At 71.8% G+C, this 57671-nt stretch carries 41 protein-coding genes and 3 tRNA genes (2 of these 44 running past the window's edge); 19 read left to right on the top strand and 25 right to left on the bottom strand.

Annotation, left to right across the window (positions count from 1 at the left end; translation table 11 throughout):
- Both ACFPQ9_RS23890 and ACFPQ9_RS23885 read left to right on the top strand, forming a co-directional pair.
- Positions 1–110: the 3' end of an RNA polymerase sigma factor gene (locus ACFPQ9_RS23890; RefSeq protein ID WP_380856719.1), read on the top strand. It extends 1198 nt beyond the left edge of the window; only the last 110 of its 1308 coding nucleotides appear in the window; its start codon lies off the left edge, out of view; it ends in the stop codon at positions 108–110.
- 182 nt (positions 111–292) lie between these two features.
- Positions 293–1042, top strand: coding sequence for a Crp/Fnr family transcriptional regulator (locus tag ACFPQ9_RS23885; RefSeq protein WP_380856717.1), 750 nt, complete (start codon positions 293–295; stop codon positions 1040–1042).
- Here ACFPQ9_RS23885 and ACFPQ9_RS23880 read toward each other — a convergent pair.
- The 8 genes from ACFPQ9_RS23880 to ACFPQ9_RS23845 form a co-directional block, all read right to left on the bottom strand.
- A complete protein-coding gene (locus ACFPQ9_RS23880; protein ID WP_380856715.1) occupies positions 1016–2083 on the bottom strand; it encodes a hypothetical protein in 1068 nt (355 codons plus the stop codon). The genes ACFPQ9_RS23885 and ACFPQ9_RS23880 overlap by 27 nt on opposite strands.
- The gene (locus tag ACFPQ9_RS23875; protein WP_380856712.1) at positions 2083–4035 is read right to left on the bottom strand and encodes a dynamin family protein; all 1953 of its coding nucleotides are present in this window, start codon (positions 4033–4035) and stop codon (positions 2083–2085) included. The genes ACFPQ9_RS23880 and ACFPQ9_RS23875 overlap by 1 nt, the downstream gene beginning before the upstream one ends.
- Before the next feature lie 53 nt (positions 4036–4088).
- Positions 4089–5996: a dynamin family protein gene (locus ACFPQ9_RS23870; RefSeq protein ID WP_380856709.1), complete on the bottom strand. Its 1908-nt coding sequence runs from the start codon at positions 5994–5996 to the stop codon at positions 4089–4091.
- A gap of 3 nt (positions 5997–5999) precedes the next feature.
- Positions 6000–7802, bottom strand: a complete 1803-nt coding sequence (locus ACFPQ9_RS23865) for a dynamin family protein (RefSeq protein ID WP_380856706.1) — start codon at positions 7800–7802, stop codon at positions 6000–6002.
- 285 nt (positions 7803–8087) lie between these two features.
- Positions 8088–10016, bottom strand: coding sequence for an ABC transporter ATP-binding protein (locus tag ACFPQ9_RS23860; RefSeq protein WP_380856703.1), 1929 nt, complete (start codon positions 10014–10016; stop codon positions 8088–8090).
- Complete coding sequence (locus tag ACFPQ9_RS23855) at positions 10016–11749, bottom strand: ABC transporter ATP-binding protein (protein ID WP_380856700.1); 1734 nt, start codon at positions 11747–11749, stop codon at positions 10016–10018. The genes ACFPQ9_RS23860 and ACFPQ9_RS23855 overlap by 1 nt, the downstream gene beginning before the upstream one ends.
- 198 nt (positions 11750–11947) lie before the next feature.
- The gene (locus ACFPQ9_RS23850; protein WP_380856697.1) at positions 11948–13402 is read right to left on the bottom strand and encodes a xylulokinase; all 1455 of its coding nucleotides are present in this window, start codon (positions 13400–13402) and stop codon (positions 11948–11950) included.
- A gap of 175 nt (positions 13403–13577) precedes the next feature.
- Positions 13578–13886: a YtxH domain-containing protein gene (locus ACFPQ9_RS23845; RefSeq protein WP_125525786.1), complete on the bottom strand. Its 309-nt coding sequence runs from the start codon at positions 13884–13886 to the stop codon at positions 13578–13580.
- 158 nt (positions 13887–14044) lie between these two features.
- Here ACFPQ9_RS23845 and ACFPQ9_RS23840 point away from each other — a divergent pair.
- The 3 genes from ACFPQ9_RS23840 (at position 14045) to ACFPQ9_RS23830 (ending at position 14449) form a co-directional block, all read left to right on the top strand.
- Positions 14045–14117, top strand: a tRNA-Asn gene (locus tag ACFPQ9_RS23840).
- 5 nt (positions 14118–14122) lie between these two features.
- Positions 14123–14195, top strand: a tRNA-Asn gene (locus tag ACFPQ9_RS23835).
- A 180-nt stretch (positions 14196–14375) separates the two neighbouring features.
- A tRNA-Ile gene (locus ACFPQ9_RS23830) sits at positions 14376–14449 on the top strand.
- Between the two features lie 33 nt (positions 14450–14482).
- Here ACFPQ9_RS23830 and ACFPQ9_RS23825 read toward each other — a convergent pair.
- Positions 14483–15292 (bottom strand): AfsR/SARP family transcriptional regulator, encoded by an 810-nt coding sequence (locus ACFPQ9_RS23825; RefSeq protein ID WP_380856694.1) that lies wholly within the window; start codon positions 15290–15292, stop codon positions 14483–14485.
- 172 nt (positions 15293–15464) lie between these two features.
- On the opposite strand from ACFPQ9_RS23825, the gene ACFPQ9_RS23820 reads away from it, so the two are divergent.
- Positions 15465–17744, top strand: a complete 2280-nt coding sequence (locus tag ACFPQ9_RS23820) for a glycosyl hydrolase family 18 protein (protein ID WP_380856691.1) — start codon at positions 15465–15467, stop codon at positions 17742–17744.
- A gap of 85 nt (positions 17745–17829) precedes the next feature.
- Here ACFPQ9_RS23820 and ACFPQ9_RS23815 read toward each other — a convergent pair whose 3' ends face one another.
- Positions 17830–21282: a S8 family serine peptidase gene (locus tag ACFPQ9_RS23815; protein ID WP_380856688.1), complete on the bottom strand. Its 3453-nt coding sequence runs from the start codon at positions 21280–21282 to the stop codon at positions 17830–17832.
- 577 nt (positions 21283–21859) lie between these two features.
- Here ACFPQ9_RS23815 and ACFPQ9_RS23810 point away from each other — a divergent pair.
- Both ACFPQ9_RS23810 and ACFPQ9_RS23805 read left to right on the top strand, forming a co-directional pair.
- A complete protein-coding gene (locus ACFPQ9_RS23810) occupies positions 21860–22546 on the top strand; it encodes a polysaccharide lyase family 7 protein (protein WP_380856685.1) in 687 nt (228 codons plus the stop codon).
- 78 nt (positions 22547–22624) lie between these two features.
- Positions 22625–25516, top strand: a complete 2892-nt coding sequence (locus ACFPQ9_RS23805) for an AfsR/SARP family transcriptional regulator (RefSeq protein ID WP_380856682.1) — start codon at positions 22625–22627, stop codon at positions 25514–25516.
- 28 nt (positions 25517–25544) lie between these two features.
- Here the strand turns inward: ACFPQ9_RS23805 and ACFPQ9_RS23800 are convergent, their stop codons facing one another.
- Positions 25545–27440 (bottom strand): ATP-binding cassette domain-containing protein, encoded by a 1896-nt coding sequence (locus ACFPQ9_RS23800; RefSeq protein WP_380856679.1) that lies wholly within the window; start codon positions 27438–27440, stop codon positions 25545–25547.
- A 262-nt stretch (positions 27441–27702) separates the two neighbouring features.
- On the opposite strand from ACFPQ9_RS23800, the gene ACFPQ9_RS23795 reads away from it, so the two are divergent.
- The 3 genes from ACFPQ9_RS23795 to ACFPQ9_RS23785 all read left to right on the top strand — a co-directional run bounded on the left by ACFPQ9_RS23795 (position 27703) and on the right by ACFPQ9_RS23785 (position 31180).
- Positions 27703–28731 carry an AraC family transcriptional regulator gene (locus tag ACFPQ9_RS23795; protein ID WP_380856676.1) on the top strand — a complete coding sequence of 343 codons (1029 nt, stop codon included), beginning with the start codon at positions 27703–27705 and terminating at the stop codon, positions 28729–28731.
- 102 nt (positions 28732–28833) lie between these two features.
- Positions 28834–29877, top strand: coding sequence for an aldo/keto reductase (locus ACFPQ9_RS23790; protein ID WP_380856673.1), 1044 nt, complete (start codon positions 28834–28836; stop codon positions 29875–29877).
- Positions 29878–29962: 85 nt separating this feature from the next.
- Positions 29963–31180: an FAD binding domain-containing protein gene (locus tag ACFPQ9_RS23785; protein ID WP_380858626.1), complete on the top strand. Its 1218-nt coding sequence runs from the start codon at positions 29963–29965 to the stop codon at positions 31178–31180.
- Positions 31181–31225: 45 nt separating this feature from the next.
- On the opposite strand, the gene ACFPQ9_RS23780 is transcribed toward ACFPQ9_RS23785, so the two are convergent.
- The 6 genes from ACFPQ9_RS23780 to ACFPQ9_RS23755 all read right to left on the bottom strand — a co-directional run bounded on the left by ACFPQ9_RS23780 (position 31226) and on the right by ACFPQ9_RS23755 (position 37729).
- Positions 31226–32965 carry a VanW family protein gene (locus tag ACFPQ9_RS23780; RefSeq protein ID WP_380856670.1) on the bottom strand — a complete coding sequence of 580 codons (1740 nt, stop codon included), beginning with the start codon at positions 32963–32965 and terminating at the stop codon, positions 31226–31228.
- A gap of 168 nt (positions 32966–33133) precedes the next feature.
- On the bottom strand, positions 33134–34300 hold the full coding sequence (locus ACFPQ9_RS23775; RefSeq protein ID WP_380856667.1) for a DUF475 domain-containing protein: 1167 nt from the start codon (positions 34298–34300) through the stop codon (positions 33134–33136).
- Positions 34301–34302: 2 nt separating this feature from the next.
- Entirely contained in the window at positions 34303–34698 is a 396-nt protein-coding gene (locus ACFPQ9_RS23770; protein ID WP_380856664.1) for a universal stress protein, read from the bottom strand.
- Positions 34699–34723: 25 nt separating this feature from the next.
- Entirely contained in the window at positions 34724–36226 is a 1503-nt protein-coding gene (locus ACFPQ9_RS23765; RefSeq protein ID WP_380856661.1) for a tripartite tricarboxylate transporter permease, read from the bottom strand.
- A 10-nt stretch (positions 36227–36236) separates the two neighbouring features.
- The gene (locus ACFPQ9_RS23760) at positions 36237–36746 is read right to left on the bottom strand and encodes a tripartite tricarboxylate transporter TctB family protein (protein WP_380856658.1); all 510 of its coding nucleotides are present in this window, start codon (positions 36744–36746) and stop codon (positions 36237–36239) included.
- Positions 36747–36769: 23 nt separating this feature from the next.
- On the bottom strand, positions 36770–37729 hold the full coding sequence (locus tag ACFPQ9_RS23755) for a Bug family tripartite tricarboxylate transporter substrate binding protein (RefSeq protein WP_380858623.1): 960 nt from the start codon (positions 37727–37729) through the stop codon (positions 36770–36772).
- Positions 37730–37874: 145 nt separating this feature from the next.
- Between ACFPQ9_RS23755 and ACFPQ9_RS23750 the strand changes: the two genes are divergently transcribed.
- Together ACFPQ9_RS23750 and ACFPQ9_RS23745 are read left to right on the top strand one after the other, a co-directional pair.
- Positions 37875–39554 (top strand): sensor histidine kinase, encoded by a 1680-nt coding sequence (locus tag ACFPQ9_RS23750; RefSeq protein WP_380856655.1) that lies wholly within the window; start codon positions 37875–37877, stop codon positions 39552–39554.
- Positions 39551–40231 (top strand): response regulator, encoded by a 681-nt coding sequence (locus ACFPQ9_RS23745; RefSeq protein ID WP_380856652.1) that lies wholly within the window; start codon positions 39551–39553, stop codon positions 40229–40231. The genes ACFPQ9_RS23750 and ACFPQ9_RS23745 overlap by 4 nt, the downstream gene beginning before the upstream one ends.
- On the opposite strand, the gene ACFPQ9_RS23740 is transcribed toward ACFPQ9_RS23745, so the two are convergent.
- Positions 40228–40524, bottom strand: a complete 297-nt coding sequence (locus ACFPQ9_RS23740; protein WP_380856649.1) for a DUF1876 domain-containing protein — start codon at positions 40522–40524, stop codon at positions 40228–40230. The genes ACFPQ9_RS23745 and ACFPQ9_RS23740 overlap by 4 nt on opposite strands.
- A 149-nt stretch (positions 40525–40673) precedes the next feature.
- Between ACFPQ9_RS23740 and ACFPQ9_RS23735 the strand changes: the two genes are divergently transcribed.
- From ACFPQ9_RS23735 to ACFPQ9_RS23720, 4 genes are all read left to right on the top strand, one after another.
- Entirely contained in the window at positions 40674–41561 is an 888-nt protein-coding gene (locus ACFPQ9_RS23735) for a DUF6424 family protein (RefSeq protein ID WP_380856646.1), read from the top strand.
- A 356-nt stretch (positions 41562–41917) separates the two neighbouring features.
- Positions 41918–43960 carry an ATP-binding protein gene (locus ACFPQ9_RS23730; RefSeq protein ID WP_380856643.1) on the top strand — a complete coding sequence of 681 codons (2043 nt, stop codon included), beginning with the start codon at positions 41918–41920 and terminating at the stop codon, positions 43958–43960.
- Positions 43957–44775, top strand: a complete 819-nt coding sequence (locus ACFPQ9_RS23725; protein ID WP_380856640.1) for a serine peptidase — start codon at positions 43957–43959, stop codon at positions 44773–44775. Before ACFPQ9_RS23730 ends, ACFPQ9_RS23725 begins: the two co-directional genes overlap by 4 nt.
- Entirely contained in the window at positions 44772–47729 is a 2958-nt protein-coding gene (locus ACFPQ9_RS23720; protein ID WP_380856637.1) for a WD40 repeat domain-containing protein, read from the top strand. The genes ACFPQ9_RS23725 and ACFPQ9_RS23720 overlap by 4 nt, the downstream gene beginning before the upstream one ends.
- 12 nt (positions 47730–47741) lie before the next feature.
- On the opposite strand, the gene mreB is transcribed toward ACFPQ9_RS23720, so the two are convergent.
- The 4 genes from mreB to ACFPQ9_RS23700 all read right to left on the bottom strand — a co-directional run bounded on the left by mreB (position 47742) and on the right by ACFPQ9_RS23700 (position 53292).
- Positions 47742–48776, bottom strand: a complete 1035-nt coding sequence (gene mreB / locus ACFPQ9_RS23715; protein WP_380856634.1) for a rod shape-determining protein — start codon at positions 48774–48776, stop codon at positions 47742–47744.
- A gap of 276 nt (positions 48777–49052) precedes the next feature.
- Complete coding sequence (locus ACFPQ9_RS23710) at positions 49053–50396, bottom strand: carboxyl transferase domain-containing protein (RefSeq protein ID WP_380856631.1); 1344 nt, start codon at positions 50394–50396, stop codon at positions 49053–49055.
- The gene (locus tag ACFPQ9_RS23705; RefSeq protein ID WP_380856628.1) at positions 50393–51835 is read right to left on the bottom strand and encodes an acyl-CoA synthetase; all 1443 of its coding nucleotides are present in this window, start codon (positions 51833–51835) and stop codon (positions 50393–50395) included. The genes ACFPQ9_RS23710 and ACFPQ9_RS23705 overlap by 4 nt, the downstream gene beginning before the upstream one ends.
- Positions 51836–51888: 53 nt before the next feature.
- Entirely contained in the window at positions 51889–53292 is a 1404-nt protein-coding gene (locus ACFPQ9_RS23700; protein WP_380856625.1) for an SLC13 family permease, read from the bottom strand.
- A gap of 216 nt (positions 53293–53508) precedes the next feature.
- On the opposite strand from ACFPQ9_RS23700, the gene ACFPQ9_RS23695 reads away from it, so the two are divergent.
- Positions 53509–54216: a FadR/GntR family transcriptional regulator gene (locus ACFPQ9_RS23695; RefSeq protein ID WP_380856622.1), complete on the top strand. Its 708-nt coding sequence runs from the start codon at positions 53509–53511 to the stop codon at positions 54214–54216.
- 22 nt (positions 54217–54238) lie between these two features.
- Here ACFPQ9_RS23695 and ACFPQ9_RS23690 read toward each other — a convergent pair whose 3' ends face one another.
- Positions 54239–55330, bottom strand: coding sequence for a MerR family transcriptional regulator (locus tag ACFPQ9_RS23690; protein ID WP_380856619.1), 1092 nt, complete (start codon positions 55328–55330; stop codon positions 54239–54241).
- A 131-nt stretch (positions 55331–55461) separates the two neighbouring features.
- Between ACFPQ9_RS23690 and ACFPQ9_RS23685 the strand changes: the two genes are divergently transcribed.
- Positions 55462–56331, top strand: coding sequence for an ATP-grasp domain-containing protein (locus tag ACFPQ9_RS23685; RefSeq protein WP_380856616.1), 870 nt, complete (start codon positions 55462–55464; stop codon positions 56329–56331).
- Here ACFPQ9_RS23685 and ACFPQ9_RS23680 read toward each other — a convergent pair.
- Together ACFPQ9_RS23680 and ACFPQ9_RS23675 are read right to left on the bottom strand one after the other, a co-directional pair.
- Positions 56328–56927: a hypothetical protein gene (locus tag ACFPQ9_RS23680; RefSeq protein WP_380856613.1), complete on the bottom strand. Its 600-nt coding sequence runs from the start codon at positions 56925–56927 to the stop codon at positions 56328–56330. The genes ACFPQ9_RS23685 and ACFPQ9_RS23680 overlap by 4 nt on opposite strands.
- Positions 56893–57671, bottom strand: the 3' portion of a protein-coding gene (locus ACFPQ9_RS23675) for an FkbM family methyltransferase (RefSeq protein ID WP_380856610.1). The gene runs 49 nt beyond the window's last position; 779 of the gene's 828 nt are visible here — the last part of the coding sequence; the start codon falls outside the window, past its right edge; its stop codon occupies positions 56893–56895. The genes ACFPQ9_RS23680 and ACFPQ9_RS23675 overlap by 35 nt, the downstream gene beginning before the upstream one ends.

Below are 57671 nucleotides of genomic sequence, written 5' to 3'. Positions count from 1 at the left end.
GTCGCATCTTCGGCGTGACACGGGAACGCATCCGACAGATCGAGTCGAAGACGCTCAACAAGCTCAGGGACCATGCATTCGCCGATCAATTGAGGGGCTATCTGGACTGACGTGATCCGGAGCCATGTATGAGCCATGCACTGACGACGACCCCGCCCTTCCTTCCGGGTGGGGTCGTCTGCATTGAAATGCGCAAATAAGCAAATATGCGGCTAGGGCGGCGGTGGGCATCGGAGAATAAGAATTCAGACGCTATGTCTGAAACGAACGGCAGTTCAAGGGGGGCTCGTTCATGGCGTCAAGCGCCACGCGCACTGCATCTGCCCAATCCGCCCTGAAACCGGAGAGCAATCCCTGGCCGACCACCAGCCTGCTGGGCGAGCTGTCGGCACCGACACGCGACCACCTGATCACTCTGGGGCGACGAACGCACTTCACCGGCGGCGAGCGGCTGCTGCGCGAGGGGGAGAGAGGCTCGCACGTATTCCTGCTGCTGAGCGGCTGGTTCAAGGTGCTGGCCATGACGGAGGACAACCGTGAGGCGCTGCTGGCGGTCCGGGCCGGCGGCGACATAGTCGGCGAACTCGCGTGCTTCGACGCCCAGCCCCGTGTCGCCACGGTCGTGGCGTCCGGCGCGGGCGTCGCCAAACGGATCAGCAGCCAGGAATTCCTCGCCTTTCTGGCGCTCTACGACGATGCCGCCCAGGCCGTGATGCGCGCCGTGGCCGGAAAGCTCCGCTGGGCGACCCGGCGACGGCAGGAATTCGGCAGCTGCGCGGTGGTGACGCGGGTGGCCCGCGTCCTCGGGGAACTCGCCCGGGTGTACGGCCGGGCGGGGGAGAACGGCATCGCGATAGGGGTGGCCCTCACACAACCCGAACTGGCCGAGCTGGTCGGGGCCTCCGAGCCGAGTGTGCACCGGGTGTTACGGTCCCTGCGCGAGCAGGCGGTCATCGAAACGGGGTACCGGCGGATTCTGGTACGGGACGTGTCCGAGCTCAGCAGGATCGCCGGATCAGTGCCCGCCGTCGTGGAAATCTGAGAAGTGATGATGGCCCACGTCATGTGAGTGGAACGGGTCGGCGTGCGGGTCACCGGCGGCCGGGTGGTAAGGGTCGGCGTGGTGCGGATCGGGGTGATAGGGATCCGGGTGGTACGGGTCCGGATGGTACGGGTCCGGGTGATGCCCGTCGTCCGGGCCGTACGCGTCGGAGTGGTGCGGGTCCGATGCGGGCGGGTCCGATGGGTGCGGGTCCGTGTGGTGCCCCCCGGACCCGTCGTCCGGGCCGTCGAATTCGTCGTCATCCGCCGCGGTCGCCGCTTGCGTCGCCGGTTCTCCGCTCCCGCCCCCAGCCAGTACCCATTCCCGCAGCGTCCCGCTGTTCCAGATCACGGTCGCCGCGAGATGCGCTGCCCCCAGCGCCGGGACCACGAAATCCCGCATGGCGGCACGGCCCGGCGAGTGGCCCCAGATCACCTGTTCCGGCCCCAGATCCCTGGCCGGGGCCGACCTGGGCACATGCAGCCAGGCCCTTGCGGCGAAGTCCTTCTCCTGGAGGACCACGTCGATACGGCGGAACTCGGCGGCGGACAGCCCGAGTGCCTGAGGGAGGATCACATCCCGGTAGATGCCGTCCGAGACGGCGAGCGCCAGGTCGCTCTCGGTGTCGGCCGCGAGCGCGTCCCGCACCGGCGCGGAGTCGATCAGCCGGTTCACCAGCACCACACAGTCACCCAGGTAACCCCGGTCGGCGCGCGAGATCGCTCCCTGGCCGAGGCCGGCCCGCATCCGGAGCCGGCCGAAGCGGCCGGGCGCCCGGTTGGCCTGGTAGAGGCCGTCGCGCAGCCCGAGAACCAGCGCCGGGACGGCCCGCACCACGTCGACGCCCGCCGGGAAGACGACCAGTTGGCCGTCTCCCTGGAGCTGCTGCTGCGCACGGACCCGCGGGACACGGGCCCGGCGCAGCGCATGCTCGACCACGAGCCTGAGCCGGTACTGGGCGTCCTGCTGCTCGGGGTAGGAGTGGCGGCTGTAGTGGCGGAGGTCCACGGCCAGGCACAGCCGCCTGCGGTACCGGGCCATCACAACCTCACCAGCTCGTCCACCAGATCGTCGAGGTCCTCGCCGGTGCGCCGCACCTGCTGATCCAGCTGCTCGAGTTCGCTGCGGCGCCGGCCGACGGCCTCGGCACCCTGTTCCCGTGTCTCCTGGGCCGTCGCCACACTGCGGGTCAGCTCCTCGATACGGGAGGACAGCCCGCTGTTGATGGACTCCGTGAGAGGCCGCATCGTCTCGTTGGTGAAGGACTTGGCGGCCGAGCGCGCCTGCTTGGGGGCCTCCAGCCTGATCTGGGTGGCCATCTCCCGGCCGACGGCCTCCCGCATCTTGGTCTCCAGCCGGCCACCCGCCATGTTGCTCTGCACGATGCCCTGGATGACCAGACCGGCGATCAGGGTGGGCAGTCCGAACGGGGTGAACAGCCACACCATGGCGATGGCCATGGTCGGCAACAGCGCGCGCAGTGCCTCCTTGACGCCGAACTGCGCCCCCACCATGCCGCCGGCCACCCCGCCGAGGACGAAGCCGCCGACCCCGGCCAGGAATCGTGCGAGCGGCGGCTCCTGCTGACGCTCACCGGCCGCGGCGGCGCCAGTCACTCCGGTGAGGTCGACCCGCAGCTGGTCGAGGCGGGCCTCGAAGGAGCCCAGCTCCGCGTTCAACCGCTCGGCGAGCTTCTCCAGATCCTGGACGATCACCGGTTCCAGTGACCCGGACACCCACTGGGCCACCTTCTCCTCGATCCTCTTCGCGGTGCCGGCGGCGATCTCCCCGGCGACCTGCTCCACGCGCTCCTTGAGCTTGAGGGGGTTCATACCGAGCTTGGTGGTGAGGGGGACGTCGCCGGCGACGACCGGGGCCTCGTCCGCGACGGCCGCCAGGAAGCCGCCGAGCAGGTTCTCCACCCGTTCCTGGAGCATCCGGGTCTGGTTGTCGACGTCCATGGTGATCTGCCGGGCCTGGGCCTGGAGTTCGCGCAGCGGCTGCTGGGCACTCTCCCAGCGGCGCTCCAGCTCTCCGGTCCGTGAGTCGAGCATCGCGAGCTCGTGCGGGATGTTGCGGTCCAGTTCACGGGCGAGACCACGCAGGGCACGGGCCGGGGCGAGAACCTTGACCTTGTGCCGCTCGGTGGCCAGATAGCGTTCGAGCGCGCTCTCCAGAGCGGCCACGCCCGAAGAGTCGTAGGCGGCGGTGTCCCCGGCGATCCTGGCGCGCAGCGCCGTCTTGCCGTCCACGAAGAAGAAGCGGCCCTCGTCGCGCTCCTCCCCGCGCAGAGCGGTGATGCGGTGGCGGGCGGCCGCCGTGACCTCGCCGCGCTCGTGGTCGTCGATGGCGTCGAAGTAGGTGAAGACGAAGAACGGGTCGTACGCCTCCAGATAGGAGCTCAGGAACTGTGTCTCGTCCATGCTCATGGGGGCGATGGCGTGCTGGAGGAAGATCACCGCGTCGGCCTTGCGGAGGTAGCCGAGGGTGATCTCGTCGCGGCTCTCGTGGTCGTTGAGGCCGGGCGAGTCGACCAGCACCACGTTGTTGCGGCACAGCTCCAGCGGCCAGATGACCTCGGCCTTGACATAGGGGTTGCGCTGGTCGTGCGCCTTGTTGTTGACGGTGATGAGCTCGACGAGCCGCTCGGGGGCGACGGACTCCGGGGAGACGGCGTCCTCCTTCCACAGCTGGGCCGCCGGGGCGTCACCGAACTTGACCTCGGTGATGACCGCGGTGGCCGGCACCGCCTTGACCGGCAGCACCTGGGCTCCCAGCAGGGCGTTGACGAACGTGGACTTGCCGCGTTTGAAGTCGCCGACCACCATCACGTAGAAGGCGTCGGTGTCCATTCGGTCCAGGATGTCGGACACCAGGCTCTCCGCTCCGGTGTCGCCGATCTGTTCGGCGATCTTGCCGAGTTGGCGGCAGATCCCGGTCAGCCGCAGGCGCTGTGCCGCCGCGGCGGCGTACCCGCCCTCTTCCGTGCTCATGGTCCGTACGTCCTCTCTGTTCGGAGCTGAAGCTGGTGAGTCCGGGGTACGGGTCAGGCCCGGAGCCCGGCCCGGATACGTGCGGCCAGGGCGGCAGCGGACCGGCCCAGGGACTCCCAGTCCTGGTCACCACCGGTCCCGGCGACGGCCACCGTCCGCCAGGCGTCGTGCCAGGCGAGATGTGATTGCCGGAGTTGTTCGAACACGTCCCCGTAGACCTCGGAGAGCATCTCGACCGCCTGCCGCTGAAAGGCCGTGGTCGTCTCGTCGACCACCCGGACCAGCAGCGCGTCCACCTCACTGCGCTGGGCCTCGGTGGCGGCCCTGATGGACGCCTCGGCGAGCAGCCCGCCGACCAGGCTGAAGCCGGCGCCGTAGATCATCGGCAGCGGCGCATGACGGGCGGCGGCGATCAGGTAGCCGACGATGGCCCCGCCCTGCGCGCCCAGCCTGGTGGCCAGCCGGACCCCGGCCAGGCTGGAGACCTCACCGGAGATCTCGGGTTCGACCGACAGCTTCAGCCCGCCCGAGGCGGGGATCCAGCTCGGTCCGGCCCCGGGCAGCCGGCCCGCGACCTCCGCGTCCAGCCAGCCGCTGTCGGCGGTGAGGGCCGGCAGCAGTACGGCACGCTCGGACTCCTTTGCCAGGACGGACAGTTCGTGCCGCAGCCGGAACGGGAGATCGCGCTCCCACCAGCCGCGTGGGTCGCCGGTCCGGTCCAGTTCCCAGCGCAGCCGTTCGATCAGCCCGTCACGTTTGCCTTGCACGTACTCCCGCAGCCGGGTGGTGAGGGCGAGCTGCCGCGCGGTCAGATCGATGTGCAGCTGATCCCACTGCCGTTTCTCGCCCTCCAGCGCCGCCTGCTCCTTCTTCGCGGCCTCCTGGGCTTCCTCCGCGGAGAGCCGGTCCATCGCCATCGTCCGGCTCGCGATCGCCGTCATCGCGTCACAGTGGTCCGCGACCTGGGCGGCGATCCTCCGGTCCCGCCATACGGCGCGCCCGTCCCGCCGGGCGAACCCCTCCGCCAGTGCGTGCAGCGCGGCCACCTCGGCCCGTCCCGCCCCGGGTTCCGGGGCGGGCAGCACGGTCAGATTCGGCAGGCCGGACAGCCGTCGCCCGAGATCCTCAAGCGCTTCGGCCCGGTCCTCGTCGTCGACCAGGTCCAGCATGGTGACGACCACGGTGACGAAGGGGATGTGCCGACGCAGCACTTCCTCCTCCAGCAGGCCGCGTTCGGTGATTCCCAGCGGGGACAGCGCGGAGACGACGAACAGGACGGCATCGCATCCGGCGGCGACCTCGCGTACCTGCTCCAGCTGGTCGTCGTTGCCGAAGTTGACGCCCGGGGTGTCCACCAGTTCGGCGTCCAGCCCGGCCAGCCAGTCGTCCGCGACGGTGAGGGTCACGGAGGGCTCCGGGGCTTCCCCGGTCGTCGTCCCGGAGCCCTCCTCCACTCCGGTACCGGTCAGGCCGCCCCATGCGCCGTCGGCATCGAGCCGGCGCAGTTCACGACGTCCGTCCGGCCACCGGATGGTCAGCGCCTCGTCCTCGGCCGCCCGGACCACCACCGGAACCCGGGTCATCGGCAACGAGCCGGTCGGCAGCAGATTCCGGCCGAGCAGTCGGTTGATGAGGGTGGACTTGCCGCGGTTGAACTCACCCACCACGGCGATCCGGAACAGCCGTCGGCCCCGCCCGTCGGCCAGCGCCTCCAGGTCCGCCCCGATGCGGTCCAGCCGGTGGTCCGCGGCCAGCGTCTGCGCCTCCCGCAGCCAGCCGGGCGTGTCGTTGCTGACGTCTGCGACGTGCGGCGCGTGGAAGGCTGCGGCGTCCCCGGGGTCCGGCCGGTCGGTGCTCTCGGTGGGCACAGCGCTCTCGGTGGGCACAGCGCTTTCGGTGGTCATGGTGCTGGTCGGCGGGTCTGAGGCGGGCGGGCGCTGGGGCTCGGGCTGTGTGTCCATCGGTCATGACTCCTTGGATGCGTGCGAGACGACTGATGTGCCGCCGCGCAGGACGGCGACCTGCTCACGTCGGTGCCGGGCGGCGGCCGCGGTCCGTTCGGCGGCGGCGATGCCTGCGGCCAGCTCGGCCCGCTGGCGTTCGTTGGCCAGGGTGAGCCTGGCGATCTCGTCGCTGAACTCGGCGTCGTACTTCTGCCGAAGGGCCGCGACACTGTCGCTCAGGCCCTGGCAGATGCGCTCCAGCGAGGCGGAGCGCAACGTGTCGAGTTCGCCGTGCGCGGCGGCGATGAGCGGGCGCGCCTTCTGCAGGAACTGCGTCCGTGCCGTGTCCCGGCCGCGCTTGCCCATGGCGGCCCCGAGCGCGCCCCCGATGACGGTGCCGATACCGGGGGCGATCATGCTGCCGATGACGGCTCCGGCCGCCGCACCGCCGCCGGTGCGCCAGTTGCCGACGGTGGTCAGTTCGGCGCCGACCGAGGTCAGTGCCCGGTCGATGCCGGACAGTTCGAGGTCGGGCAGCTCCAGGTCCGTCACGGGGATCACGGGCGGGGCAGGTGCCTCGCCGGCCAGCCCCGCAAGGGCGCCGTACTGTGCCGCGAAGTCCCGGGCGAGTTCGTCGGCTTCGGCGGCCAGCAGTTCACCGGCCCGCCGTGCAGCGGCCCGGGCCGTCCGCTCGGCCTCCTGCCTCAGATGGAGACGGACGATCCGGGAGACCTCCGAGGCGGCCTCGCGAAGATCGTCGATCTTGTCATCGGCCACCGCGGCGACCACTTTGTCGTCCAGCCGGGAGCGTTCCGATTCAGCCGCGGCGGTCATCGCGGTGTCCTCCGCCCCGGTCTTCACCTTGTCGAGGACCCGCCGGGTCCAGGTGTCCAGGAACCCCGGGAAGTCCGGCAGGGACAGGGCGGCCAGTCCGCGCTCCGCACGGCGGTACTCGGCGCGCTGGGCATCGGCGCTCTCCTCCACGGCCACCAGCAGCCGGGAGAGCAGGGTCAGCACGGTGGCGGCGATGGCGGACTCCCGCCGCTCCACGGCCAGCCGCAGGATCCGCTGCTCCACCGCACGGAAGCCGGACAGATGACTCCGCCGGTCCGGGGTCCGTGACCCGTCGCCGGGCCCGCAGATCTCCTCCAACGCCTTGCCGGGAGCGCAGGGCAGCAGCAGCGGATCGGCGATGCCCATCGCCCTGAGCCGGTCCCCGACGAACTCGACGATGCCGTCCCGTTCGTCCTCGTCGATGAGATCGATCTTGGTCAGCACGAAGACACACCGGTCGAGATGGTTCCGCAGCGGTCCGGTGAGAAAGTCCGTCAGGGTCATCGACATCGCCGCGACGGCGGGCACGACCACCACCGCCAGATCCGCCGAGCCCACCGCGGCCTCGGCGATTTCCCGGTGTCCCGGGTCGGTCACGCTGAAACCCGGGGTGTCCAGTACCGTCACACCCTCGCCGAGCGGCCGGACCGGCGGTCGTACCTCCAAGTCCCGTACCAGTAGCGCCAGTTCGGTGGTGAGGACCTGATCCAGGACGGCTTCCAGGGTGTCCGCCGACGGTGTGTGCGGGCCGCCTGCCCAGCCGTGGAAGGCTGCCGACGGCCAGCTGAGTTCGGTCTCGTCGGCCGTCCTCAGACGCAGGCCCTCGATACCGTCGTGATACCGCAGCGCCGTGGTGACGGTGGTGGTCACCCGGGCCGACGAAGGCAGCAGTCGGCGCCGCAGAAAGGCGTTGAGCAGGGTGCTCTTGCCGCTCGAGGCCTCTCCGAACACGGCGATGCGCAGTTCCGGATCGCCCGCGCGCCTCTGCACGGTCCGAAATCCGGCCCACAACTCGTCGCGGCTTCGGCTCGGGAGGGTCGTTCCCCTCAGGACGTCATGGATCCAGTTCAGATGTTCGCCGACGGCGGGTGCCCCCCATGTTCCAGCCACGCCGTCGATCACAGGTTTCCTCCCCACGCCGGGCAGCGTAGGGACGACGCGGGTGGCCGATTCCCGTCAGACGATGGGATCGCGGCAAGAACGTGCAAGAAGGTACAAGAAGGAGGCCCCGCCTCCCCGGGACGGGAAGGCGGGGCCTCTGTTCCGACCGGCCGGTCAGTCCACTTCGGCCACCGCTTCGGCGAACTGCGCCTTGTACAGCCGCGCATACGCCCCGTCGGCCGCCAACAGCTCGCTGTGCGCACCCTGTTCGACGATCGAACCGTTCTCCATGACGAGGATCGTGTCCGCGTCCCGGATGGTCGACAGCCGGTGCGCGATGACGAACGACGTACGCCCGTGCGCCAGCTTCGCCATCGCCTTCTGGATCAGCACCTCGGTACGGGTGTCGACCGAGGACGTCGCCTCGTCGAGGACCAGGATCACCGGGTCGGACAGGAACGCCCGCGCGATGGTGATCAGCTGCTTCTCGCCCGCGCTGACCCCCGACCCCTCGTCGTCGATCACCGTGTCGTACCCGTCGGGCAGCGTACGGATGAACCGGTCGGCGTGGGCGGCCCGCGCGGCCTCCTCGATCTCGCCGCGGGTGACGTCCCTGGACGACCCGTAGGCGATGTTCTCCGCGATCGTGCCGCCGAACAGCCAGGTGTCCTGGAGCACCATCCCGATCCCGGCACGCAGCTCGTCCCGGGACATCCCCGCGATGTCCACGCCGTCCAGGGTGATGCGCCCGGACGACACGTCGTAGAAGCGCATCAGCAGGTTGACCAGGGTTGTCTTGCCGGCACCCGTCGGCCCCACGATCGCGACCGTGTGACCGGGTTCCACCTTCAGCGACAGGTCCTCGATCAGCGGCTTCTCGGGGTCGTACCGGAAGGACACGCCCTCCAGCGCCACCCGGCCCCGCAGCTCCTCCGGCCGCACGCCCGGCACCGGATCCGCCTGCTGCTCCTCCGCGTCGAGGAGCTCGAAGACCCGCTCGGCCGAGGCGACACCCGACTGCACGAGGTTCGCCATCGACGCCACCTGCGTCAGCGGCATCGAGAACTGCCGTGAGTACTGGATGAACGCCTGCACATCACCGATCGACAGCGAACCCGAGGCGACCCGCAGACCGCCGACCACCGCGACCAGGACGTAGTTCAGGTTCGACACGAACAGCATCAGCGGCTGCATCACACCACTGTTGAACTGCGCCTTGAACCCGGCCTCGTACAGCGCCTCGTTCTGCTCGGCGAACTGCTTCGCCGACTCCTCCTGCCGCCCGAACACCTTCACCAGGGTGTGCCCGGTGTACATCTCCTCGACGTGCGCGTTGAGCTTGCCGGTCGAGCGCCACTGCTGCACGAAGTGCGGCTGCGACCGCTTGCCCACGCGCGTGGCCACGAAGAACGACAGCGGCACGGTCACCAGCGCGACCAGCGCAAGCAGCCACGACACCCAGAACATCATCGCCAGCACACCGATGATCGTCAGCACCGAGTTGATCAGCTGCCCCATCGACTGCTGGAGCGTCTGCCCGATGTTGTCGATGTCGTTGGTCGCCCGCGACAGCACCTCACCGCGCTGACGCTTGTCGAAGTACGACAGCGGCAGCCGCGACAGCTTCGTCTGGACGTCCTCGCGCATCCGGTACATCGTGCGGTTCACGGCCCGGTTCACCAGCCGCGTCGCCACCGCCATCAGCAGACCGGCGACGGTGAACACGGCCAGCGCGAACAGCAGGACGTTCCCCACGGCCCCGAAGTCGATGCCCTGGCCGGGCGTGAAGTCGGTGCTGCGCAGCATGTCGGCGATCTGGTCGTCACCGCGCTCCCGCATGGCGGCGAGGACCTGCTCCTTGGTCATCCCGGACTCGAACTGCCGCCCGACGATGCCCGCGAAGACCAGGTCGGTGGCCGCACCGAGGATCTTCGGCCCGGCGACCGACAGGCCCACGCTCACCACCACGCAGCACAGCAGCACATAGATGGTGATCCGCTCGGGCTTGAACTGCGCGACCAGCCGCCGGCCCGACACCTTGAAGTCCAGCGACCGCTGATCGGGACCGCCGCCGGCCATCATCCGTCCCATGGGCCCGGCCATCAGGCGGCCTCCGCTTCCGTCAGCTGGGAGAGCACGATCTCCCGGTACGTCTCGTTGTCCGCCATCAGCTCGTGGTGCCGGCCCGTGCCGACGACCCGGCCCTCGTCGAGCACCACGATCCGGTCCGCGTCCCGGATGGTCGCCACCCGCTGCGCGACGATCACGACGGTCGCCTCGGACGTCTCACGCCCCAGCGCGGCACGCAGGGCGGCATCGGTGGCGTAGTCGAGGGCGGAGAAGGAGTCGTCGAAGAGATAGATCTCCGGGCGCTGGACGAGGGTCCGCGCGATCGCCAGCCGCTGCCGCTGACCACCGGACACATTCGTCCCGCCCTGCGCGACGGGCGCGTTCAGCCCGCCCTCCAGGCGCTCCACGAACTCCTTGGCCTGCGCCACCTCCAGCGCGTGCCACAGCTCGTCGTCCGTCGCGTCCGGATTGCCGTAGCGCAGGTTGGTCGCCACCGTTCCGGCGAACAGATACGGCTTCTGCGGCACCAGGCCGACGGTCTTGGCGAGGACCTGCGGGTCGATCCTCGCCACGTCCTCCCCGTCCACCAGCACCCGGCCGTCGGTCGCGTCGAACAGCCGGGGGACCAGCCCCAGCAGGGTCGACTTGCCGCTGCCGGTCGAGCCGATCACGGCCGTCGTCTCACCGGGCCGCGCGACCAGGTCGACCGACCTCAGCACCGGCTCCTCGGCACCCGGGTAGCGGAACCCGCCGCCCCGGATCTCCAGATGACCGCGCCGACGCAGCTCGCGCACGGGCGCGGTCGGCGGCACCACGCTGGAGGAGGTGTCCAGGACCTCCTGGATGCGCTCGGCGCACACCTCCGCGCGCGGCACCATCATGAACATGAAGGTGGCCATCATCACGGACATCACGATCTGCATCAGATAGGCGAGGAACGCGGTCAGGTCACCGATCTGCATGCCGCCCGAGTCGATGCGGTGGGCGCCGAACCACACCACCGCGATGGACGACAGGTTCACCACCGTCATGACGATCGGGAACATCAGCGCGAGCAGATTGCCGGTGCCCAGCGCCATGTCGGTGAGCCCGGCGTTGGCCTTCTGGAACCGCTGCTGCTCGTACTCGTCGCGCACGAACGCGCGGATCACCCGGTTGCCGGTGATCTGCTCGCGCAGCACCCGGTTCACCGTGTCCAGACGCACCTGCATGGTCCGGAACAGCGGCCGCAGCCGCCGCACGATCAGGAGCACGCTGATGCCGAGGACGGGCACCACGGCCACCAGCACCCCGGACAGCGGCACGTCCAGGCCGAGCGCCAGCACGATCCCGCCGACGCACATGATGGGCGCCGACACCATCAGCGTGAACGTCATCAGCGCCAGCATCTGCACCTGCTGGACATCATTGGTCGTCCGGGTGATCAGCGACGGCGCGCCGAAGTGGCCGACCTCACGCGCGGAGAAGGACTGCACCCGGTCGAAGACGGCGGCGCGTACGTCCCGGCCGAGCGCGGAGGCGGTGCGGGCGCCGTAGTAGACGGCACCGATGTTGCACACGACCTGCGCCAGCGAGATGCCGATCATCAGGGCGCCGTAGCTCAGGATGTAGCCGGTGTCGCCGTTGACGACACCCTTGTCGATGATGTCCGCGTTCAGCGTGGGCAGGTAGAGAGTGGCGCAGGTCTGCAGAAACTGCAGCAGCACCAGCAAGGCGATGGGTTTTCGGTACGGACTGAGGTAGGTCCGCAGAAGTCGTATGAGCACGCTGCTTCTCTCGGAGTCGACGACGGGGCGGCCTTTGGTTGCCCCTGGCCCCTATCGTCGAACACTCCAGCGGTGTTACCTCAACCGATTAAGCCGTCAGCGGCGCCTCGTACGGCCTTCCGGGTCCGGTTCCTACCTCGCTCTTACCTTCCGAAGATCCACAGCGCCCGTGTCGCCACGACCGGAACGCCCCGGCCGCTACGACCGGAACGCCCCGGGGTGCGTCTGCTCGCGCACCGACACGAACTGCTGGCGCACCGCCTGGCCCACCGCCAGCTCCTCCCCGGGCTCCAGAACCTGCGCCGCCGCGCCCTGCCAGACCGGCGGGGTGCGCGGGTCGAGCGAGCCCTGCGACGCACCGAGTGCCCAAGCGGCCTGCCGGGCGGCCCCGATCGCCGCGTAGTCCGCGGGCTGCGGTACGACGACCTGCGTCCCGAACAGCGCGGGCGCCGCCGCCTGCACGGCCGGCAGCTCGGCCACCGCCCCGAGCAGGAAGACCCGCCGCACCTCGACACCCCGGCCGCGCAGCACGTCCAGCGCGTCCGCGAGCCCGCACAGCATGCCCTCGAACGCGGCCCGCGCCAGATGCTCCGGCTTCATCGACTCCCGCCGCAGCCCCGCGAGCGTGCCCGCGGTGTGCGGCAGGTTCGGTGTCCGCTCACCCTCCAGATAGGGCAGGAACACCAGGCCGTGCGAGCCCGGCGTCGACTTCATCGCCAGGTCCGACAGGCCCTCGAGGTCGGGCACGCCGAGGAGCTCGGCGGTGCCGCGCAGGGTGCGCACGGCGTTGAGGGTGGTGACGACCGGGAGATGCATGCCGGTCGCGTCGGCCAGGGAGGTGATCATCCCGGAGCTGTCGACGAGCGCCTCGGGGTGCACGGCCATCACGGAACCGGACGCGCCGAGCGACACGACGGCGTCGCCGAGCCCGATACCGAGCCCGAAGGCCGCGGCCATGGTCTCGCCGGTACCCGCGGAGATCAGCAGCCCCTCCGGCGTCGTACCCGCCGCGTCGGCCGGGCCGATCACCTCGGGCAGCATGGCCTGGTGGCCGAGGGCCAGCTCGACGAGATCCGTACGGTAGCCGCCGGTCGCCGCCGACCAGTAGCCGGTGCCGGAGGCGCCGCCCCGGTCTGTGGTCCTTCTCACGGGCCGGCCCAGGAGCTGCCACACCAGCCAGTCGTGCGCCTGCATGAGGACGGCGGTGCGCAGGGCGTTGTCCGGCTCGGTCTTGGCGAGCCAGCGCAGCTTGGTCACGGGCTGCGGGGCCTGCGGCACACAGCCCACCGCCTGCGCCCATGCCTCGCGCCCGCCCAGCGCGTCGATCAGATCCGCCGCCGCGACCTGGGCGCGCTTGTCGCCGCCGACCAGCGCGGGGCGCACGGTGTTGCCCTGCGCGTCGAGCGGGACCACCGCGTTCTGCTGCGCCGACACACCGATGGCCTGCACACCTTCGAGCAGTCCGCCGGTGGCCGCCTCACCGAGTGAGAGCAGCCAGGCCTGCGGGTCGACGTCGGAGGGACGCGCGCCGCCCTCCGGCGACTCCACCGGGTGCGGGGCGTACCCCTGCCTGAGCACGGCGCCTGTGTCCGCGTCGCAGACGACGATGCGAGTGAAATCGGGCGAACTGTCCAGCCCGGCGACTATCCCCATGGCCCAAATTGTGCCGTAGCGCTGCGCTTGCTCGGGCCGTGGGCGCCGTGGGGGTTCGGGGCGGCTTTCGGGTGCGGGTGCGTGGGGGCCGGTCGCGCCCACGCGGCGGAGCCGCATATCGATACAGCCCCGCGCCCCTGGGTCGGCTGCCCTGCTCGGCGCCCAAGAAGTGCTGTCACGTGTTGCTCGTGCCCCAGTCGTCCTCCGCGCCTCCGTTGTGGGCGCTGCGCTCTCGTAGGGAGCGGACCCGTTGGGCGACGGTCTCCGGGACCCGGTCGCCGACCTTCTCGCTGACCGTGTGGTACGCCTTGCCCGCGAACACGCGGCCCTGCTGTGCCGCCGACTCCGCGGTGTTGCGCACCGCGGGGTTCTGGGAGATGTCCCGGGCGGTCTTCTTCAGCTGCTCGTAGCGCTCCCGTCCGGCGCGTGTCCCGAGGACGTAACCGACGGCTACTCCGATGACGAACGTGAGCCGGTAGCGCATGGCTGCCACCCTTCCCTTGAGTAGGTCCCTGGTGCGGCGTCGGTGCCGGGGGGAACCGATTGGCGGAGCACCCCCCTGCTTGCGCTAATGTATGTGTCGCAGCGAGCGCACGCCCCCTGGCGATTACCCAGGTAGGTACGTTCGATGCAACGAGGCATTCCTCCGTAGCTCAATTGGCAGAGCAGCCGGCTGTTAACCGGCAGGTTACTGGTTCGAGTCCAGTCGGGGGAGCTCGGTCCTCCGTAGCTCAATTGGCAGAGCAGCCGGCTGTTAACCGGCAGGTTACTGGTTCGAGTCCAGTCGGGGGAGCACGCTGAACGAGGACCCCCTTGGGGGTCCTTTTTCGTGCCTGATCATCTGCGGCGGGAACCGTGCAGGTCGCGGCGGAGTCCTTCAGGGCAGGCGAAGTCGACCATGCGAAGCAGGAGATCGTATGAGCGGCTATGCTGCGGCAGACGGCGCGCACACATGTACGCGACACGCCGCTATGGGGCGGTAGCTCAGCCGGTTAGAGCAGCGGACTCATAATCCGTCGGCCGTGGGTTCGAGTCCCACCCGCCCCACTGTGCAGTTCTGTGACATGAGGAAACGTCCCGTCAGGGGCGACCCGGTGGTGTCGGTGAGTGGCCGAGCGTGGGGTCCGTGTGCAGTATGCGTGACTGGAGCGTGGTGAGGATCGGGCCCGGCTCCACCGCCAGATCGCGGACCAGGGAACGGCGTATCCGCTGGTAGACCGCGAGGGCCTCGGCCGTGCGGCCCTCGCGGTACAGCGCGAGCATCCACAGCCCGTGCAGTCGCTCGTGGTGCGGGTTCTCGGCGCCGAGTGCCTCCAGGACTTCCGCCGCCTCGCCCGATGCGCCCAACTGGACGTCGAGTTCGGCCAGTTCCAGCTGAGCCGACAGACGCATGCCGGTCAGGCGGCGGCGTTCGAGGAGAGCCATTGGTCCGGGTACCGCCGGCAGGGGGACGTGGCCGTGCCACTCGGCCAGGGCCCGTCGGTAGGCGGTGCGGGCGGAGGCCGGGTGTGTGTCGCGGGTGCGGCGGGCTTCGGCCAGCGTTCGGTGGAACCGCCACAGGTCGGCGTCGTCCGGTGCGGCCTGGAGGCCGTAGGCCGCACCTCGGGACAGGAGCAGCCGGGGTGCGGCACGGCGGGGGCGGTCCGGTTCGAGGATCTTCCGCAGGCGTGCGGCATACGTCGCCACGAGGCCGTGGGCCCCGGACGGCGGTGTGTCCCCCCACAGTGACCGGATGAGGTCGGCGCGTTCGACCCATGCGCCGGGGTGCAGCAGCAGTGCGGCGAGCAGTGCGGTCTGCATGGGCGGGCCCGGAACGAGCTGCTGTCCGGCGCGCGAGACGCGGGTCAGGCCGAGAAGTTCGTACTGGACCGGGCTGTCGGACCTGTGCATGGACGACTCCCCTCCAGGTATTGGTATGGACCAATACTGCCGCGCACGCGAACGGCACGGCCTTCGCCGGATGGAAGCCGAATGGATTCGCGCCGGGCGCCCCTGGCTCAGCCGCTCCGGATGTGGGACGTATTGGTCTAGGCCATTCCTCGGCTCGTAGAAGAGAGGCGTCATGAAACGTGCGAGACGAACACTCACCGCTTTACTGACCGCCCTGCTCCTCCCGCTGGGCGCCCTGGTCGCGCTCGCCGGCCCGGCCCACGCGGCCCCGTCGACGGCCACGTTCGCCAAGGTCTCCGCCTGGGACACCGGCTACACAGGCCAGTTCACGATCAAGAACAACGGCTCCACCACCCTGACCGCGTGGACGGTGGAATGGGACCTGCCCGCGGGCACCTCCGTCGGCGCCTACTGGGACGCGCTGATCTCAAGTTCGGGCAGCCACTACACCGCCAAGAACCGCGAGTACAACGGAACGCTCACCCCAGGCGCGTCCGCCACTTTCGGCTTCGTCGCCTCCGGCACCGGCGCCCCCACGAACTGCAAGCTCGACGGCGGCCCCTGCGACGGCTCCGCCGCCGACACCCCGCCCAGCGCCCCCGGGGCCCCGCAGTCGTCGGGCGTGACCACCACGTCCATCGCCCTGACCTGGGCCGCGGCCACCGACGACAAGGGCGTCCGGAACTACGACGTGCTGCGTGACGGTACGGTCGTCGCAACCGTGAGCGGCACCACGTACACCGACACCGGGCTCACCCCCGACACCGAGTACGGCTACACCGTCCGCGCCCGTGACACCGCCGGCCAGACCGGTCCGCCCAGCCCCGCCACCCGCATCCGCACCGCCGACGGCGGCGGGACCGACCGGCCTCCGTCCGCCCCCGGCACGCCCCGCGCGGACGACATCGGCGAGACCAGCATCAAGCTGAGCTGGCCGGCGGCGACGGACGACCGGGGCATCAAGAACTACGACGTCTTCCGCGGCTCCGTCCTCGCGACAACCGTCACCGGCACCACGGCCACCGTCACCGGCCTGACCCCGGACACCGACTACACCTTCACCGTGCGGGCACGCGACACCGCCGATCAGGTCGGACCGCCCAGCGGCGGGCTGACCGTGCGCACCGGCGGCGGCAGCACCCCCTCGACGTACGCCAGGGTCGGCTACTTCACCCAGTGGGGCATCTACGGTCGCCAGTTCCCGCTGAAGAAGCTGGACACTGTCGGGGCCGCGGCGAAGCTCACCCACCTCAACTACGCCTTCAGCAACATCCATCCGACCGATCTCACCTGCATGAACGGCGTCACCAAGGCCACCTCGCCGAACCCGCAGGACCCCAACCAGGGTGACGGGGCCGGTGACTCCTGGGCCGACTACGAGCGTTCCGTGGGCGCCGCCGAGTCCGTCGACGGAGTCGGCGACACCTGGGACCAGCCGCTGGCCGGCAATTTCAACCAGCTGAAGAAGCTCAAGGCCAAGCATCCGCACCTGAAGACGCTGATCTCCATCGGCGGCTGGACGTACTCCAAGTACTTCCACGACGTGGCCCTCACCGACGCCTCCCGCAAGAAGTTCGTGTCGTCCTGCATCGACATGTACATCAAGGGCAATCTGCCGCTCGTCAACGGCCGCGGCGGCGCGGGCGCGGCGGCGGGCGCCTTCGACGGCATCGACCTCGACTGGGAGTGGCCCGGGGCCGAGGGGCACGCGGGCAACCACTGGTCGGCGGCCGACAAGAACAACAACACCCTGCTGTTCGCGGAGTTCCGCCGTCAGCTCGACGCACTGGGCGCCGCCACCGGCAAGAAGTACCTGCTGACCTCCTTCACCCCCGCCGACCCGGCGAAGATCGAGGCGGGCTGGGACATCACCACCCGGGACGGCACGCCCAGCGTCTTCGACTACATGGACTTCGCCAACGTCCAGGGCTACGACTTCCACGGAGCGGGCAGCGACAACTCCTGGGAGCCGAACCGCACCGGCCACCACATCAACCTCTACCGCGACGACCAGGACCCGTACACCACGGAGTTCAGCGTGCAGCGCGCCATCCAGACCTATCTGGACGCAGGCGTCAACCCGCGCCGGCTGACGCTCGGGCTCGCCTTCTACGGCCGCGGCTGGCAGCAGGTCGAGGACGGAGGTGTGCACGGTGAGTGGCAGAAGGCGGGCGGCGCCGCGCCCGGGCAGTTCCCGGAGGAGGCGGGGACCCGGGGCTACGACAACCTCATGTCCTCGGTGCCGGGCCTGACCGTCCATCACGACGAACAGTCGGTCTCGGCCTACGGCTACACCGGCAACGGCGGCCAGTGGTGGAGCTTCGACGACGCCTGGACCATCGGTAAGAAGGCGACCTGGATCAAGAGCAAACGCCTGCTCGGCGGCATGATCTGGGAGATGTCCGGCGACAGCGGCACTTTGATGACCGCCCTGGACACCGGGCTGCGCTGACGGCCCACCGCCAAGACCCAAGCCCACACGAGAAGGCGGGGCCCGCGGACACGATCGTCCGTGGGCCCCGCCCCCGTGCGTACGGTCAGGCGAGCCCGTAGGCCCGGATCACCGTCTGGCGCAGCTTGTTGCCCCGTGTGTCGCTCGCCGAGACCCGCAGCGAGGCGAACGCGGAACGGTCGGAGGAGTTGAAGACGGCCACCTTGGCCGTGTTCCCCCTACGCTCCTGGATCCATGCCCGCGTCCAGGTGGCCCCGTCGTCGAAACTGACCTCCACGGACAGGTCCTTGAGGGTCACCTCGGGCGCCCCGGACTGCGCCGCGACCGCCACGTCGAGGGTCTGCCAGTCGAAGGACCGGCCCCGGCCCAGCTTGTCGAAGTCGGAGGTGACGTCGGCCTGCAGCAGCGGCACCCACTCCAGGCCCGGCGGCCGTTCGGAACGGAACGTCCACTCGCTGGTGAGCCGTGTGGCCGTGGTCGCCCAGGCCGGCGATCGCCGCGCGGCTAGGGTGAGTTCGTACGTGCCCGGGTCCTCCGGCATCGCGAACCACCCGATGCCCGGCAGCGGCGCCTCACCCAGGACCTTGCCGTCCCGCTTCAGTGTCATGTCCGCCTGCACGTACGGCAGTTGGAACACGGCTGCCGAGCCGTGCCCCTCCTCCGCCGGCGCGAACGCGCCCACAATGGCGGCCAGGGTGTCCCCGGTGCGGTAGACGCCGTTGGCGTAGCGGTGGGTGTCGAGGTCGGGGCGCAGCACGCCCTGGTTCCAGACGCGGGGCGTCGAGGTGCCCGCCGCGTAGTGTCCGGTGCCGGAGATGGCGCCGTCGCTGCCGCTGCCGGCGAGCGGGGTGCCCGCGGGACGCTGGAAGAGGTGTTCCGACCAGCGGGCCCCGGAGTCCGCCGTGCCGGGGGAGTAGAGCTCGGTGCGGGTGGCGGGCAGGGGGATGTCGTGCAGGATCCCGAAGATCAGCGCCTGGAGCGGCATGTACACCGGGCCGGCCGAGCGGGCGCCCGCGGCGGGCTTGCCCTGGGCCCGGTAGTCCGCGCGGACCGTGCCGAGTTCGGCGTCGCGGACCGGATAGTCGAGATTCTGCGGGATGCCGCCGCCGCGCGGTGCGTGCGCGAGGTAGTAGGTGTACGCCGCTCCCTTCGCCGGCAGCATCACGGCCGTGTGGCCCATGACCACCCGTGCGGGATCGGCCGCCCGCGGCACCGCGTACATCGGGGCGCGGGTGACGGCGCCGAGAACGAGGCCCCACTGGGACTTGTCGTCGTCGGACAGCATGCTGAGGTCCAGTTCGGTGTAGTGGCGGCGGGCGTCGGGCCGGTCCACCCGGTCGACGACCTCCTTGCCGCGGCGGGCGTCCAGGGTGACCGTCATCCCGTCGTGGTCGACGGCGAGGCGCGGCTGGGACTCCAGGGTCAGCGGCGCCTCCCGGGCGGGCAGTTCCGGGTCGGGGGTCGACAGGGCGCCGGTGAACGCGTAGTCGCCCTTGGGCAGCCGGACGGTGGCCTCGCCGTCGCGCAGCCTGATGTTCGGGTCCGCGTACGCGATGGCGTTGTGCTGGAAGGCGTACACGCCTTGCACAAGGTCGTCTCGCGTGGGGTTGCCGTCACGGTCGATCGCCTTGATCTTCACGTCGTACGACTCGGGCTCCACGACGACCCCCACGGCGGTGACCACGCGGACGCCTTCTCCCGTCGCGAGGACGCGGCCGCCGAACTGGCCCCATCCCCGCTGGTGGAACGCCGACGCCCGCAGCGTCGCCGTCACCTCCGCCGTGCCGTGCGCGGGCACGGTGATCCGGTCGGCGGACAGGGTGAGGCTGCCGTCCGGTGCGGGGCCCTTGTCGCCCTCCTCCTCGCTGAGGGAGGAGGCCAGGGCCAGGGTGACGTCCGTGTCGCCGGAGTTGCGGAAGCGCACGGTGCGGCGGACATCGGGGAGGTTCTGCTGCGGGTACGCGAGATGGCCGTAGGAGAGGGCACCCGTCTCCGCGAACACCTGTTGCCGCGTCGCGCGTGCCGCGTCCAGACGACCCGAGCCGGTGCCGAACACCGGCTGCGCGGCGCTCGGATCGGCGGAGGAGACCAGCGCCGCCTTCAGCTGCCGCCCGGTCCAGTCCGGGTGCCGCTGGGCGAGCAGCGCGGCGGCACCCGCGACATGCGGGGTGGCCATCGAGGTGCCGGTCAGGCGGGTGTAGAGCTCATCGACGGGCTCGCCGATGCTCGTGCCCGCCGCGCGGGCGGCGGCGATCCCGTCGCCGGGGGCCGCCAGGTCGGGCTTGACGGCATGGTCGCCGGGGCGCGGGCCGCAGCTCGTGTAGGGGGTCATCTCGTCGTCGGCGTTCACGGCGCCCACGGCCAGAGCCTCGTCCGCGGCGGCGGGTCCGCTGATCGTCGGCGCCCAGCAGTAGCCGTTGCCCGCGGCGGCCACGAACAGCGTGCCGTGACGGTCGCTGAGGTCGTTCACGGCGAGGGAGAGCGGGTCCCGGCCGTCGGAGGCGTCCTGGCTGCCGAGGCTCAGGTTGACGATGTCGGCGCCGCGCTCGGCAGCCCACTCCATCCCGGCGATGATCGCCGAGTCGTCGCAGTACTCGTCGGCGCAGACCTTGCCGACCAGCAGCGAGGCGTCGGGGGCGACACCCCGGTACGCCGTGCCGGGGCCGCCCGCGCCGCTGCCCAGGGCGATCGACGCCACATGGGTGCCGTGGCCGACCTTGTCCTCGGTGCCGCCGCTGTCGGAGAAGTCCCGGCTCTCCTTGATCCGTCCGGCGAAGTCGGGGTGCGTGGCGTCGAGGCCCGTGTCGAGGACCGCGATGTCCACGCCCTTGCCGGTGAATCCGGACTCCCAGGCGTCCGGGGCGCCGATCTGCTTGTTGCTGCGTTCGTCCATGACACGCACGCGCCCGTCCAGCCAGACGTGTTCCACGCCGGGCCGCAGCCGTTTGACCGCGCCTCCGGTGGTGAGCGCGGACCACAGGGCGCCGGGCTCGTCGGGCGCGGCCCGCAGTGCGGCGCCGTCCACGGCGGGGAGGCCGCGGACGGTGCGTACGCCGTCGGTGGTGCGTAACGACGCGGGAGGGGCGCCGCGGTAGGCGGCGATCACCCGGGCCGGACGGACGGCCCCGGAGGGGAGTGTCTCCGCTTGGCCGGTGACGTCGAACAGGCTCGGGTCGAGACGGCCGGAGGCCAGCAGGTCCGCGGCGTCCGCGGGGACGACATTCAGCCGGAGGCGGCCGCGGCGGTCCTTGGTGTACGACCGGAGGACGCCCACGCGCTCACGTCCCTCGGCGGCGCGGAACATGGCCTCCGGGCGTGACCCGGGCCGGGTGCTGACGACGACCTGGTCGCCGGTGATCAGGGTGACGGTGCGCAGGCTCGCCTTCGGCTGCTTGGCCGCAACGGCGTTCGAGGGGACGGCGGTTGGCGGGTCGTATGGCGTCTGCGCCCCGGCGGGGACGGTCAGCCCGACCGCGGCCAGCGCGCCCACCAGGGCGATGACGCCGCGTCGGTGCCAAGGACTGGCTCTGAAGCGCATGATGGTGCTCCCTCGAGGAGAGTGGGGGGGTGGCTCCGGAAAAGCGGAGCCCCGACGATCGGCACCGAACCCCGCCTGTCGCGCACGCGTCAACGCCGCTCGGGTCCCGGTGCCCGAACCAGATCTCCGGGTGCGCCCCACCCACCGGCCAGGACCGCCTCACCCCGGACTGAACCACGCCCGGACGCTTTGCCGTTGCGTCCATTCCGTGTCCATCGCGGGTCGGTTCAGCCGCGCGTCGCACAACTGCCGTGGTGCCGCTGCCGGGTCACGTCGACGCCGGGCGGCTCCCCGCGACGCGAGTGGAAGGCGAATGGAATGGCCCGCACCGTGCCGGTTCCTCCGCGCAGCCGGCCCATGCGCCGGTCCGCGGACGGCAACGAGGCGCGCCAACGGCTTCCGGCACCGCTCCTGCCAGGCCTGATGCCGATTCGGCCGCTCGGCGTCCGGCACGGGAGGCCCCCCCTCGCCTGGGCGGCGGGCCGTCTCTTGCGGGCCGGACGCGTCGGAGAACGACCTTGACCGCTCCATTGGTTCAGGCCAATGTGTGGCCCTTCCCCCCACGAGGAGCCCCCCCATGGACAGAAGGACCTTCCTTGCCGCCGGTGTCGCCGCCGGTTCCGGTATCGCGGCCGGACTGGCGACCGCGTGGCCCGCCGAGGCCGGTCCGGTCGGCGGTGGCTGGACCGAGGTGAGCAACGCGCACACCGTGCACCAGCCGACCGGCAAGACCCGCCACACCTACGACAGCGCGACCGGCGAATACCACTTCTGGCTCCTGGACACCGATCCGGTGCTCTGGCCGGAGAGTTCCTCAGGGCCACGCAGCGAGCTCAGGTTTCTCGACGAATACACCACGGGCTCGGCCCAGTTCGAGTGCGAGATGAAGATCACCAAGGGTGCGCACCGGGTCTGCGTCCAGCAGGTCTTCGGCGGCGCCACCTCCGCCACGGCCTTCATGACGCTGGCCATGAACACGAACAGCATCAACTACTACGACAGCGGCACCCGGATCCACACGCCCGTGTACGACCGGTGGATCCGGCTCAACGTCATCCACGACGCGGACGCGGGCAAGATCCACGTGTACGTCGACGGCCGATGGAAGAAGACGTTCAACGACCGCGGAGACGACAAGCACTACTTCAAGTGCGGCATCTACGGCCGCACAGGCATGTCGCGGCGCACGGACGTCCATGTGAAGAACATCCACCTCTACCGAAGGACGGGCGGTTCCTCGCTCTCGCTGCCGCCGGCCAAGTGACGGAGGGCGGGCTGCTCCTGCGCACCAGGGCCTATGCTGCGGCTCGTCCGCCTGGCAGGACGCGCGAAGGGCCGGGACGTGGTGTTGAGCTATCGGTTACTGGGGCCGGTCAGCGTCTTCGACGACGCCTCGGAGCTCGACGCGGGGCCGGCCAAACAGCGCGCGGTGCTCGCCATGCTGCTCTGCGCCGACGGAGCGTTCCTCGCCCGCCGTGAGATCGTCCGCGGCGTGTGGGGCGGATCCGCACCGGCCACCGCCTCGCAAGTGGTGGCCACGTACGTGGCCCGGCTCCGCAAGATCCTTGAGCCCGCGCGCGGTTATCGTGCCGACGCCACCGTGCTGCTCTCGCGCGGGGACTCCTACGCACTGCCCACCGACCCCGGCCGCTTCGACATACGCGCCTTCGAGCAGGCCGTGCACGGCGCCCGGCAGCTACGAGCCGACGGTGACCTCACCGGATGCGTGAAGGAGCTGGAGCGCGGACTCGCCCTGTGGCGCGGACCTGCGCTGGAGGGTGTTCCCGGGCCGCACGCGGCGCGGGAGCGACACCGGCTCGGGGAGCTGCGGCTGGCCGGACAGGAGGGACGGCTCGCCGTCCTGCTCGACCAGGGCGGCCACACCGAGGCGGTCCCCGAGCTGTCCGCGCTGGCAGCCGCCCATCCCGCGCGGGAGCGGATACGGGCATTGCTCATGCTCGCGCTGCACCGCACCGGCCGGCGGGCCGAGGCACTCGGCGTCTTCCAGGACACCTGGCGCACCCTCGCCGCCGAGACCGGCATCGAACCCGGCCGTGAGCTGCGCGACCTGCAGCGGCGTATCCTCGACGGCGACCCGGAGCTGCTGGTGACGCACAGGGAGCCCGTGACCGTCCACGCCGTGGCGTCCCAACTGCCGCCCGGTGTACCGGACTTCGTCGGACGGCGCGGCGAACTGGCCGCGCTGCGCCGACTGGCCGCCCGTGCGACGGGCACCGAGGCCGTCCCTCGGATCGCCCTGATCACCGGCCCCGGCGGGGTCGGCAAGAGCGCGCTCGCCGTGCACGCCGCCCACCGGCTCGCCGACCGTTACCCGGACGGCCGGCTGCATGTACGGCTCGACGGGACCCGAGCACGGCCCGCACGCCCGGAGGACGTCCTCGGCAGACTGCTGGAGGACCTCGGCGTTCCGCACCACCGGATCCCCGCGGGGCTGGACCGCCGCACGGACCTTTTCCGTACGGTCACCTCCGGGCGCCGACTGCTTCTGGTCCTGGACGACGCCCGGCGCGGCGCTCAGGTACGCCCGCTGCTGCCCGCCTCGGCCGACTGTCTGGTGCTGGTCACCAGCCGCTCCAAGGTCACCGACCTCGCCACGCGTAACGTCCTGCGGCTGAGCGCCCTCGACGAGCACGATGCCCGCGCGATGCTGCGCCTGGCGGTGGGGCCCGAGCGCGTGGAGAACGAGCCGGCCGCGGTCGACGCGGTGCTCCAGGTGTGCGCCGGACTTCCGCTCGCGCTGCGGGTGGTGGCCGCGCGGGTGGTGGACCGGCCGCCGGGCGCCTTCGCCGTCCTGGCCCGCAGGCTGCTGGACGAGGAGCGGCGCATGGGGGAGCTGGCCGCGGGGGACCTGGCCGTCGCGAGCAGCTTCCGGGTGAGCTACGACAGCCTCCCGAACACCGAGTCCGCAACGGCGTTCCGCCTGCTGAGCGAGCCGGCGGTGCCCGACCTCGGAGTCGCCGACGCGGCCGCCGCGCTCGACCTCCCCGAGGACCAGGCCGAAGGCCATCTCGAAACCCTGGCGGACGCCCACCTCCTGGAGGTCTTCCTGCCGGCCCCCGGGGCCCGCTACCGCTACCGCTACCACGATCTGCTCCGGGTCTTCGGCCGTTCTCTGGGACACGGCGCCGCCCGCCGGGACACGGTGACCGCGGTCCTCGCCCGCCTCGTCCCTTCCCAGATCGCCGCCGTACACGCCGCCGACCGACTGCTGCGCCCCGGGCACAGCACGGGCAAGGACTACCGAGGGCCGCGTGCCTCGTACGGCGAACACCGCTTCCGGACCGCGGACGAGGCGCTGACCTGGCTCAAGGCGGAGCGCGGCACGATACTCGGCGCCGCCCTGCAGGCGGCTGCGACCGGGGCGGTCGCGCCCGCCCAGTTGGCCGAACTCACTACCCTGCTGCGCGCCTTCCTGATGCGCTGCGGACACTGGCCGGACTGGGAACAGCTGGCCGAGGCGACGGTACGGCTGGCCCGCGCAGGCCCGGACCCCCTGGCCGAGGCGATCGGCAGGCTGGAGCTGGGAACCGTGGCCGCGGCCCGCCGTCAGCTGGGCCGGGCGCAGGCCGAACTGGAGTCCTCCGCGGAGCTCTTCGCCTCTTGCGGCGACACCCGGCGCCGGGCCCGCGCGCTGAACAACCTCGGCCTGGTCCAGCTGGACCTGGGCGAGTTCACCGCCGCCGCGGACTGTCTGGAGACCGCGCTGGACGTCCACCGCGCCGCCGGGCAGCGACTGGACACCACCATCGCCCTCGACAACCTCGCGCTGCTGAACCTTCGCCGCGGCGCTCTGGGCCGGGCCCAGGAGCTGTGTGCGGAGAGTCTCGCCATCCATGAGACGGACGGAACCACGGAGCTGGCCTCCGCCACGCTCAACATCCTCGGCCTCGTGCGCCACGGCCAAGGCCGGCACGCCGAGGCCGTGGAGTGCCAGCGGCGCAGCCGGGAGCTGGCCCGGGCCCAGGGCAATCTCTACCGTGAGGCGTTCGCCCTGCTCGACGCCGCCACCGCGCACCGGGCGGCGGGCCGGAACCGGGAGGCGATCGAGTGCGCCGAGCAGGGCCTGGGCATCAGGCGGGACCTCGGCGATCCGCACGGCACCGCCGCCGCGTTCACGGTACTGGCCGACGCCCTGAAGGCCGCGGGGGACGCCGACCGGGCGGAGGCCTGCCGTGCGGAGGCGGCAGCGGTGAGGACGGCCGCCGGAATCTGAACGGGCAGACATCTCCGCTCCACGTGCCTCACCGGTCCTGAGCCAGCGCGACGAGTTCCGCGAACAGGCCGCCGGCATGGGTGAGGTCCTCGTAGGTGCCCTGTTCGATGACTCGGCCTCGGGCCATGACGAGGATGCGGTCGGCGAGGCGGGTGTTCTCCAGCTGGTGGGTGACGACGATCGTCATGCGCTCGGCCGCGATACGCCTGATCTCCAGGAAGATGGCGTGCTCTCCGCGGGCGTCCATCTGTGAGGTCGGCTCGTCCAGGATGAGCAGCGGGGTCTGCCGGTAGAGGGCGCGGCCGCACACCAGACGCTGCCACTGGCCGCCGGACAGTTCGGCTCCGCCCCAGAGCTCCTTGGCGAGAAGCGTGTCGAGCTGCCGGGGGAGCTTCTCGATCGTGTCGCGCATGCCCACGGCGTCGACGACGTCCCACACCGGCGCGTCGTCGTGGGTACGCGGCTGGCCGAGGGTGATGTTCTCGCGGGTGCGCAGCGGCCAGCGGGCGAAGTTCTGCGGGACGAGTGCGGTGCGTTTCCAGACGGCGTCGGGGTCGGCCCGGGCGAGATCGGTGCCGTCCCACAGGACGCGGCCCTTGTCGGCGAGGAGGATGCCGGTGATGAGTTTGGCCAGGGTGGACTTGCCGGAGCCGTTCTCCCCGACGATGGCGAGGATCTCGCCGCGGCGGAGGGTGAGGGAGACGCCCGCGACGGCCGGTTCGTCCTTGCCGGGGTAGTGGTAGACGACCTCGTCGAGGCGGACCTCGTCCACGCGGTCGGGGATCGTCAAGTCCCCTCGATCGGGGGCGCGTTCACCGGCCATGTCGAGGAACGCCCGCATGTCGGCCAGGTAGAGCGAGGTGTGGAACATCGCGGCGCCATGGATGACGAACTGCGACAGCGCGGCCAGGGTGGTCTGGACGGCGACCACCGCGGTGGCCGCGACCGGCAGGGCGACGCGGCCGGTGGTGGCCAGCCAGGCGAGGGTCGCCCACGTGCCGAGAAGGAAGATCCCGCCGAGAGCGCCGGTGGACAGGTTGATGCGGAGCATGCGCGGGGCCGCGGTCAGGGTGCGCCGGTCGATGCGGTCGGACAGGGCGCGGTACCAGTAGGTGAGGTAGCCGGTCATGCCGTTGGCGCGGACCTCGTCTCCGAAGCCGGAGTAGGTGGCCCACCAGCGCATCATGGAGCGGACGTTGCGGTCGCCGAGGTTGAGGTAGTGGGTCTCGTAGTCGACGCGCGCGGACAGCACGGCTCCGGCGCCGGCCGGGAGTACGGCGAGGAGGAGCAGGGGCAGCATCAGCGGGTGCAGGGTGGTGATGACCCCGCTCGCGGCGAGCATACGGATCAGGGCTGACATGAACCGCTGGGCGTCCTGCACCATCAGCCGGGTGCGGGTGACGCCGATCTCCGCGGCCTCCTGCCGGTCGGCGAACCCGTCCTCGCCGTACGCGCTCGACTCCACGCGGCACACCGCCGATACGAGGGCGATGTCCGCCTCGGTCGTCAGACGCGGGGTGATCCGACCGTCGGCGTACGACGACAGGGCGCCGCTGGTCCGGGCGATGGCCGCGGCCGCCGTCACGACGATCAGCGCGGGCAGCGCGGTGTGCAGGCGTTCGGACACGGTGCCGGTGCCGAGGATGTGGGTCATCGCCCGTGCGGTGAACGTCAGGACGACGGCGGCCGCGACTCCGGTCAGCAACTGGCAGACGAGGAGCAGGACGACGCCGGTCCTGTCGACGGCCCACGCCCTGCGCGCCGTGTGCGCGAGCACCGCGGGCAGGCGTCGGCACATGGCTGTGAAACTGGCGCCCGCCAGCGGGTTCTTGCCGAACTTGCCCTCGAAGGCGATGGTGGCCGGGGGCGGCGGGGGAGGCGTCCCACCGCTTTCGGTCGAGGTGTCGGTCACGGTCACCTGCATCCCTCCTCGGGGCCTGGCCGCACCTGGATGGCTCGGCGTGCAGGGCATAACGACGCGACACGGGAATCGAACACGCTCGATTCCGGACGCGCGTCATCCCAGTCCCGGCAAGGGTTCGCACGCGTGGGCGCCGCCGTTGGGGGCCTTCGCCGGGCGGTGCGGTTGGCCGAATCGCCGATGCCTGAGACATCTGTGGCGTATGAGGAAGGGCGGCGCGGCCACGGCCCCGTCGACGGGCGCGCCATCCGCTAGGTTGCCTGGCATGCAAGCGTCGACCGACCCGCTGTCAGACGTCCTCGCCTCGCTGAACGTCAGGACCGGATCGCTGTCCGGCCTGGAAGCGTGGGGCAGTTGGGCGCTGCGCTTCGGAGTCCACGAACACATCAAGATCGGGGCCGTTCTCGACGGCTCCTGCTGGCTCGGCGTCGACGGGGCCGAGCCGGTACGCCTGGCGGCCGGGGACTGCTTCCTGGTGGCGGCGCGGGAGTCGTTCACGGTCGCCGCGGACCTGGACACGCCGTATCGCCGCGCGGAGGAGCTCTACGCGGCCTCCGACAGCCGCATCGTGCGGCTCGGGGAGGCGCACGGGGCCGCCGGCCGGGAGCGGACGCTCGTTGTCGGTGGCAGTGTCGACTTCCTCGACGCCACCGTCGCCCTCCTCCTCGACGGCCTGCCCCCCTTCTTCGCCATCCCCGCCGGGACTCCCGAGGCGAAGGCGATCCAGCCGCTGCTCGGGGTGTTCATCGACGAGGCGAACGCCGTACGCCCGGGTACCTCCGTGCTGTCGGAGCGGCTCACCGAGATCCTGTTCATCCAGGCGCTGCGGGCCGTCGTGTCGACAGCGGACCGGCCGGACGGGACGGCCCTGCCGGGCTGGCTGGGTGCCCTCGCCGATCCGCGGATCGGCCGTGCGCTGCTGCTGATGCACCAGCAGGCCGGCCATGGATGGACCGTCGCCGAGCTCGCCGCCCAGGTGAGCATGTCCCGGGCGAGCTTCGCCGCCCGCTTCAAGGAACTCGTCGGGCTGCCGCCGCTGGTCTACCTCCAGCGCTGGCGGATCCTGGCCGCCGGCCGGGAGCTGCGCCGCGGTGAGCCGACCGTGGCCTCGGTGGCCGCCGCATGGGGGTATGCGTCGGAGAGCGCGTTCAGCACCACGTTCAAACGGGTCACCGGGCTGTCGCCGGCGCGCTACCGCAACGCCCCGCTCGCGGCGGTGCCCGCGAGCTGGCCGGCGCTTCCCTTCCGTGTGCCGACGGCCTTGGACGAACGCGCAAGTAATCCGGACGCTTGACCATGGCCCGCCCGATCCGCCGCCCGTAGCGTCGCGATCAGCCGTGCGGACGGCCGGGTCGCACCGACCACGGCCCGGACACGGATCAGTGGAAGGCGGAACATGCAGTACGAGCAGCTGGGCACCACCGGGGTCTTCGTCTCCCGGATCGCCCTCGGCACGATGACGTTCGGCGGAGCGGGGACACCGCCGTGGAGCGTCGTGGGCGGTCTGGACGAGAAGGCCGCGGACGAAATCGTGGGCCTGGCCCTCGACGCGGGCGTCAACCTCGTCGACACCGCCGACATGTACGCCGCGGGCGAGTGCGAGGAGATCACCGGCCGGGTGCTGGGCGCACGGCGCCGGGATGTGCTGCTCGCCACCAAGCTCTACGCCCGTATGGGCACCGGCCCCAACGACATCGGCCTGTCGCGGCTGTGGGTCACCCGGGCGCTGGAGGACAGCCTGCGCCGGCTGCGCACCGACCACATCGACCTCTACCAGATCCACAGCTTCGATCCGCTGACCCCGGTGGAGGAGACCCTGGCGGCACTGGACGACGCCGTCCGGCAGGGCAAGGTCCGCTACGTCGGCGCGTCGAACCTGGCGGCGTGGCAGATGATGAAGTGCCTCGGCGTCTCGCGGCAGCACGGGCTGGAGCGCTTCGTGTCCCAGCAGGTGTACTACTCGCTGGCCGGACGGGACATCGAGCGGGAGATCCTGCCCATGGCCGTGGACCAGAAGCTCGCCACGCTGGTGTGGAGCCCGCTCGCCGGCGGCTTCCTGTCCGGCAAGTTCGACCGAGGGGGCAGCAGCGACGGCACCGCGCGCCGAGCCCTCGCCGACTTCCCGCCCGTGGACCCGGAGCGCGGCTGGGACATCGTGGACGCGCTGCGCGTCGTCGCGGCACGCCACGGCGTGAGCGTGGCCCGCGTCGCCCTCGCCTGGGTACTCGCCCGGCCGGGCGTCACCAGCGTCATCGCCGGCGCCAAACGCCCCGATCAGCTCAGCGACAACCTGGCCGCCGTCGACCTGGTGCTCACCGAGGAGGACCTGACGGAACTGGCCGCGGTCAGCGCGCTGCCGGCCCCCTATCCCGACTGGATACAGGGCGCCCCGGCCGACCGTCTCCCGCTGGACGCCGGAGCGGAGGCCGGCGCCGCATGAGGTGAACCGATCGAACACCCGTCTTGTCCGGATTTCGCCCCCGCGAGGGGCGTCGCGGCCGTCGATCGTCTTTGCTTGAAGGATGATGCGCGGAGGCAGAGTTGCCATCGTCGGGGGCAGTGTCGGGGGGTGTGCCGCGGCGCTCGCGGCACACCGCGGTGGCGCCGCCGAGATCACGGTGTACGAGCAGGCGGCGGGCCGACTGGCGGACCGGGGAGTCGGGGTCGCCGTGCACGACGGCCGTTACGCCGAGCTGGAGTCGGCCGGCTACCTGGACGCGAGCATGCCGTGGGTCCAGGTCGTGCGCCGTCGTTGGTACGTACGCGACGACGACGCGGCGCCCCTCGGCCGGGAGATCGGCGTCATGCCGTTCCCCTTCCGTATGTACAACTGGGGGCCGCTCTGGCACGAGCTGCGCCGCCGTATGCCGGTGACGGCCGAGTTCCGGACGAGTACCCGGGTGCGGCGGGTGGCGGCGGCGCCGGGCGGCGGGGCGGAGGTCCACACGGAGTGCGGCTCCGACCGCTATGACCTGGTCGTGGGTGCGGACGGCTATCGCTCGGTGGTCCGTACCGCGGCGTTCCCCGACGTACGCCCCGAGTACGCGGGCTATCTGGCGTGGCGCGGCGCCTTCCCCGCCGCCCGGCTCACCGAGGCGGACCGGTGGGCGGCTGAGGACGGCGTGTACGTCGTCTTCCCCGGCGGCCACGTCATCATCTACCGCATCCCGGACGGCACGGGCGGCCACCGCGTCAACTGGGTCCTGTACGCGGCCCCGTCCCCGGACCTCGAACTGCCCGTCGACGCCCCGACCAGCCTCCCGCCCGGCCGGGTCACCGAGAGCCTGCACGCGCGACTGGCACACATCACCGAGCATCTGCTGCCGCCGTACTGGGGTGCTCTGGTCCGTCTGACGACGCCCGGGGAACTCTTCGTCCAACCCATGTACGACTTCACGGCGCCCCGCTACACGGCGGGCGCCGTGGCGCTGCTGGGTGACGCGGCGACGGTCGCCCGGCCGCACACCGGGGCGGGCGCGGTCAAGGCGCTCCAGGACGCCACCGCCCTTCAGTCCGCCCTGGCCACCACCACGGCGTGGCCGGACGCCCTCCACGCCTACGACAGCGCCCGCGCCACGGCCGGCCGCGGCATCGTCGACCTGGGCCGGCGGCTGGGACGCGCGCTGGTGCAACAGACCCCGGACTGGCACTCACTGGACCAGACGGCCCTGGAAGCCTGGTGGCAGCGGGCGGACGGGTCGGGCATGTTCGGCGGCGGTCGGTTGGGGCGCCAGGGGCCGTGAACGGACTCACCTGTGCCGTCGCCCAAGTTCAGCCCGAACGTCGACTCACTTGCACACGATCTCGTCCCGCGGGTGGTAGTGGGTGCGGAACGGCTCCCGCTTCACCTCTACGCCGTCCTTGACGAAGACCCGTTGCACGGCGACGTCGAAGCCCTCCAACGGCGTCTGCGGGACGCACCGTTCGGCGGTGCTCACCTTGCGCTCCGGCTGTTTCACATTCGTGCGCGGGCCCGTGACCGAGCCGATGTCGTCGTACTTGCGGGTGCCGAGGAACGAGATGGTCACCGAGGAGTCGGTGGAGCGGGCCTGGATGTAGATGGCGTTGCCCGAGTCGTTCTTGAACCTCAGGTCCAGGCTGCCCCAGGCGACCGTCGCCTCACGGCCCTCCGGGTAGCGCTCGATGTAGAACGAGTGGGCGCCGTGCTCCAGGGGCTTGACGCCGGCGAAGAACATCGCGTTGAACATGGTCGTCGCCACGGCCGAGACGCCGCCGCCCGGCGCCTTGGTGAACTCGTCGTTCATGATCATCACGCCCTCGACGAAGCCGTTGGCCTCCGTGCGCTCGCCGACGGTCCGGTTGAAGCTCCAGGTCTTGCCCGGCATGACGACGGAGCCGTTGATCAGTTCCACCGCACGGCCGATGTTCCGCGAGCGGTACGGCGCCGGTTCGAAGTTGACGGTGAAGGAGGACATCTCCTCCCGCAGGCCGAGGCGCTGCACGTTCGCGCGGGTCACCTGCGGCTCGGCCACGAGCGTGGCGATCTCGCCGATGCGGGCGGCACCCCGCCGGGTGAGCAGCGGCAGCACCGCCTTGCCGAGCGCCTTGTCGGTGACGACATGCCCGGCCCGGCCGTCCGCGGCCACCCCGACGCGGTTGCCGACGAGGCGCAGCTCGGCGTTGTGCGCCCTGGCGGGCAGGAGGGACAGCGGGCCGGCCACCGCGGGGTCGGCCCGCAGGCCCTCGGCGTCCAGTTTCGGCGTGAGGTGCCCGGCGTCGTCCGCGCGCATCGTCAGGTGCTCGCCCAGGACGGGCTGGTCGATGGTGAAGCGGCGGTCGGCCACGGTGAGGGTGACCGGCGCCGACATGGCCGGCTGCGCGAACTCCCGTACCGCCCGCTGCATCTCCCGCTCGGTGACCTTGGGCTTCGTCTCCTGGGTGGGCAGGGCCGTGACGGCCTTGGTGTCCCCCTCGAGGAAGGCGGCGCGCAGGGGGTCGACGGCGGCGTCCGTGTCCAGCGCGTAGCCGCTGCGCGGGGTGAGGGGCCGCACCTGGCCGTCGTCGAAGGTGACGGCGCCCTCGCGGACCTTCTGGTCGAGGGCCTTCGCCATCTTCTTCAGGATGCGGTGGGCCTTGTCCTCGTCGACGCGTACGGCAGGCTCGACCGCGCCGCCCGAGCTGAAGAGCCCGCCGATCACGGTGAACGGATCGGCGCTCTCGGTGCGGCCCGCGCGGTCCACGGTCTTCTCGTAGTCGAAGGTGATGCCCACCTTCCGCGGATCGACCGTGGTCCTTCGGTCACCGACCGTCACGGTCAGTTCGCGGGAGGCGGCCGGTCCCAGCCGGTCCTGGAGCTTGTCGACGGCCTCCGCGCGGCTCAGGCCCCCGATGTCCACACCGCGCACTGTCGTGCCGCCCTCTATGTCGCCGCCCGCGAGCAGCAGGCCGGCGAGATACAGCCCGCCGACGCCGACGGTGAGGGCACCGCCGGCCAGGGCCAGGGGCGGAAGCGAGGCGATACGGCGAGCCGGGGCGGTTCGCGGGACCGAGGGGGCGCGGAGGCGCATGAGTCTCCAGGGCGGGCGATCGACGACGAGGACGGCGCGTGGATGACGCGACGCTGTGCGCGAGGCAAACACATCCAGCTAGCCATAATCGGGCGAAAACGCCTATGTCGTGGACCACGTTTGTCATAGATCACGCCTTGTGTCCCGCCGGGAGCCCCGGCCGGAGTCTCACGCCCCCGACGGCACCTCCGTCTTCTCGTCCTGCGCGTTGTCCTTCCCGTCCGCGGCCGCCCCGTCCGCCCCGGACGCCGCCAGCTCCTTGTTGCGGCGGACCGACGCGAGGAAGGACGCGGCGATCAGGACCACGCCGATCAGGCCGGTGATGATCTCGCTGATCTCGTGCTGGATGGTGATCAGCAGGATCCCCGCGAGGGCGCCGATCGCGTAGTGGGCGCCGTGCTCGAGATAGACGTAGTCGTCGAGGGTGCCCTGTCGGACCAGGTACACGGTCAGTGACCGGACGTACATCGCGCCGATGCCGAGGCCGAGCGCCATCCAGAAGATGTGGTTGGTGATGGCGAAGGCGCCGATCACCCCGTCGAAGGAGAAGGACGCGTCCAGCACCTCCAGGTACAGGAAGAGGAAGAACGCGGCCTTGCCGGCGAGCGCGACCGCCGAGACCGGCCTGCCCTCGGCCCTGGCCTTCTCCTCCTCCTCGTGCTCGTGTTCCTCCTCCTCTTCGAGCCGCTGCTCGAAGTGGGCCGAGAGCCCGCCGACCACGAGATACGTGATCAGACCGGCGACTCCCGACAGCAGGACGGTGGCCGTCTTGTCCGCGTGACCCGTGCTGACATGGGCCTGGCCGGCGAAGGTCAGCGCCGTCGCCAGCAGGGCGATCAGGGCCAGACAGACCGACAGCATGTCGATCTTGCCGAGCTTCGCGAGCGGGCGCTCCAGCCAGGCCAGCCACTTGATCTCGCGGTCCTCCAGGATGAAGTCCAGGAAGATCATCAGCAGGAACATGCCGCCGAAGGCCGCGATCGCCGGATGGGCGTCGGTGACCAGGTCCTCGTAGCGGCCGGGGTCGTCCAGGGCGAGCCGGACCGCCTCGATCGGGCCCACCTTGGCGCTGATGGCGACGATCACCACCGGGAACACCAGCCGCATTCCGAACACCGCGATCAGGATGCCCACGGTGAGGAAGACGCGCTGCCAGAAGGCGTTCATCTTCTTCAGGATCCCGGCGTTGACCACCGCGTTGTCGAAGGACACCGAGATCTCCAGGACGGAGAGGATCAGGACGATTCCGAACGCCTCCCAGCCCCACTGCCACGCGGCGAAGGCGAGACCGAGCGCCGTCACGGCGAACGACCAGCCGAAGGTTCGCAGCAGCATCGTCAGCCCTCCGCCTTCACGGCGAGGACCGGGCAGCCCACACCCAGCAGGATCTGCTGCGCCGCCGAACCCATGATCAGCTTGCCGACCGCGCTGCGCCGCCGCAGCCCGATCACCACCAGGGAGACGCCCTTGGTCTCCGCGAGGTCGATGATCTCCTCGGCGGCGTCACGGGCGCCGAGCACCTGACGGACGTCGAAGTCGACGCCCAGTGCCGCGAGGTCCTCGCGGACATGGCTCAGATCGGGCTCCTGGGCGAAGCGGGGGTCCGCGAGCGCGTCGCCCCGGGTGGTGTTCACCACCAGGAGTTTCTCGCCTCGGCGGCGGGCCTCGTCGATCGCCGCGCGCAGGGCCGCCTCCCCCTCCGGTGAGGGGACGTAGCCGACCAGGATGGTCATCTCGATCTCCAGATGTCTCGGGGGCTCACGCGGCGCCGCGCGTGCGCAGGGGACGTACGACGAACCGGCGGATCAACGGCCACACCAGCACCAGGACGATCACCGTGTAGACCGTGTACGACACCGGGCCGCCCAGCAGCCCCGACAGCTCGCCGCCGGACAGCTGGAGGGAGCGCCGGCCCTGGAGCTCCGCACGCGGGCCCAGGATCACGCCGACGATCAGCGGCAGGACCGGCAGCCCGAAGCGTCGCATGGCGAAGCCGAGGAGGCCCAGGGTGAGGAGAATGAACAGGTCAAGCGGCTGGGCGTTGACCGCGTAGGCGCCCATGGAGGCGAAGAACAGGATCCCCGCGTACAGATACGGCCGCGGGATCTGGAGCAGCTTCGCCCACGCCGGGGCCAGCGGGAGGTTCAGCAGCAACAGCAGCAGGTTGCCGATGAAGAGGCTGGCGATCAGGACCCAGACCAGGCTCGCCTCGCGCTCGAAGAGCAGGGGGCCCGGCTGGATGCCGTACGACTGGAAGGCCGCCAGCATCACGGCCGCCGTGGCGTTGGTCGGCAGGCCGATCGCCAGCATCGGGACCAGGGTGCCCGCGGCGGAGGCGTTGTTCGCGGCCTCGGGACCGGCCACGCCCTCGATCGCGCCCTTGCCGAACTCCTCGGGGTGCTTGGTCAGCCGCTTCTCGGTGGCGTACGACAGGAAGGTCGGGATCTCCGCGCCACCGGCCGGCAGCGCACCGAACGGGAAGCCGTACGCCGTCCCGCGCAGCCAGGGCTTCCAGGACCGCTTCCAGTCCTGCCGGCCCATCCACGGGCGGCCTACGGGGATCACCTCGGCCGGCCGGCGGCGCAGATGCGCGGCCACCCACAGCGCCTCGCCGACCGCGAAGATGCCGACGGCGACCACGACGACGTCGATGCCGTCGGCCAACTGCGGTATGCCCAGGGTCAGTCGCTGCTGGCCCGACACCGTGTCGATGCCGACCAGACCGATCGTCAGGCCGAGCAGCAGGGATATGAAGCCTCGGACACGGGACGAGCCCAGGATCGACGTCACCGCGATGAACGACAGCAGCATCAGCGCGAAGTAGTCCGGCGCGCCCAGGCTGACCGCGAAGTCCACCACGAACGGGGTGATCAGGACCAGCAGCAGGGTGCCGATGGTGCCCGCCACGAAGGAGCCGATCGCCGCCGTCGCCAGGGCCTGGGCCGCCCGGCCCGCCTTCGCCATCTTGTTGCCCTCGATGGCGGTGACCACCGACGAGGACTCGCCCGGGGTGTTGAGCAGGATCGACGTCGTCGAGCCGCCGTACATGCCGCCGTAGAAGATGCCGGCGAACATGATGAACGCCTGCACCGGCTCCATGCCGTAGGTGATCGGCAGCAGCAGCGCCACCGTCATCGCCGGGCCGATGCCCGGCAGGACGCCCACCGCGGTGCCGATGAGCACACCGACCAGGGCGAGCAGCAGGTTCAGCGGCTCCATGACGTCCGCGAAGCCCTGCATGAGGTTGTTCAGGTTGTCCATGGCGCGGGCCTCACAGGATTCCTTGCAGCACGCCGGCGGGGAGATTCACGCCGAGGCCGATCGCGAACGCGTAGAACGTCGTCAGGGAGAGCGTCGCGGCGATCAGCAGATTGCGGATGTAGTGCCGGTTGCCGAGCGCGAACGCGGTGCCCCAGAACAGCAGGCCGCCGCTGATCACCCAGCCGAGCCGCTCGATGAGCAGCGCGTTCGCCACGAACACCGCGATCAGCAGGGCCACCGTGCGCCAGTCGGCGCCGCCCGACAGATCGACGTCCTCGCCGGCCTCCATCTCACCGCGGCCGCCCCGGGCCACGTCGACGGCGTACAGCACCGCGAGCGCCACCAGCAGCGTGCCCAGGATCAGCGGGACCGCGCGCGGGCCGACCGGGTCGGTGCCGCTGGTGATGTGCGCGATGCCGAGGGCGTCCACGATCACCGCGGCGCCCAGCAGGGCGAGGAACGCGCACATGCCGTACTGCGCGCGGTCCCCGCCCTCCCGGGGCGGAGGGGAGTCCTCCACGGTCCGCTCCTCCACTTGCGAACTCATGCCAGCCCGAGCTCGGCCAGCAGGTCGGCGACGGCCTTGTCCTGCTCGGTCAGGAAGGTGCCGAACTCGTCGCCGGTGGAGAAGGCGTCGACCCAGCCGTTCTTCTCCAGCTGCGCCTGCCACTCCTTGGAGTCGTGCATCGCGGTCAGGGAGTCGACCCAGGTCTTCTCCTGCTCCGCCGTGATGCCGGGAGGGGCCACGATGCCGCGCCAGTTGGTGAAGACCAGGTCGATGCCGGAGTCCTTCAGCGTGGGCGCGTCCTTCAGCGCGTCGATCGGCTTCTCGCTGGTCACCGCGAGGACGCGGACCTGACCGGCTTCGATCTGGTCGAGGAACTCACTGAAACCGCTGGCCCCGAAGGCGATCTTGTTGCCGAGAATGGCCGGAAGAAGCTCCCCGCCGCCGTCGTAGGAGACGTAGTTGACGTCCTTCGGCTTGATGCCGACCGCCTTGGCGAGCTGCATCGGCAGCAGATGGTCGGGGCCGCCCGCCGTGGAGCCGCCGCCCACGGCGAACTTCTTCGGGTTCTCCTTCCAGGCGGTCACGAGGTCGTCCATCGTCTTGTACGGGGAGTCCTTCGGCACGACGATCGCGCCGGCCTCCTCGATCAGCTTGGCGAGCGGCGTGGTGTCGGTCAGCGTGGCGTCCGACTTGGAGGTGTACGAGGCGCCGACGACACCGAGGCCCATCTGCATGGCCATCTTGCCGTTGCCCTTCTCGTTCACCAGGCGCTGCAGGCCCACGGTGCCGCTGGCGCCGGGCAGGTTGAAGACCTGCACGCCGGAGGCGACCTCGGTGTCCTGCATGACCTGGGAGACGGTGCGGGCGGTGAGGTCGTAACCGCTGCCCGGGGTGTTGGGGACCATCAGCCGAAGGCCGGTCACGGGCTTGCCGGACCCGCTTCCGCCTCCGGACTCCTCGTTGTCGGTGGCGCCGCAGGCGCTGACCGCGATCATCGATACGGTGGCAAGAGCTCCGACAAGTGCGGCTCGTCGAGTTCTCATGGCTCATCTCTTTCGCTCGGCCCGTTCCGGCGCCATGATTGTGCGGTTCCTGAGACACCCCGTCTCGGTTCTGTGACCATTGAAGGTTGAGTTCATAGTGGTCATAACGTCCCGGCCGCACAGGCGTCAGACGCTCGCAGGCGAGCTGCTGGTATGGCAGCTCGCCATTGTCGTGATCGTGCTGGCCGCGGTGGCGGCGGTGTCGCTGGCGCAGTCCAAGGCCACGTTCGACCGGGTCGAGGGGCGCCGGGTGACCGCGCTCGCCGAGGAGATGGCCGGCAACCCCCTGGTGCGCATGCAGCTCGTGCGGCCGGCGCCCGCCGAGATGCTCGCCCCGCTGCTCCAGTCCACGCTGACCAGGTCCGGTGCCACCTCCGCCATGGTCGCCGACACCGACGGCGAGATCGTGGCCGCCAACGACCCGACCCTGGTCGGGACCCGGATGCCGGTCGACGGACCGCAGGTCGCCGGGGCCGTCGGCTGGTCCGGGGAGCTGCCGGTGGGCGGCGTCACCCAGCTCGTGGCGCAGGCGCCGGTGCTCGGCGCCGAGGAGGAGAACGCCGGGGACCACCTCGGCACGGTGATGATCGGGCGGACCTCGCCGTCGGTGTGGCAGCGGCTGGTGGGTGCCTCCTCCTATCTGCTGGTCTACCTCGGCGTCGCCAGCGTCCTCGGGATCGCCGGCTCCTGGCTGCTGGCCCGGCGGATCAAACGGCAGACCTTCGGCATGGAGCCGCGCGAGATCGCGGGGCTCGCCGAGCACCGGGAGGCGATGCTGTTCGGGATCGCCGAGGGCGTGGTCGCCCTCGACCCGCATCAGCGCCTCACCCTCGTCAACGCCGTCGGCCGCGGACTGCTGGACCTGCCCGAGAACTGCGTCGGGATGAGCCTGGCCGACCTCGGGATCGAGGGGCGGCTGTACGACGTCCTGGCCGGGACCCCGCGCGAGGGCGAGCCCGGCGATCTCGCGCGCCGGGACGAGGTCGTCATCCGCCGGGGCCGTGTGCTGGTGATGAACCGGATGGACGTCACCAAGGACGGCCGCCGCCTCGGCTCGGTCACGACCCTGCGCGACCGCACCGAACTCGCCCAGCTGGAGCGGGAGTTGGGCTCCTTCCGCAGTTCCGCCGAGCTGCTGCGCGCCCAGGCCCACGAATTCTCCAACCAGCTGCACACCATCTCCGGGCTCATCCAGATCGGCGAGCACGAGGAGGTCGTCCGGTACGTTCGCGCCCTGCGCAAGCACCGCGAGTCGCTCGATGTGAGCATCACCAGCCGGGTGGGTGACCGGGCCGTCGCCGCGCTGCTCATGGCCAAGTCGGCACTGGCCGCGGAACGCAAGGTGCGGCTGAAGATCTCCGAGCGCACCTCCCTGGACCGGCTGGAGCCGACCGACTCCGCCGACGTGGCGACCGTGCTCGGCAACCTCGTGGACAATGCGGTCGACGCGGCCGCCAGCGGCTCCCGGCCGGGGGACGGCGACCCCGGGGCGTGGGTGGAGGTGGAGCTGCGCCAGGACGCCTCCAGCGTGGAGATCGTCGTACGGGACTCGGGGCCGGGCGTCGCTCCCGAGCTCGCGCAGGAGGTGTTCCTGCACGGGTTCACCACCAAGGCCGCGCAGGGCGGCGACCGGGGCATCGGCCTGGCGCTGACCCGGCTGGTGTGCAAGCGCCGGGGCGGTGAGGTGTCGGTGGCCAACACCGAGGAGGGCGCCATGTTCACCGCCCGGATGTCCGTCGGCCGACCGGCCGACCGAGCGACGGAGGCAGTCCGATGATCGACGTCCTGATCGTGGAGGACGACTTCATGGTGGCGCGGATCCACCGTGGTTTCGTCAACGACGTCGACGGGTTCCGGGTGATCGGCACCGCGAACTGCGGTGAGCAGGCGCTCACGGCGGTCGGCGAGCTGCAACCGGACCTGGTGCTGCTCGACCTCTATCTGCCCGACATGTTCGGCCTGGAGATCATCCCCCGGCTGCGCACCGCCGGGCACGACTGCGACGTCATGGTGATCAGCGCGGCACGCGAGGCCGAGGCGGTCCGCGGCGCCGTACGCCAGGGCGTCGTCGACTATCTGCTCAAGCCCTTCGACGCGGAGGATCTGCGCACCCGCCTGGAGCAGTACGCGGCCCGGCGCAGCAACCTCTACGCGGCCGTGGTCAGCGGCCAGTCCGACGTCGACCGGGCACTGGCCCGCGGCGCCGCGCCCACCGCCACCCCGGCCGCCCTGCCCAAGGGCATGAGCGTGGAGACCGCCGAGCTGATCGAACGCGAGCTACGGGCGGCCGACGGCAGCCTCTCCGCCGCCGAGTGCGCGGCCCGGTCGGGGGTGTCCCGGGTGAGCGCCCGGCGCTACCTGGAGCACTTCAGCGTCACGGGCCGCGCCGAGGTGTCCCTGCGCTACGGGCAGGCGGGACGGCCGGAGCGGCGGTACAGCTGGCTGGACGTCTAGGGCCGCTCCCACGCGCGGCTGCCCTCCATCTCGGCCGGGCCGGCCAGGTTCACGATGTCGTCGGACGCGACGTCGTGCAGCCGGATGGCCAGGTCCTCCAGGGCGCGACTGGCGGCGAGTTCGTCGCCGATCTCGGGGACCGGACGGTCGACGGGGTTGCGGTGGGCCACACCCCGGCCGGTGACGGCCATCAGGTCCTCTGGCGTGTCCTGTGTGGTCAGCACGGCCTCGGCGCGGGTGTCGTCGCCGTCCTCGGTGATGTGGATCCGGACGGTCCAGTGCTTGTCTTCCATCGAGATCACTTCCGTACGGGGGGCGGTGGGGGAGCAGGTGTCAGGGGCCCCACTGATGAGCGTGCGCCTGTCGGCGGGCCGGGTCCAGCGCGGTCGACGGCCGAATGGGGCTGCCGGACGATGGAAGGAGAGCCGAAAGGAGGCCGGACATGACTGATCTCCTGGCACGGCCGGCGGCTCGGACCAGGTTCGAGCTCGGCAGGAACCGCAAGGAGAACCACCCTTGGGAGATACGGGTCGTCAAGCACCCGCCGCGCACCAGGTCCGCGCACTTCGTCGCCGCGAGGAAGACCGCGATCAAGATCCTGGAGGCGATGCAGGCCGACGACGACGAACTGCCGTACGGCCCCGGCCCCTGGGAAATGCACCACGGCGGCAGCCTGTGGGTGAAGGCGGACGCCGGCTGGCGTATGTACCGGGCCCGGGTCGGCGTCGAGTGGAGCGCGCAGTTCTGCGCCGACCCCGCGAAGATCGACCGGCTGCGGCAGGAGGCCGCCGACCTGATCACGGCCTTCCCGGACACGCTGGACGCCCTGGACGCCCTGGGCTACAAACGCGCCCGCAAACTGCTCGACACACCGATCGAGAACGCCGACGGGGTCGAGGCGTGGACCGACTCCCTGTTCAACGCGTGCGTGCCGCTCACCACCCCCGACCACTCGGGCGTCCTGCCCAAGGCGGCCGGCGAGCACCACTACCCCTGGCCGATCAAGGCCGCCGACTACTTCCGGTACGACGACTTCCAGCTGTGGGTGACCCTCCCCGACGGCACCAACGCCGGGGTCACCCCCGTCAGCCGGCGCGGCTCCGGCGACGGACACCTCCGCATCGTGCACGCCCGGCACGGCACCGCGGCCGGGGACGCCGTCGCGGAGGCGCAGCGGCGCCACATGATGGCCGTCGTCCCGCCGGACAGCCCGATCGCGCTGGCGGCGTTCGAGCAGCAGATCCCGCGGGGCGCCAGGACCGCGTCCGGGCCGCTGCGCACCCGGCGCCGTGCTTCGGCGAGCGGCGCACGCGGTGGTACCCCGAGGTGAGCCGGGGGCGCCCTCCTCCCCCGGAAGTAGCCCGGCCCGCATCCGCTCATGCCACGGAGGCATGACAAGTGCCTCCGTGGGCACGATGTGCCGAAAGGTTGCGTGGAGAAGGCTGGCCGCAACGGACCCGAGGTACGAGGAGGGCGCCATGAACCGCCAGACCCACGTTCGCGTTCGTGTCACCCGCCGGCCTGCCGCTCCCCGCGACACCCGGGGCGAGATCGACCGTCGCACGCCCTCGGGGCGGATCCTTCCGTACTGAGTGCCCGTCCTGCCGCCCGTCCCGGCGGTACGATTTCCCGGCGGCCTTCCCGCTCGGGCCGCCCGTTGACCGTTCCGGGCGGTGGGGGAGCGAGATGGGGGACGCGACGGCCGATGCCGCCGCACCGTTGCGGGCGCTGCTCATGGGGGTGAGCCGCTTCGCCCCGGCCGTCGCCGAGGACGAGGAGCCGATGCCCGGCCGGCAGGGCTGGGACGAACTGCCTTTCGTGCCCCAGCTGATGTCCAGGCTCGAGCAGGCCTACGAGAAGCTCTCGTACGAGGTCGGCGCCGTGCACGAGCCCGACCGCAGGACGGTCCGGCAGCGGTGGACCGAGGCCGGCGAGGAGCAGTACCGCATCGTGCACGTCATCTCGCACGGGACGACGGGGACGGCGGTCCGGGGCGGCACCGCCGAGCGCTCGGAGCGGCTGTCCATGGTGCCGTCGTGCGGAGATCCGGGGATCGGCACCGATGTGAGCCTGTGGGTGCAGGAGGCGAACTCCCTGCCCCAGCCGATGCTGTTCATCATCGACCTGTGCCGCGCCGGACGCGCCGCCCGCGTCGCCCAGCTGGCGCAGATCCCGGACGACCAGCTGCACGCATGGGTGATCGCGGCGACGGGCCCGGACCGTGCGGCGTACGACGGAGCCTTCAGCACCGCTGTCGCCGAGGTCCTTGAGGAGATCGCCGTCAGGGGCCTCGACACCTCGCCGTCGCTGCGGTACGTGCGCTGGGACCGGATCACCTCGTCCATCCAGCAGCGGCTCAGCGCGACCGGCAGCCGGCAGAAGGTGCACTCCACCAAGGTCGACACCGCGCAGCCGCTGGAGCTGCCGTTCTTCCCCAACCCCAACTGGACCGGCGACCCCCGCCTGGAACTCCTGCAGACCGTGGACGCGCCGGTGCGGGCGTTCGTCGCCGACCTCGGTGCCGAGCACTTCATGGACCGGGTCCGGGACCACTTCGTGGGACGGCGCCGGCAACTCGCCCATCTGGCGCCCTGGTTGGACGACGCCACCACCGGCGGGCTGCGCGTCGTGACCGGCGCGCCCGGCTCCGGCAAGTCCGCGCTGCTGGGCGCCCTGGTGTGCTGCGGCCACCAGGAGATCCTGCGGGCCGCCCCCGACATCCGCAGACACCTCGCCGCCCAGCAGCCCGACGGCGTGGCCTCCCCCAACCCGATGCTGGCCGCGATCCACGCACGCAACCGTGACCTCGACGTCGTCCTCACCTCGCTGGCCACGCAGTGGGGGCTCGACACCCCGGACTCGCGGCGCACCGAGCCCTGGACCGTGAACGACCTGATCGAGGCGCTCCTGCCGCTGCCGGACGTCCCGGCGTTGGTGTTCGACGCCCTCGACGAGGCCGACGACCCCGCCGATCTGATGCAGCGTCTGCTGCTGCCGCTCACGGAGCCCGTACGCCCCGACGGCCGGCCCTGTCTGCGGCTCCTGGTCGGCACCCGGCGCGGGGCACGCTTCGAGCCCCTGCTCCAACTGGCCGCCGCCCAGGACACCTTGCTCGACCTGGACGACGTACCGGACGACGAACTGCGGGCCGACCTGGCCGAGCACCTGTCGCTGCGGCTCGCCGAACTCCCCTCCTACAGCGCCGCGGCCCAGCGTCCCGTCCGTACGGCGCTGGCCCGTACCGTGGCCGCCGAACTCACCCGCAACCGCGCGACCGTACGGCAGTGGGGCCCCTTCCTCGTCGCCCGCATCTTCGGCCGGGCCCTGGAGACGCTGCCCGCGCCGGTGGACGTGCCGGCTGCGGAGCGCCTCGGCGCGAGCGTGCCGGTCACCCTGCCCGGCGTCCTGGAACTCGACCTGAGCCTGCAACCGCAGCACGCCCGGCTGCGTGCCGTGCTCGCCGCGGTCGCCTGGGCGAAGGGCGAGGGGTTCCCCACGGAGGCGGTCGCCGCGGTGGCCGCCGAGTTCGCCCCGGACGTCGACGACGGCAACGTACGGCAGCTGCTGGAGGCGAACCGCTTCTATCTGCGCACCGGCGTGGAGAGCGACGGCTCCACCCTCTACCGGCTCTTCCACCAGGGGCTCGCGGACCATCTCCAGGTCGAGCCCCACCCGATTCCCCCCACCCCGCCGCACCCTCGTCCCGACTCCAGCGAAGGCCCGAAGTGAAGATCCTCGGAATCCACGGCATCGGCAACCACCGCCCCGGCGAATCGCACGGCACGGCGGCCCGCAACCTCGCCACCACCTGGGCCAAGCACCTGGGCGCGGACGACGCGGACGTCCATGTCGTGTACTACGCCGACCTGTTGCGCGAGACCGGAGGCCAGAGCGGTGACGAGGATCTGACGGATCTCACCCCGGCCCAGGAGGAACTCGTCCTGGAGTTCCTGAACGCGCAGCCCGCCGACCCGTCCGGCCGTGTCCCCCAAGGACTGCTCACCGCCCTGCTGCGCGACCGGCTCGCCGCCCTCGCGGAGAGCCGGGAGTGCCCGGAGTGGTACATGCAGTGGTACATGGCCCGTCTGGCGAAGGAGGTCGTCGCCTACCAGGCCCCCGGTACCGGCCGCACGGCGGTCCAGCAGAGGCTGTCCGAGGCGATCGACCTGCATCGCCCCGACGTCCTGGTCGCCCACTCCCTGGGGTCGGTGGTGGCGTACGAGACCCTGCACCGCGCCGGCACCGCGCACATCCCGCTGTGGGTGACGATCGGCTCACCGCTGGCCCTGCCCAAGGTGGTCTTCGACCGGCTCGCCCCCGCCCCCGTGGACGGCATGGGCACCCGGCCGGACGCGGTGGGACGCTGGGCCAACCTCGCCGACCCCGGCGATCTGGTCGCCCTCCCGGCCAAGGGCGTCTCGCGGCGCTTCAGCGGGGTGGAGAGCGACGACCACGTGGTCGTCCACCAGGGCTTCAAGTTCCATCACGCGGAGAAATACCTTCAGTCGCCCGCGCTCGCGCGGCTGCTGGCGTCCGTGGCATGAGCGCGGAACGGGACGAGGAGCAGCTCCGGCGGGAGCACGTCCGGGAGGCGACCGCCCGCCGGGTCCTGGCCCGGCTCGTCGCCCCCGTCACCGTGGACGGCACGACCCGCTGGGACCTCGCCTCGCCCTACCTCCTGCGCCACGCCGCCGAGCACGCGTCCGAGGCCGGGCAGCTCCAACGGCTTTTCGACGACTGGGAGTTCCTGGTTCACGCCGACCCCCACTCGGTGCTCACCTTCGGCGCCCAGCTGGAGGCGGAGAGCCGCAGCTTCCCGGGGGAGCCGGACCGGGTCCGTGCCCTGCCCGTGTACCGGGCCTCACTCGTCGAGCACGCCTCGGCGGACCCCGAGGTGCGGCGCCACATCCTGGCGGTGGACGCGGCCCGGCACCAGTGGCCCGGGATCAGCCGCAGCCTCTACCACCCCGCCCACGCCGAACCCACCCCGTGGCAGTGCCGCTGGTCCACCGCCAGCAACATCAGCTCGCAGCTGCGGGGCGCCCTGCCCCACGACTCCGCGGTGATGTCGGTGGCGACCGGCACGGTCCCCGGGCTGTCGTACGCGGTGACCGTCGCGCAGGACGACCGGACGGCCCGGGTCTGGGACCTGAACGGCAGCACCCTCCTGCACGAGGTGATCGGCCATCCGGCACCGCTCACCGCCGTGGCCACGGGCCACGGCCCGACCGGCCCCCTCGTGGTCACCGCGGGCGAGGACGGAGCGCTGCGCTGCTGGGAGCCGGACGACGGCGGGACACTGTGGGGCGTCGCCGCGCACGAGGGCGCGATCCACGGACTCGGCCTGGCGGAGTCGTACGACGGGCGGGTGGTCGTCACCCACGGCGACGACCGTACGGTCGGGGTCCGGGACCTGGAGACGGGCACCGCCATCCATGTCTTCACCGGTGTTCCGCGGCGGGGCCGTCTGGCCGTCGCCGGGTCGGGCACCGGCGGCGACGATGTGGTCGTCGTGGTCGGCGAGGGCCGTATCCACTGCCTGGACCTCGATGCGGGCACCGAACGCTTCCAGGAGCCGCTCGGCGGCGGCGAGGTCCTCGCCGTGGCCGCCGCGCAGCTCGGCGCGAGCCCTGCCGTGGTCGTCACGTACGACGAGGGCCGGGCGCAGGTGTGGGATCTCGACACCGGCCGGGTGCACACCACGCTGACCGGGCCGCCGTCGTCCATGACGACCCTCGCGGTGGCCGACAACGGCCTCGAAAGCGTCGCCGTCACGGGCGGCGGCGACGGCACCATCCGTCTGTGGGACATCGAGGGCGGCGGCCGGCCGCTGCGTGAGCTCAAAGCACACCTCGCCGAGATCACGGCCCTGACCTGCTATCCCGCCCCGGCGGCCCGCCAGGTCCACGCGCCGCAGCACGAAGTCGGCGCCGACACGGAGGAGTTGGCCCCTCTCACGCCGTCGTCCCGGCAGCGTATCCGGGCCACGGGCGGCCGGACCCGCCGGGCGCGACTTCTCGCCTCGCTCGCCGGACACTTCCTGCTGTCCGCCTCCGCCGACCACACCATGCACGAGTGGGACCTGGCGAACGGCAGCCCGCGGCAGACCTTCACCGCGCACACCGTCGCGCCCCGCACGATCCGGGTCACCGAGGTCGCGGGCCGCCCGGTGGCGGTCAGTTCGGGTCACGACGGGACCGCCCGCGTGTGGACGCTCGACGACCGGCGGGCCCGCACCGCGGGCGGTGTGACCCACCCGCGGGCGGTCGGTTCCCTCGCCGTGGCCCGCGCGGACGGCCGGATCCTGGTGGCCACCGGCTGCGACGACAAGCACCTGCGGGTCCTGGCGGGATCGGACGGCAGCCCGGAGGGCATCCACCTCAACGGCCGGAGCGAGGTGGCCGCGGTGGGTCTCGGCGCCACCCGGGACGGTCCCGTCGCCGTCGTCGCCACCGTCGACGGAACGCTCACGGCCCGCCGGCCCGAGACGGGGGAACGGCTGTGGCAGGCCACATCGGGCCCCGTCTCGGCCCTGTCCGTCGGTGGCTCACGCCGCCGCCCCCTGGTCCTGACCGTCAACCCGGTCGACGACGAGCGCCTGCGCGTCCGCTCCCTCACCACCGGCCGCCCCCACCCCTGCGACCTGGACGGCCTGACCGGTGTCACGGCGGTCGCCACCGGCCGCATCCGTGAGCAGCCGGTCGCGGCCACCGCTCACCGGGACGGAACCCTACGACTGTGGAACCTCGGCACCGGCACACCGCGCCGGTCCCTCACGGGTGCTCCCGGCGGGGCCGGCCTGCTCGCCGTGGCCGCCACTCCCGTCGGCCCGCTCGTCGTGGCCTGCGCGGAAGACCAGTGGCGGGTGTGGGACGCCGACACCGGCAGGCTCCGCTCGCGTGTCACTGCCGGGCACACCTCGGCGATGGCCCTCGGTGAGTTCGACGGACGCCCGATGGTGGTCACCGTTCCCCTGGCCGGGAACCCGGTCCGCTTCTGGGACGCGGAGACCGGTGAGCCCACCGCGAGCGTGCCCCTGCCGGCGCCCGTCGGCGCCCTCGCCCTGGCGGACGGCGTCCTCGTCGTCGGATACGGCCGGGAGGTCGCCGCCTTCAGCGCCTACGACAACCCTGGGCCCTGGGACGACGAGAAGCGGCCGGAACCGCCTCCGGCAGCCGTCCCGACCGCCCTCCCGGAGGCACCGACACGACGCGGCGCGGCAGGGCGCCGGCGGTTGTTCCCCTGGGAACTGCCGGTGCTGGCCTACATCTGCGGTCAGGACACGCCCCAGGGCCTCACCGACCTGAACGGGGCATTCCGCCCGCACGACGTCCGGGTCCACCACCTCGGCCGACAGGGCCTGAAGACGGTGATGCGCTCCTTGGCCGCCAAGGGCCTGATCCAGCAGTCGGACGAACGCGGACGCTATGTGCCGACGCCGCTGGGGCGCCACCGGGTGCAACGAGCCGAACAGGGCAAGGCCCAGCCCCGCCGGTGAGCCGTGCGCGGCTCAGCCCGTGGGGTCCAGCTCCATCGGCTCGATCCTGCCCTCCAGCATGGTGCCCAGCCCCTGCACGGCGCAGATGTCGGGCCGCTCGGCGATGTGCACCGGCATCCGGGTGGCCTGGCGCAGCATCTGGTCGAAGCCGGGCAGCAGGGCGCTGCCGCCGACCATCATGATGCCGCGGTCGGCGAGATCGGCGACCAGGTCGGGCGGGCAGTCGCGCAGCACCTTGCCGATGCTGTCGAGGACGGCGGTGAGCGGCGTCTGGATGGCGTCCCGTACGGCGGCGGTGTCGACGTGGACGGAGCGGGCGAGGCCGGTGCAGACGTCACGGCCGTGGATCTCGGTGGAGGTGGGGCCGTGCGGGGTGAGCCCGTTGCCGGACAGGGCCAGCTGGAGCGGCCGTACGTTCTGGCTGGGCAGCATCAGCTCGTGCTCGTGCCGCAGATGCTGCACGATCGCGTGGTCCACGGCCTCGCCGCCGACCCGGATCCGCTCGGCGGTGACGATGCTGCCGAGGGAGAGCACGGCGACCTCGGTCGCGGCGGCCCCGCACACCATGATCATGCTGGCCTCGGGCTGCTCGACGGGCAGTCCGCAGCCCACGGCGGCGGCTATGAGGGTGTCGACGAGCTCCACGCGCCGGGCGCCGAGACCGACCAGGGTCTCTATCGCCGCGCGCTGGGCGAGCGGGTCGGCGTCGTGCGGGGTGCAGACGGCCGCGCGCAGGAACGGTTTGCGGCGCAGGGCGCGGCGCATCTTGTCGCCGAGCAGGTGCCGCAGCATGCGCTGCGCCATCTCGATGTCGACGACGGTGCCGCCGGACACGGGCCGTACGACGCGGATGTAGTTCGGGGTGCGGCCGGTCATCCGCTCCGCGAACTCGCCGACCGCGATCAGGGCGCCGGTCCGGGTGTTGACGGCGGCGACCGAGGGCTGGTCGACGACAAGTCCGGAGCCCTTCACGAAGACGCGGGTCCTGGCCGCCCCCAGGTCGACGGCGACGTGGCAGCGGCGCAGCTGCTCCAGAGTGGCGGTCATGGGGGGTCCTCCCGGAAAACGCAGACCATGGGTCCGCCGGGTGGGTGGCGGGCCTCGCTCGGTGCGTGGGGATCGAGTTGTCCGAGCCCGCCAAGCGGCGGGCCTCCTGTACATCGATCGTGCGGTCGCCCTGCCGGGCGGCGCCTTCTGGAGGGGGCCGGGTGGGGTGCGGCTGAATGGGGGTTATCCGCCCCGGAGGCCGCGAGTCTCCGTGCGGATCCGCCGTTTCCTCGCTATGGGGCGCGCCGCGACGAGAAGGACGCGGCGCGCCCCCGGTCAGTGGGGGCCGTCGTCACCGGCCCGGATCACACCGAGCTCCGCCAGGTCCTGGGGACGGATGCGCAGCTGGTCCGCCGTTGCCTCGACCTCCTCCTTCCCGCGCTTGAGGATCGCCGCCGCCTGCTCCGGTGCGATCACCGAGAAGTAGCTGTCCGGGGTGGCCCAGGTGTTGCCCGGTGCCGCGAGGGCGAGGGCGCCGCCCGAGCCGCCCTCGCCGATCAGGAGGCTCGTGATCGGTGTGCGCGCGGTCGCCACCGCCCCGAACAGGTCCGCGATGGCCGCGCCCACGCCCTGCCGCTCGGCCTCCGCGTCATTGGCGGCGCCCGGTGTGTCCACCAGGGTCAGCACGGGGATGCCGAGCCGGTCCGCGAGGCGGATCAGCCGGGTGGCGGTGCGGTAGCCGGCGGGGCGGGTGGCCGTGCCGGTCTGGGCCGCGTAGGCCACCGTACGGCCGTCGTGCTCGCCGAAGCCGCACAGCATGCCGTCGGGGTCGGTGCCGCCGCAGCGGTCGCCGCTGATCGCGACGCGGTGGGTGAAGTAGGCGTCCAGGTAGCGGTCGGCCCGGGGACGCCGGGGTGAACGGGCACGCAGGACGGCGTCCCAGCCTGTGGGCGGCAGGTCGGTGGCGCCCAGGGGAGCCGGTGGCGGGGCGGGGGCGGTCGAGGGCGCCGTCAGGAGGCGCAGCCAGCTGCCCAGCTCCTTGCGCAGCTCCCCGGGCCGCACGACCCTGTCCACCGCGCCCGCCGCCAGCTGCGCCTCCGCCGTGTACGCCGCCGGGTCCGCGTCCGGTGGGCGGACCCGGGAGCCGGCGAAGCCGACCTGGGCGCCGGGGAGGGCCAGGATCACATCGGCGCCGGCGCCGAGGGTGGCCCAGCCGCCGCCCGTCGTCGGGTCCCGGAGCACCGCGATCTGCGCCAGCCCCGCCTCCCGGGTGAGCGCCGACTGGCGGGCCACGCGCTGGAGTTGGGTGAGGGCGAGCATGCCCTCCTGCATCCGGCTGCCGCCCGTCGCCACCAGCGGCACCACGGGCAGCCGACGGGCGCGTGCGTAGGTGTACGCCGCCTCCAGCCGGTCACCGGTGTGTTCGCCCAGCGAGCCGCCCAGGAAGCCGAACTCGAAGGCGATGAGGACCGCCCGCGTCCCCTCGATCGTGGCGGTGCCGCAGACCACCGACTCGTGCTCGCCGGTGCGTTCGACGGCGCGGGCGCGGGAGGCGTCGTAGCCGTCCCAGGCGAGGGGGCCGTCGGGCCCGGACCGCCTCTCGGGGTGGGGGAGTTCGGTGAAGGAGGAGCCGTCGGTCATCAGGGCGACGACCTGCCGGGCCGCGAGCCGCTCCGTCATGAAGTCAGCGCCCGCTTCATGATCTTCCCCATGTCGTTGCGGGGCAGGGCGTCCAGGTGGTGCACCCTGCGGGGCCGCTTGTGCGGGGCCAGCCGGGCTGCCACATGGTCCGCCAACTCCTCGTCACCGGGCGGTGATTGAGGATCGGCCGGGACGATCCACGCCACGATGCGCTCGCCCAGGTCCGGGTCCGGCTCCCCGGTCACCGCGGCCTCCCGCACCCCCGGGTGCTCCAGGAGCGCGTTCTCGATCTCGCCCGCCCCGATCTTGTAACCCCCGCTCTTGATCAGGTCGGTGGCCTTGCGGCCGACGATACGGACGTACCCGTCGGCCTCCCGCACCGCCATGTCGCCGGTGCGGAACCAGCCGTCGGCGGTGAACGCGGCGGCCGTCGCGTCGGGGCGGTTGAGGTACTCGGTGAACAGGTTCGGGCCGCGCACCTGGATCTCGCCCACCGTCTCGCCGTCGTACGACGTGATCGGCGTGCCGTCCTCCTCCACCAGCCGCAGCTCCACGCCCGGCAGCGGCACGCCCACGGTGCCGGCCCTGGCCTCGCCGTCCGCGCGGACGCTGGTGTTCATCAGCGTCTCCGTCATGCCGTACCGCTCGACGACCCGCTGCCCGGTCGCGGCCGTGATCCGCTCGTGGTCGTGGACGGGGAGCGCCGCCGAACCCGAGACGAGCAGGCGGGCCTTGCCCAGTGCCTGCGCCAGGCCCGGGTCCTCGGGCAGGGCCTGGGCGATGCGGTGGTACATCGTCGGCACGCCGAACATCATCGTCGCGCCCTCGTTCAGCTCGCGCGCCACGCCCTCCGTGCCGAAGCGGCCCAGATGGCGCACCGATCCGCCGCGCCGCAGCGGGCCGAGGATGCCGAGGACCAGGCCGTGCACATGGAACAGGGGCAGGCCGTGGACCAGGACGTCCTCGCCGGTCCACTGCCAGGCGTCGGCGAGCGCGTCCAGGGTGTGGGCGACGGCCCGGCGGGGGATGACGGCGCCCTTGGGCGGGCCGGTGGTGCCGGAGGTGTAGACGACCAGGGCCGGGTCGCCCTCGGCCGCCTGCTCCTGCGGACGCGGGCCGGCCGCCCGCACGTGGACGTCCACCCGCTCCAACTCCCGCAACGGGAGCGCTAGTTCATCGCCGGGCGCGGCCAGTACGACGCTCGGCGCGCTGTCCGACAGGATGTGCCCCAGCTCCTTCTCCCCCGACTTCGGGTTGAGCGGCACGGCGGCGATCCCGGCCTCCAGCGCCGCCACCACCGCGACGGCCGTCTCCAGCGTGGGCGTCGCCCACACGGCCACCCGGCCCCGGCCCGCGATCCGCGCCGCGAGGGCACCGGTGACGGCGCCGAGTTCGCCGTAGGTGAGGGAACGTTCGCCGAAGCTCAGGGCGACCCGCCCCGCCGGACCGGCCGTCAGGGCCGGGAAGAGAGAGGACACGCGTCGTACTCCTTGACTGTTGCTGCGGACACCGGCTGTCGTGGCGGGTCGGCCTAGCCCCAGCCCGGCACGACCATCACCAGCCACACCACCGCGGGCACCACCGCCACCACGATCCCTCCGTACACCATCAACTGCCGGAAGAAACGCTCACGGTCGACATCCGGTGCCGCGGCCAGCACCAGCGCGCCGTTCGTCGAGAAGGGACTCACGTCCACCACGGTCGCCGACACCGCGAGTGCCGCCACCATGCCGACCGCCCCGATCTCGCCCTGCGCCAGGAACGGCACGGCGAGCGGGATGAGCGCGCCCATGATGCCGACGGACGAGGCGAACGCCGAGACGATCGCGCCGATGTAGCAGAGCAGTACGGCGGCCAGCAGCGGTACGCCGATGCCGCTGACGCCCTCGCCGGCCCAGGTGATGGTGCCCATCTCGTCCAGTACGCCGACGTAGGTCAGCACACCGCAGATCAGCAGCACCGTCGGCCAGGCGATATCGCCGACCGCCTTGCGGCTGTCGTCCGGCCATGCGGTGCTCAGGACGACGGCGAGGGTGATCGCGGTCAGGCCCGCGTCCAGGTCGAACACGAGGACGGCGAGGACGAGGGCGACCAGGGAGATCAGGGTCGCGACGCGGGGCGGGGTGAGGGGGAGGGCGGAGGTGGGGGCGGGGGTCGTTTCGCGGGTGGCGGTCGCGGTGGTGGTGGGGGAGGGGTGAGTGCCGCGATCGGTCGTAGCCCCTGTGCCGGTGCCTTGTGGCTGGTCGGGCCCACGCGGCGGTAGCCGCAAATCGATTGCAGCCCCGCGCCCCTTCAGGGCGCCTCCGGCGCCCTCCGGCAGCGAGCCCTGCCGCCACAGCCGGAGACCTCCACACACGACGAACACGACCGCCGCGATGACGAGGTTGACGACCAGGGAGGCCAGGAACAGGGTGATGTCGCTCCCCGGCAGCTTCTCCCGGTCGACGATGCCGTTGACGATCGAGCCGTAGATGCTGATCGGCGAGAAGCCGCCGCCCTGCGCGCCGTGCACGACCATCGCGCCCATCAGCAGCGGGCTGATCCCGTAGCGGGCGGCGAAGCTCAGTGCGATCGGCGCGACGATCGCCACGGCGGCGGGGCTCACGGCACCGATCGCGGTGAGCGCGCCGGTGAGGGCGAACATCACCCAGGGGATGAGCGCCACCCGGCCGCGCACCAGCCGGACGGAGGCGTGCACCAGCCAGTCGGTGGTGCCGTTGGAGCGGGCGATGGCGAAGAGATACGTGACGCCGACGAGGACGACGAACAGATCGCCGGGGAAGCCGGCGAAGATGCCGTCCGCGTCGAGGTCGGCGACCAGCGTGCCGACCGCGAAGGCGGCGGCGAAGGCCAGCGCGCCCATGTTGACCGAGCGGGTCGTCGCGATGACGAACACCACGGCGAGGACGAGGATCGAGATGAGTTCGGGGGACATGCGGGCTCCCGTCTTTGGGTCCCGGAGCGGTTGCGGGCTGCACACCCGGGGGATTGGCAAAGTGGCTGAGCCAATTCGGGTGATGGCTGGAAAGCGTGGGCGGGCGGGCCCAGAACGTCAAGGGGTCGCACAAGAATTGGCTCAGCCAATTGGCCACTCGATCCATCCGATCGCCCGTCCGCCCGGTGTTACGCTCCCGACGAGAAGGGGGAAAACGTGACCGACGCCCTGCGCCCCATGACCAAACAGCGCCTCTACGAGCAGGTGCTCGACCGGCTGCGCGCCTACGTCGCCGAAGGCGGTCTCGGTGCCGGGGACCGTCTGCCGACCGAACGCGATCTGGCCCAGCGGCTGGGCGTCAGCCGGGCCTCCGTGAAGCAGGCGATCGTCGTCCTGGAGGTGCAGGGACTGGTCGAGGTCCGGCACGGCGGCGGCATGTACCTCGTCCGGGACAGCCTCGACGTGGAGCCCGTGGAGCGGATGGTCGAGCGCCGCCGGCGCCTGCCGGACGTCCTGGAGGCCCGGGAGGCGCTGGAGACGAAACTCGCCGAACTGGCCGCCGAGCGCCGCACGGAGGAGGACCTCGCGGCGATGCGGTCGGCGCTCGCGCACATGGCGAAGGAGATCGAGGACGACGGCCACGGAGTGGAGGGCGACCGCCTCTTCCACGCCGCGGTGACCGCCGCCGCGCACAGCAGCATCCTCGCCGAGTTCATGCGCTCCATCGCCGGCCAGATCGCCGAGAGCCGCACCGAGTCCCTGCGCCAGCCGCACCGGCCCGCCCGCTCCCTCGCCCAGCACCAGGCCATCCTCGACGCCATCACCGCCGGCGAACCGGGCCGCGCGGCCGCCGCCATGCGCCGCCATGTCCGTACGGTGGCGAAGGTACGGCTGCTGGACTGGGAGCCGGACGGAGAGGACTGATCACAAGGAGGGGGCGTTCCCCTCAGGTCCCCTCCGTCGTCTCCGTCACGTCCGCCACCACACAACTGACGTTGTCCGGGCCGCCGGCCTCGTTCGCCGCCGCGATCAGGGTGTGGACGGCGGTGTCCGGGGCCGGGGCGGAGGTGAGGAGGTGGCGGATGCGGGAGTCGGGGACGACGCGGGACAGGCCGTCGGAACACAGCAGGTACCGGTCGCCGGGTTCGGCGTCCTGGAGGCGTATGTCCGGGGTCGCGGGCGCGCTCGGGGACAGGGCCTTGAGCAGCAGCATGCGCTCGGGGTGCGTCGCGGCCTCCTCCGGCGTCAGCCGGCCCTCGTCGATCATCGACTGGACCACCGTGTGGTCGTCGGTGATGCGGAACAGGGCGCCGTCGCGCAGCAGGTAGGCACGGGAGTCGCCGATGTGGACCAGGGCGAGCCGCGAGCCCGTCCACAGCAGTGCCGTCAGGGTCGTGCCGGCCTCGTCCTCGCAGCCGTGCGCCGCGTCGCGGACCGCGTCCGTGACGTCCCGCACCGCGTCCTGAAGCAGGTTCAGCACCTCCCCCGAAGGGAGTTCGGCCGTGTCCAGGACGCGCAGCGCCTCCACCGCCGCGCTGCTCACGGGGGCGCCCGCCGGGCCGAAGCCGTCGGCGACCGCGAGCAGCCGTGAACCGGCGTAGGCGGTGTCCTGGTTGGCGGGGCGGACGCGACCCCGGTCCGAGTGGGCGCAGTAGCGCAGTTCCAGCATGGTGGTGTCCTTCCTCGATGTGGCTGACAGCTCCTTGACGAGGAACTCGGCGAGATCGCGGCGCGCGGCCGTCTCCGCCTCCACCTGCGCCCAGTAGGTGCGGATCGCACGGGCGGCGTCGACCGGTCGCAGCGCGCACACCTCACGGATCCTGGCCAGCGGCATCCCCAGCCGCCGCAGCCACGCCACCAGCCTGGCCCGCTCCAGCTGTGCGACGGCGTAGTACCGGTATCCGGTGTCCGGGTCGACCCGGCTGGGCTTCAGCAGATCCAACTCGTCGTACAGCCGCAGTGCCTTCGGCGACAGGCGGCAGGCCTTGGCGAAGGCTCCGATCGTCAGCGGCCGCCCGGTCGGTGAGTCCTTGTGCATCCCGATCCCTTCCGGTTCCTCGCCCCGATGCTGTGGCTTCACCGAAGGTGAAGGTCAAGCGGCCTGTCCCGGTTCCGCGGGTGCTTGTTAGCCTGCGCGTCGCACAACCGTCCGACCTGGAGGAGCCCGGCGTGTCCCGCATCGCCCTCGTCACCTGCCGTCCCGGCGACCGGATCAGCGTGGACCGCGACCTGCCCGTGCTGGCGCGGGCGCTGACGGAGGCCGGAGCGGAGGCCGACATCGTGCACTGGGACGACGAGACGGCCGACTGGGCCGGCCACGACCTCGCCGTGATCCGCTCCACCTGGGACTACAGCTGGCGCTCCGCCGAGTTCCTGGCGTGGGCGGAGCGCTGCGGCAAGGCCACGCGGCTCGCGAACCCGGCCGGTGTGGTCCGCTGGAACGCCGACAAGCGCTACCTCGGCGACCTCGCCGAGGCCGGGGTGCCGGTCGTGCCCACCCGGTACGTGGCCCCCGGTGACAGCCCCGACCTCCCGGCCGGCCACGAGTACGTCGTCAAGCCCACCTCCGGCGCGGGCGCCCGCTTCGCCGCCCGCTACACGCCCGACGAGCACGACACGGCCGTACGGCAGCTCGCGCGGATGCACGCGGAGGGGTTCACGGCGATGGTGCAGCCCTACGTCGGGAGCATCGACGTCAGCGGCGAACGCGCGCTCCAGTTCTTCGGCGGCCGCTTCCTGCACGCCAGTCGCAAGGGCGCCGTCCTCACCCCGGGCACGCCCTACGACGAGCGCAAGGTCGCCCACCCCGGCCTGGAACCCTGGACCCCCACCCCGGCCGAACTCGCCGTCGCCGAACGCGCCCTGGCCGCCGTACCCGAGGCCGCCGAGCTGCTGTACGCGCGCGTGGACCTCGTTGAGGGAGGGGACGGGCAGCCTCAGGTGATGGAACTGGAGCTGGTCGAGCCGAATCTCTTCCTGTGGCTGCATCCCGGGTCGGTGCCGGTGGTCGTTGACGCGATCCTCGCCGCCGTCCGCTAGCCGCGGACCGCCACCCGCTGCAGCAACCCCCACGTGAACTCGGCCACCACTTCCCGCCGTACGCCGTCCTCTTCCGGCGCCATGAACGCGAGCCCCCACCGCGTCGGAGCCGTGCCCTCCAGGGGCCGGGCGGGGGCGAAGGCGCGGGCCGCCTCGTCGACCGTGCAGGACCACGGGGTGAGGTCGGCGACGGTGCGCAGGGGCGGGGCCTCGGCGCCGGGGGCGCGGACCAGCCACTCGTTCCACACCGCGCCGTTCGGGGCGAGCAGCACCTCGAACCGCAGGCCGGGCCAGAGCGGGAGCGGCCACAGCCAGGCCTCGCACTCCAGGTCGCCCACCTTGCGGGTGAGCACCGACTCGGGCGCGCCCAGCACCGACCGGTAGCGCGAGGCGGCGGCGCGGGCCCGCGGAGAGCGGACCATCGCCTGCCACCGCTTGTTCGCCTCGCGCATCTCGGCGAGGGAGACGCCCAGTTCACGGCGGGCGTCCTCCACCAGGTCCGGATTGTGGTCGGCCATGCGGCGCAGCAGCACCAGCTGGAAGTCGACGGGAGTGAACGGGCTAGCGGGAGGCTTTCCGGAGGGCATGCGATCCATGGTCGCGCACCGGTCCGGCGGGACGGCGGCCGTCCGGGAGGAACAGGACGGAGTTGACGTAGCGCGGACCCCGGAGGGGACCGAACGGCAGGACCCGGCGGAGCAGCCCCTGCGACGCGACGTACGACGCCTCCGCCTGGTGCGCCTCCAGCGGGAACGACGCCAGCGGCACCCAGCTGCTGCCGGGCAGCACCCAGCCGTCGTAGCGCAGCAGGGACAGATAGGTCACCACCGGCGCGATCGGCTGGATGCGGGACTCCAGCTCCACGAAGAGCGCCGGGCGGTCGCGGGCCAGGACGCCCGTCGCGCCGCGCAGCACCGCCAGCTCGTTGCCGTCCACGTCGACCTTGATGAAGTCGACGTCCTTCAGCCCGAGGTCGTCGAGGGCGACGCACGGGACGTGCAGGGCGCGGGCATGGATGTCCCGGCGGACCAGCGACGACACACCCCGGTCGCCGGAGTCGCCCGGCGGCAGCCAGAGGCGGGCCGTGCCGGGGCGGTCGGAGGCGGCGGCCTGGATCACCCGCACGTTGGGCGGGGTCCCGGCGGCGAGCAGCCGTGCCAGATGGGGGACCGGTTCCACCGTCACCACCTGCCGTGCGCGTCTGCGCAGCCGGTGCGTCCAGGGGCCGTACCAGCCGCCGACGTCGACCGCCGTGCCGCAGCCGGGCGGGCACAGGTCGGCGAGCCGGGCCAGCTCCGGTTCGAACCGCGGATAGACGGCCCGGGCGGTCGCCGCGACCA

Source organism: Streptomyces coerulescens (assembly GCF_042657965.1).
GTDB lineage: Bacteria > Actinomycetota > Actinomycetes > Streptomycetales > Streptomycetaceae > Streptomyces > Streptomyces coerulescens.
This window is presented reverse-complemented; position numbering and strand designations above follow the sequence as displayed.

Bases quoted from the DNA above. Each gene is read 5' to 3' on its own strand.
- mreB (WP_380856634.1), bottom strand. From the start codon at position 48,776: ATGACCGCCACTCTGGAGCAGCTGCGCCGCTGCCACGTCGCCGTCGAC.
- ACFPQ9_RS23745 (WP_380856652.1), top strand. From the start codon at position 39,551: ATGATCGACGTCCTGATCGTGGAGGACGACTTCATGGTGGCGCGGATC.
- ACFPQ9_RS23690 (WP_380856619.1), bottom strand. From the start codon at position 55,330: ATGCACAAGGACTCACCGACCGGGCGGCCGCTGACGATCGGAGCCTTC.
- ACFPQ9_RS23765 (WP_380856661.1), bottom strand. From the start codon at position 36,226: ATGGACAACCTGAACAACCTCATGCAGGGCTTCGCGGACGTCATGGAG.
- ACFPQ9_RS23860 (WP_380856703.1), bottom strand. From the start codon at position 10,016: ATGGCCGGGCCCATGGGACGGATGATGGCCGGCGGCGGTCCCGATCAG.
- ACFPQ9_RS23735 (WP_380856646.1), top strand. From the start codon at position 40,674: ATGACTGATCTCCTGGCACGGCCGGCGGCTCGGACCAGGTTCGAGCTC.
- ACFPQ9_RS23775 (WP_380856667.1), bottom strand. From the start codon at position 34,300: ATGCTGCTGCGAACCTTCGGCTGGTCGTTCGCCGTGACGGCGCTCGGT.
- ACFPQ9_RS23740 (WP_380856649.1), bottom strand. From the start codon at position 40,524: ATGGAAGACAAGCACTGGACCGTCCGGATCCACATCACCGAGGACGGC.
- ACFPQ9_RS23785 (WP_380858626.1), top strand. From the start codon at position 29,963: ATGCGCGGAGGCAGAGTTGCCATCGTCGGGGGCAGTGTCGGGGGGTGT.
- ACFPQ9_RS23710 (WP_380856631.1), bottom strand. From the start codon at position 50,396: ATGACGGAGCGGCTCGCGGCCCGGCAGGTCGTCGCCCTGATGACCGAC.
- ACFPQ9_RS23815 (WP_380856688.1), bottom strand. From the start codon at position 21,282: ATGCGCTTCAGAGCCAGTCCTTGGCACCGACGCGGCGTCATCGCCCTG.
- ACFPQ9_RS23800 (WP_380856679.1), bottom strand. From the start codon at position 27,440: ATGCAGGTGACCGTGACCGACACCTCGACCGAAAGCGGTGGGACGCCT.
- ACFPQ9_RS23755 (WP_380858623.1), bottom strand. From the start codon at position 37,729: ATGATCGCGGTCAGCGCCTGCGGCGCCACCGACAACGAGGAGTCCGGA.
- ACFPQ9_RS23880 (WP_380856715.1), bottom strand. From the start codon at position 2,083: ATGGCCCGGTACCGCAGGCGGCTGTGCCTGGCCGTGGACCTCCGCCAC.
- ACFPQ9_RS23770 (WP_380856664.1), bottom strand. From the start codon at position 34,698: ATGACCATCCTGGTCGGCTACGTCCCCTCACCGGAGGGGGAGGCGGCC.
- ACFPQ9_RS23680 (WP_380856613.1), bottom strand. From the start codon at position 56,927: ATGGATCGCATGCCCTCCGGAAAGCCTCCCGCTAGCCCGTTCACTCCC.
- ACFPQ9_RS23875 (WP_380856712.1), bottom strand. From the start codon at position 4,035: ATGAGCACGGAAGAGGGCGGGTACGCCGCCGCGGCGGCACAGCGCCTG.
- ACFPQ9_RS23810 (WP_380856685.1), top strand. From the start codon at position 21,860: ATGGACAGAAGGACCTTCCTTGCCGCCGGTGTCGCCGCCGGTTCCGGT.
- ACFPQ9_RS23720 (WP_380856637.1), top strand. From the start codon at position 44,772: ATGAGCGCGGAACGGGACGAGGAGCAGCTCCGGCGGGAGCACGTCCGG.
- ACFPQ9_RS23790 (WP_380856673.1), top strand. From the start codon at position 28,834: ATGCAGTACGAGCAGCTGGGCACCACCGGGGTCTTCGTCTCCCGGATC.
- ACFPQ9_RS23845 (WP_125525786.1), bottom strand. From the start codon at position 13,886: ATGCGCTACCGGCTCACGTTCGTCATCGGAGTAGCCGTCGGTTACGTC.
- ACFPQ9_RS23700 (WP_380856625.1), bottom strand. From the start codon at position 53,292: ATGTCCCCCGAACTCATCTCGATCCTCGTCCTCGCCGTGGTGTTCGTC.
- ACFPQ9_RS23820 (WP_380856691.1), top strand. From the start codon at position 15,465: ATGAAACGTGCGAGACGAACACTCACCGCTTTACTGACCGCCCTGCTC.
- ACFPQ9_RS23850 (WP_380856697.1), bottom strand. From the start codon at position 13,402: ATGGGGATAGTCGCCGGGCTGGACAGTTCGCCCGATTTCACTCGCATC.
- ACFPQ9_RS23795 (WP_380856676.1), top strand. From the start codon at position 27,703: ATGCAAGCGTCGACCGACCCGCTGTCAGACGTCCTCGCCTCGCTGAAC.
- ACFPQ9_RS23870 (WP_380856709.1), bottom strand. From the start codon at position 5,996: ATGGACACACAGCCCGAGCCCCAGCGCCCGCCCGCCTCAGACCCGCCG.
- ACFPQ9_RS23825 (WP_380856694.1), bottom strand. From the start codon at position 15,292: ATGCACAGGTCCGACAGCCCGGTCCAGTACGAACTTCTCGGCCTGACC.
- ACFPQ9_RS23780 (WP_380856670.1), bottom strand. From the start codon at position 32,965: ATGCGCCTCCGCGCCCCCTCGGTCCCGCGAACCGCCCCGGCTCGCCGT.
- ACFPQ9_RS23885 (WP_380856717.1), top strand. From the start codon at position 293: ATGGCGTCAAGCGCCACGCGCACTGCATCTGCCCAATCCGCCCTGAAA.
- ACFPQ9_RS23730 (WP_380856643.1), top strand. From the start codon at position 41,918: ATGGGGGACGCGACGGCCGATGCCGCCGCACCGTTGCGGGCGCTGCTC.